General features: G+C 51.0%; 42 protein-coding genes and 1 tRNA gene. 6 read left to right on the top strand and 37 right to left on the bottom strand.

Annotated elements, in window-relative coordinates; translation table 11 throughout:
• Nucleotides 1–133: 133 nt before the first annotated feature.
• Nucleotides 134–217 (top strand) — tRNA-Leu (locus tag AAF564_05095).
• 127 nt (nt 218–344) lie between these two features.
• On the opposite strand, the gene AAF564_05090 is transcribed toward AAF564_05095, so the two are convergent.
• From AAF564_05090 to AAF564_05070, 5 genes are all read right to left on the bottom strand, one after another.
• Nucleotides 345–1,022 (bottom strand): DUF4956 domain-containing protein, encoded by a 678-nt coding sequence (locus AAF564_05090; GenBank protein MEM8484900.1) that lies wholly within the window; start codon nt 1,020–1,022, stop codon nt 345–347.
• A gap of 36 nt (nt 1,023–1,058) precedes the next feature.
• On the bottom strand, nt 1,059–1,856 hold the full coding sequence (locus tag AAF564_05085; protein ID MEM8484899.1) for a polyphosphate polymerase domain-containing protein: 798 nt from the start codon (nt 1,854–1,856) through the stop codon (nt 1,059–1,061).
• Between the two features lie 6 nt (nt 1,857–1,862).
• Entirely contained in the window at nt 1,863–2,909 is a 1,047-nt protein-coding gene (locus AAF564_05080; protein MEM8484898.1) for a hypothetical protein, read from the bottom strand.
• 356 nt (nt 2,910–3,265) lie between these two features.
• A complete protein-coding gene (locus AAF564_05075) occupies nt 3,266–5,020 on the bottom strand; it encodes a serine hydrolase (protein ID MEM8484897.1) in 1,755 nt (584 codons plus the stop codon).
• A gap of 80 nt (nt 5,021–5,100) precedes the next feature.
• On the bottom strand, nt 5,101–5,559 hold the full coding sequence (locus AAF564_05070) for a hypothetical protein (GenBank protein MEM8484896.1): 459 nt from the start codon (nt 5,557–5,559) through the stop codon (nt 5,101–5,103).
• 165 nt (nt 5,560–5,724) lie between these two features.
• Here AAF564_05070 and AAF564_05065 point away from each other — a divergent pair, with 165 nt between their 5' ends.
• Nucleotides 5,725–6,819 (top strand): sialidase family protein, encoded by a 1,095-nt coding sequence (locus AAF564_05065; GenBank protein ID MEM8484895.1) that lies wholly within the window; start codon nt 5,725–5,727, stop codon nt 6,817–6,819.
• Nucleotides 6,820–6,870: 51 nt separating this feature from the next.
• On the opposite strand, the gene AAF564_05060 is transcribed toward AAF564_05065, so the two are convergent.
• The 6 genes from AAF564_05060 to AAF564_05035 all read right to left on the bottom strand — a co-directional run bounded on the left by AAF564_05060 (nt 6,871) and on the right by AAF564_05035 (nt 18,405).
• On the bottom strand, nt 6,871–7,563 hold the full coding sequence (locus AAF564_05060; protein MEM8484894.1) for a hypothetical protein: 693 nt from the start codon (nt 7,561–7,563) through the stop codon (nt 6,871–6,873).
• A 106-nt stretch (nt 7,564–7,669) separates the two neighbouring features.
• Nucleotides 7,670–8,698 (bottom strand): tetratricopeptide repeat protein, encoded by a 1,029-nt coding sequence (locus AAF564_05055; protein ID MEM8484893.1) that lies wholly within the window; start codon nt 8,696–8,698, stop codon nt 7,670–7,672.
• A gap of 296 nt (nt 8,699–8,994) precedes the next feature.
• Entirely contained in the window at nt 8,995–11,880 is a 2,886-nt protein-coding gene (gene uvrA, locus AAF564_05050) for an excinuclease ABC subunit UvrA (protein ID MEM8484892.1), read from the bottom strand.
• Nucleotides 11,870–12,820 (bottom strand): hypothetical protein, encoded by a 951-nt coding sequence (locus AAF564_05045; GenBank protein MEM8484891.1) that lies wholly within the window; start codon nt 12,818–12,820, stop codon nt 11,870–11,872. The genes uvrA and AAF564_05045 overlap by 11 nt, the downstream gene beginning before the upstream one ends.
• 112 nt (nt 12,821–12,932) lie before the next feature.
• The gene (locus AAF564_05040; protein ID MEM8484890.1) at nt 12,933–16,490 is read right to left on the bottom strand and encodes a PKD domain-containing protein; all 3,558 of its coding nucleotides are present in this window, start codon (nt 16,488–16,490) and stop codon (nt 12,933–12,935) included.
• Between the two features lie 1,303 nt (nt 16,491–17,793).
• Entirely contained in the window at nt 17,794–18,405 is a 612-nt protein-coding gene (locus AAF564_05035) for a hypothetical protein (protein MEM8484889.1), read from the bottom strand.
• 629 nt (nt 18,406–19,034) lie between these two features.
• Between AAF564_05035 and AAF564_05030 the strand changes: the two genes are divergently transcribed.
• Complete coding sequence (locus AAF564_05030) at nt 19,035–19,799, top strand: response regulator transcription factor (GenBank protein MEM8484888.1); 765 nt, start codon at nt 19,035–19,037, stop codon at nt 19,797–19,799.
• On the opposite strand, the gene AAF564_05025 is transcribed toward AAF564_05030, so the two are convergent.
• On the bottom strand, nt 19,786–22,467 hold the full coding sequence (locus AAF564_05025; protein ID MEM8484887.1) for a serine/threonine-protein kinase: 2,682 nt from the start codon (nt 22,465–22,467) through the stop codon (nt 19,786–19,788). The two genes, AAF564_05030 and AAF564_05025, sit on opposite strands and share 14 nt — an antisense overlap.
• Before the next feature lie 75 nt (nt 22,468–22,542).
• On the bottom strand, nt 22,543–23,115 hold the full coding sequence (locus tag AAF564_05020) for a sigma-70 family RNA polymerase sigma factor (protein MEM8484886.1): 573 nt from the start codon (nt 23,113–23,115) through the stop codon (nt 22,543–22,545).
• Nucleotides 23,116–23,283: 168 nt separating this feature from the next.
• On the opposite strand from AAF564_05020, the gene AAF564_05015 reads away from it, so the two are divergent.
• On the top strand, nt 23,284–24,447 hold the full coding sequence (locus AAF564_05015) for a T9SS type A sorting domain-containing protein (protein ID MEM8484885.1): 1,164 nt from the start codon (nt 23,284–23,286) through the stop codon (nt 24,445–24,447).
• A gap of 78 nt (nt 24,448–24,525) precedes the next feature.
• Complete coding sequence (locus AAF564_05010; GenBank protein ID MEM8484884.1) at nt 24,526–25,065, top strand: hypothetical protein; 540 nt, start codon at nt 24,526–24,528, stop codon at nt 25,063–25,065.
• Between the two features lie 51 nt (nt 25,066–25,116).
• Here AAF564_05010 and AAF564_05005 read toward each other — a convergent pair whose 3' ends face one another.
• The 5 genes from AAF564_05005 to AAF564_04985 form a co-directional block, all read right to left on the bottom strand.
• Complete coding sequence (locus AAF564_05005; GenBank protein MEM8484883.1) at nt 25,117–25,863, bottom strand: hypothetical protein; 747 nt, start codon at nt 25,861–25,863, stop codon at nt 25,117–25,119.
• A 92-nt stretch (nt 25,864–25,955) separates the two neighbouring features.
• Entirely contained in the window at nt 25,956–26,711 is a 756-nt protein-coding gene (locus tag AAF564_05000) for an SDR family oxidoreductase (GenBank protein MEM8484882.1), read from the bottom strand.
• A 230-nt stretch (nt 26,712–26,941) separates the two neighbouring features.
• A complete protein-coding gene (locus tag AAF564_04995; protein ID MEM8484881.1) occupies nt 26,942–27,463 on the bottom strand; it encodes a hypothetical protein in 522 nt (173 codons plus the stop codon).
• A gap of 331 nt (nt 27,464–27,794) precedes the next feature.
• Nucleotides 27,795–28,316 (bottom strand): hypothetical protein, encoded by a 522-nt coding sequence (locus tag AAF564_04990; GenBank protein ID MEM8484880.1) that lies wholly within the window; start codon nt 28,314–28,316, stop codon nt 27,795–27,797.
• 175 nt (nt 28,317–28,491) lie between these two features.
• The gene (locus tag AAF564_04985) at nt 28,492–29,433 is read right to left on the bottom strand and encodes a fumarylacetoacetate hydrolase family protein (GenBank protein MEM8484879.1); all 942 of its coding nucleotides are present in this window, start codon (nt 29,431–29,433) and stop codon (nt 28,492–28,494) included.
• 282 nt (nt 29,434–29,715) lie between these two features.
• On the opposite strand from AAF564_04985, the gene AAF564_04980 reads away from it, so the two are divergent.
• The gene (locus AAF564_04980; GenBank protein MEM8484878.1) at nt 29,716–30,864 is read left to right on the top strand and encodes a nucleotidyltransferase family protein; all 1,149 of its coding nucleotides are present in this window, start codon (nt 29,716–29,718) and stop codon (nt 30,862–30,864) included.
• Here AAF564_04980 and AAF564_04975 read toward each other — a convergent pair whose 3' ends face one another.
• The 19 genes from AAF564_04975 to AAF564_04885 all read right to left on the bottom strand — a co-directional run.
• The gene (locus AAF564_04975; GenBank protein MEM8484877.1) at nt 30,865–32,766 is read right to left on the bottom strand and encodes an ABC transporter ATP-binding protein; all 1,902 of its coding nucleotides are present in this window, start codon (nt 32,764–32,766) and stop codon (nt 30,865–30,867) included. It lies immediately after the preceding gene.
• Nucleotides 32,767–32,846: 80 nt separating this feature from the next.
• Nucleotides 32,847–33,812, bottom strand: coding sequence for a hypothetical protein (locus AAF564_04970; protein MEM8484876.1), 966 nt, complete (start codon nt 33,810–33,812; stop codon nt 32,847–32,849).
• Between the two features lie 227 nt (nt 33,813–34,039).
• The gene (locus tag AAF564_04965; GenBank protein MEM8484875.1) at nt 34,040–34,189 is read right to left on the bottom strand and encodes a lasso RiPP family leader peptide-containing protein; all 150 of its coding nucleotides are present in this window, start codon (nt 34,187–34,189) and stop codon (nt 34,040–34,042) included.
• Between the two features lie 79 nt (nt 34,190–34,268).
• Nucleotides 34,269–36,182 carry a lasso peptide isopeptide bond-forming cyclase gene (locus tag AAF564_04960; protein ID MEM8484874.1) on the bottom strand — a complete coding sequence of 638 codons (1,914 nt, stop codon included), beginning with the start codon at nt 36,180–36,182 and terminating at the stop codon, nt 34,269–34,271.
• Nucleotides 36,183–36,187: 5 nt separating this feature from the next.
• Nucleotides 36,188–36,616, bottom strand: a complete 429-nt coding sequence (locus AAF564_04955) for a lasso peptide biosynthesis B2 protein (GenBank protein MEM8484873.1) — start codon at nt 36,614–36,616, stop codon at nt 36,188–36,190.
• Nucleotides 36,609–36,950, bottom strand: a complete 342-nt coding sequence (locus tag AAF564_04950) for a PqqD family protein (GenBank protein MEM8484872.1) — start codon at nt 36,948–36,950, stop codon at nt 36,609–36,611. The genes AAF564_04955 and AAF564_04950 overlap by 8 nt, the downstream gene beginning before the upstream one ends.
• A 14-nt stretch (nt 36,951–36,964) precedes the next feature.
• Nucleotides 36,965–38,206 carry an MraY family glycosyltransferase gene (locus AAF564_04945; GenBank protein ID MEM8484871.1) on the bottom strand — a complete coding sequence of 414 codons (1,242 nt, stop codon included), beginning with the start codon at nt 38,204–38,206 and terminating at the stop codon, nt 36,965–36,967.
• Nucleotides 38,207–38,429: 223 nt separating this feature from the next.
• On the bottom strand, nt 38,430–39,431 hold the full coding sequence (locus AAF564_04940) for a hypothetical protein (GenBank protein MEM8484870.1): 1,002 nt from the start codon (nt 39,429–39,431) through the stop codon (nt 38,430–38,432).
• Nucleotides 39,432–39,461: 30 nt separating this feature from the next.
• On the bottom strand, nt 39,462–41,885 hold the full coding sequence (locus AAF564_04935) for a dockerin type I repeat-containing protein (GenBank protein MEM8484869.1): 2,424 nt from the start codon (nt 41,883–41,885) through the stop codon (nt 39,462–39,464).
• Nucleotides 41,886–42,019: 134 nt separating this feature from the next.
• Nucleotides 42,020–43,039 (bottom strand): O-fucosyltransferase family protein, encoded by a 1,020-nt coding sequence (locus AAF564_04930; GenBank protein ID MEM8484868.1) that lies wholly within the window; start codon nt 43,037–43,039, stop codon nt 42,020–42,022.
• 5 nt (nt 43,040–43,044) lie between these two features.
• Entirely contained in the window at nt 43,045–44,304 is a 1,260-nt protein-coding gene (locus tag AAF564_04925) for a glycosyltransferase family 4 protein (protein ID MEM8484867.1), read from the bottom strand.
• 43 nt (nt 44,305–44,347) lie between these two features.
• Nucleotides 44,348–44,965, bottom strand: coding sequence for an acyltransferase (locus tag AAF564_04920; protein MEM8484866.1), 618 nt, complete (start codon nt 44,963–44,965; stop codon nt 44,348–44,350).
• 64 nt (nt 44,966–45,029) lie between these two features.
• Nucleotides 45,030–46,175, bottom strand: coding sequence for a glycosyltransferase (locus AAF564_04915; protein MEM8484865.1), 1,146 nt, complete (start codon nt 46,173–46,175; stop codon nt 45,030–45,032).
• 7 nt (nt 46,176–46,182) lie between these two features.
• On the bottom strand, nt 46,183–48,060 hold the full coding sequence (gene asnB / locus AAF564_04910; protein MEM8484864.1) for an asparagine synthase (glutamine-hydrolyzing): 1,878 nt from the start codon (nt 48,058–48,060) through the stop codon (nt 46,183–46,185).
• Complete coding sequence (locus AAF564_04905; GenBank protein ID MEM8484863.1) at nt 48,048–49,418, bottom strand: O-antigen ligase family protein; 1,371 nt, start codon at nt 49,416–49,418, stop codon at nt 48,048–48,050. The genes asnB and AAF564_04905 overlap by 13 nt, the downstream gene beginning before the upstream one ends.
• 11 nt (nt 49,419–49,429) lie before the next feature.
• A complete protein-coding gene (locus AAF564_04900) occupies nt 49,430–50,569 on the bottom strand; it encodes a glycosyltransferase family 4 protein (protein ID MEM8484862.1) in 1,140 nt (379 codons plus the stop codon).
• 78 nt (nt 50,570–50,647) lie between these two features.
• On the bottom strand, nt 50,648–51,790 hold the full coding sequence (locus AAF564_04895; protein ID MEM8484861.1) for a glycosyltransferase family 4 protein: 1,143 nt from the start codon (nt 51,788–51,790) through the stop codon (nt 50,648–50,650).
• Nucleotides 51,791–51,799: 9 nt separating this feature from the next.
• On the bottom strand, nt 51,800–53,002 hold the full coding sequence (locus AAF564_04890; GenBank protein ID MEM8484860.1) for a glycosyltransferase family 4 protein: 1,203 nt from the start codon (nt 53,000–53,002) through the stop codon (nt 51,800–51,802).
• A 29-nt stretch (nt 53,003–53,031) separates the two neighbouring features.
• Nucleotides 53,032–53,794: ATP-binding cassette domain-containing protein (locus tag AAF564_04885; protein MEM8484859.1), on the bottom strand; the 763-nt coding region annotated here is incomplete at its 5' end.

The following is a 53,794-nucleotide window of genomic DNA, read 5'->3' as shown; positions in this document are numbered from 1 at the left end:
CTGACTTTTAATCAGAGGGTCCCAGGTTCGAACCCTGGCGGAATCACAAGAAATGTCGAATTACGAATGCCGAGTGCCGAATTCTTTGATTCGAAACTCGGCATTCGACATTCGGCACTTCAGATATCCCCTTGCCCGGGTGGCGGAATTGGTAGACGCGCCGTCTTGAGGGGGCGGTGGCCGCAAGGCCGTGCTGGTTCGATTCCAGTCCCGGGCACATAGATAAAACCCCTAACTCCTTGATATTTGCAAGTGGTTAGGGGTTGTTTGGTTTTAGGACCTCTGCTTGAAAACGCAGCCTATCACTGCAACACCTCACATGCGATCATGGCGGAGAAGAAAGGTTAGTTCATCGCCTCGTCATAGAAAACATTTACACGAGAAACTTGCGCAATATCACCCAGCGCGCGAGTTAAAGCTTCTGCCTCTTTGGGGTCTTTCAGGAAGACGTAATAGGTCAGATCAAGGGTGTCGCTGCCCTCAGCAGTGCGCAGGTTAACCAGGCGATGTTTACGGGCATATCGATTAAAAACGTCCAGGTAAGGTGCCTCATTGCCCGATGCCGCAGCGTTTTCATTGGCTGCCGGCGTATCGTCGAAAGTGAATTGGACGAGGTAACTTTTACGATTTAGGGCAGCAAAGTTCGTTCTAGACGTAATCAGAATGACGAGTCCGACAGCCAGAGTCCCCCCAAGTGCAAGGCCGTACATGCCCACGCCGGCTGCCAACCCGACAGCCAGTGAAAAGAATACAAATACAATATCCTGTGTATCTTTCAGCGCCGTTCGAAACCGTATAATTGACATGGCTCCTACTAACCCAAACGCCCGCGCGAGGTTATTGCCAATGACCATGATGATCATCGCAGCAATCAACGTCAGGTAGAGTAGCGAACGCACATACGAAGGTGTATAATTTGAACCGCGGTACGCCCACTTATAAAAATAGGTGATGATGAATCCACACAAAAAAGCCACCCCAAGCCCCAATATTATCTGGCCGGCGGTTACTTGTGGATTCATGACCTGAGTAAAGTTATCCAGCATCTACGTTTATGGTCAGGACAGTGGGGTAAGGGTGTGTAATGGCACCGCAATATCGGTGGGTTGACTGACAATCGTTTGATCACGCCGCCCAATCGTCAAATCGAATCGGTCAATGGCCATGACATACTTTGACAAAGCTTGTTTTTTTAGCTGATGCCGGCTCAAGAACGGGCGCAGCCAAACGGGATAGAAGTGGTCGAATTTGACCTCTAAAATAAAATGGCCTGGTACTACGTCGTACAGGCCCTTCTCTTCATACAAACCATCCATTGCAGGATACAGGCCGGCGCGCAGGTTCTTGTCCAATGTCAGCCGCAAAGATTCTTCCGCATGGCCTTCAAAAGCTTCTCGCTCATAAACCACCAGATTAATCGGCCGCATGGGTCTTTTTCGCGCATGAAACAGGAAGGCCCGCATATCAGCATCCGCCTGTGGAGAAGGCATTAACGGCACAATTGAACCAAGGGGATCAGCGCAATCGAGCAAGCTGGCAGCAGCAAGGTATGGCACCTGAACGCGCTGTTTTTCAATCTTCGCGCCCTCTTTCCGCTTGATTTCGAGGAAGACCGGACTTTCATTTAGCGTGCCTTCGTTGTACCCGCGAATGCGTAATTTTCGGCGTTTTTCATAGCCTTCAATCTTTTCGATGTAGAAATCGAGCGAAGGCGTATCAAGATAGATGCTGCGAATGGTGTACCCGCGCGTTCCTCTCAGCTTGCTATACTTATCCGGTTTTGCAAAGTGGGTGATAACGTTGCGCAATTCATCCAACAGTATGCTGGGTACCAGGTATTTGAGCTCATTACGCATGACGGTTTAGTTAAGCATGCGTTTGATATAATCCATCAACCCAAGGCTGCCGGCTTCTACAGCAGCATCTACCATCATACCGGGGTGTAACCCTGCCACAGGCTCAGAAATAACGGCGGTAGCAATAAGCACCTGCTGGTTATTAAGCTGGTGAACCGTGTTGCCACTTCGGTATACCGTCCCCACAACAGCATCTTCGATGCCAGGCACCCGAAAATGGACGTCCTGATCTGGCTGTATGAGGTGATGATCTGCTGACTCCACAGGCATAATTACAACAAACGCCGTAGGATCGCGGAGCACAAAGAGGGTGTCGCTATATGGGTATCGTGCTACTTCGCCAGCAAAGGGTGCTGTAATGGTGAATTGATCGATACGGGTTTGTAAGACATCTAATTGACCTTGCAGCTCGCGAACCTTTGCTTCAGATACAGCAAGTCGCTCCTGGCTTTCCCCTGTTTCCCGCGCATCAAGCAGTGCCTGCGCAATGGCGACATCAGCTTTGTACACCAGGTCCTGGCTCCTGACTGCTTCAAGCTCCTGCGCAGAAATCAATTGCTGGGTATACAGGGTTTCGGTGCGGGCCATGACGTTGCGATGGCCTTCAAGTCGTGCCTCTGCGCGTTCCAGTTCTTTACGGGCGCGTTCTACGAGCGCCGGCTTGTCTCCAGCCTGGGCAAAACGCAAAGCGGCCAGCCGGCTACCCAAATCTCCCGTTAATTCGGCAATCTGGCGCATGGCATCGTTCGAATAAAGCTGACCGATGGTATCGCCGGCTGCAATATGGGTTGCCGTTTGTGCTGCAGGGTGTAGTCGAAACTGCATATTATCCCCGCGTTCAAACCGTTTCACGCTGTAAGACTCTGTAGCACCCTCGCGATGGTCGAGAATACTTCCGTTTAGTGTGCCGTTACCATCCCGCACCAGCATCCACTCCTTTACGGGTAGTATTTCGCCGCGTAGATCAACGGTATACCTGACCGTCTCCGGAAGCAAAAAAAAGCCAGTAGCAAGTGCTACCAGGATGAGCAAACTGTATATCGATTTTCCCATAAATCAATCGCGCTGGGCCGGCAATATGACTTGGCGGCTCATATACCCGGGCGCAGCGCCTCGTACACTAAAGGTCGTTGGTGGTGTTTTATCTTCAAGCCAGACCTGAATGGGGACTAACGAGGTGTTAATATACTGTAAACAAACCCTCAAATGTACTGCTCTATTGGTAAGAGCTCCTTAATATTTTGTAGTTGAGGAATTGAAATTGCCTGAATGCACTTGGACCCACAACGGGCGTATCGCGCGTTGTAACCAGACACTAAAAATGCGATCACATCTTATCGATGATGATCGCATTTTCACCTATCGCGAGACAGATATCGAAAGCGAGTAAGATATATCGCGAAACAGGGTTATTTAACGCGCTTGGCCGGCGCTTCTCGCCCCCCTTGATACAAGGTCACCTGGTCGGCAATCCCGTCTTCTGCAACGCGAAACTCCAGTTCAGCCTGCACAACTTTCAGGAAAAAGCGAACTTCAGACTGCGCAAATATTTCGAGCCTCGGTTGCCCCGTAGCCTGGGCATACAGTTGTGCCCCTTCCAGGGTAATCGTAAGCTCGAACCCCGGATTAATTTCGTACGTCCCCACATAGCTGGCCAGTATTTCTGGTGCTACTTCAATCTCCTGGCCCAGCGATTCATCAACTTCAACACCCATCTCCGCCAACTTCTCTTTTGCATTCTCATTGCGTGGGTTCAACGTCAGCGATTTCTCGTAATGGGCAATAGCTTTTTCGTGGTCACCACGTTCCATATAGGCCTCACCCAGGCTGTCCCAGGTGTTGAACGCGTCGGGATAGGTTTCAGTGTTGAGCGTAAACATCGCCACAGCTGCGTCGACCTTGTCTTGCTGCAACAATGCGTAGCCCAGGCCATTCATCCCCTGCTCCGAAAAATCGTATGCGTCTTGCTGCTCAGCGTACAATCGGTTATATCGATTAACGGCGGCCTCGATACCTTTGGATTCAATCAACTTCGACATTTCCATGACGATTGGTTTTTTCGGCAACTCAGCATCAAAACCATACAGAATGTCAAAAATACCCTTGCTAATAGATCCCAGGACCGTCCCGCCGGTATTATTCAGCAATACAACAAGGTGGCCCTCTTCTGGTGCACGCTCCAGTATTGTGTTGAAGCCATTTATCCCGCCTCCGTGACCAATAATAACCGATTCTTTGGACCCGTCACCAAATGCCCGGTCGTCATCAATGAACCAGCCGTAACCGTAATCATTCATATACGGTGTAAACATTTTCTCCTTCAGGTCCACTGACAGTAGCTTATCTTTGGACAGCGCACGATCCCAAAGAAACAGGTCTTCTACGGTTGAATACAGTGAGCCGGCAGCATAGGGCAGCGACATATCCAGATAAGGAGCGGTAATATATCCCGCTGCGCCGCGTTCATACCCAGTAGCCCGTTTTTTCAGGATCGCTGCGTGGGTATCATACCCGGAATGTGCCATTCCCAGCGGCTCAAAAATATAAGCTTGTAGCGCATCTGCATACGACATCCCGGTCACCTTCTCGGCAATCACGCCAAGCAAGAAATATCCGGAGTTATTATAGCGCCACGTTGAACCCGGCTCAAACTCGAGGGGCAGCGTGGAGAAAACTTCTATGAACTCGTCAGGTGTGTATGGATCTCTGCTTTTTTCATTGAAGAATTCGGGCAGGCCTGTGTAGCTTGGGATACCCGAAGTATGAACAAGCAAATGATGGATGGTCACCTTATCAGCAACAGCACCCGGGTAATCGGGTAGATGCTTGCTGATATAATCAGCAGTTGAGAGCTTGCCTTCTGCCTCCAGTTGGAGAATTAACGCAGCCGTGAATTGCTTTGTGATCGATCCCAATCTAAAACGGGTATCTGCCTCATTGGGCATGTCCCATTCCATATTGGCCATGCCATAGCCCTTCTTGAAGAGTACCTTGCCCTTTTCAGCAACCAGGACCGTCCCGTTAAAGATGCCGTAATCGTGATAGGCTGCAACCAACCTGTCGATTTGCGTTGCTTTCTTTTGCGCAGCAGCCGGCCCCACCAGCAACAATGCAAAAAACAGTAAAAGGGATTGCCGGACCAGGGGAGCGGGAAAGATGGACATAAGCCTCAACGGGTTGTGTGGAAACAGCATACCCAGCTGCCTACGCATCAATGCCTACGCCAGTTACACGTCCGTTTTGCCTAAAAGAAGAACAAGCCGCGTCCGTAAGGCAGGAATGGCCAGGGAATGCCGGCAATCACAATCAGCAGACAAAGCCCAATCCAAATCAGCAGAAGTTTGTGTTTTCTCGCTGGATCTTGCTCTCGTTTTGCGCGCGCAATCCCTACATGTCCAACAGCGATCGCCAGAAACATGGCTACAAAGTGTTCAACTACAAAAAAGCGAAGCGAAGAGTCAGCCATTGCTTCTGACATGTTACCAAACGCAGCCTGCGTGATCGGACTAAAAACAAAATATAGGGCAAGTCCGAGGATGAATTGAATATTCAATGCCCAGAAGAGCACAAGCGCAGCGTTCTTATCAACCCCCGTATACGTTCCTTTCTTCATTCCTCCAAAACTCCTGAATAGAATCAGGACCATGCTAATCAACAAAATCCAACGAACCCAGGAGTGCGTTCCCAGTAGCGCAGCGTACATAATCTGATCACGATTTAATTAAGGTTGCGCACAATATACTATTGCTTACCAATTAAATACGCGCTTCAACAACAATTAAAGACAAGCACCCCTGGCGGGGCAATTTTCTTTTAATAGCCAGCCTTTTTATAATTGTGCAAGCTCTGTTCACCTGCCTACTGCCCTATGAATATCCGATACGCCTCCATTTTACTCGCAAGTATGGTGTTCGTATTCGCCGGATGCAACAAAGACACGTCCGATGCCACCTGGTCACAACCAAAACTCGCCAGGCTTGTCACAAGTGCCTCTTTCATTTATGATGAGGCTCCTTTCCCCTCAGCCCATGCCTCAACCATTGTTGAAACCCCGGCGGGAATGGCGGCTGCCTGGTTTGGCGGAACAGCAGAACGAGACCCGGACGTTGGCATCTGGTTTTCGAGTGAAACAGCATCTGGGTGGACACCTCCTGTTGAAGTAGCCAATGGTATGCAACCCGATGGCACGCGTTATCCAACATGGAATCCTGTACTGTTTCAAGCTCCGGATAATGGGCCTCTGCTGCTTTTTTACAAAGCCGGCCCAAGTCCAAGCGAATGGTGGGGGTTGGTGCGTACATCAGTTGACAATGGCGAAACGTGGTCTGAAGAAACGCGACTCCCCGATGGGATCCTGGGGCCAATCCGGGCAAAACCCGTATTGATGGCAGACAGTTCGCTACTCGCCGGCTCCAGTACGGAGCACGATGGTTGGGTGGTTCACATGGAACGCCTACGCAATCCGCGTGCAGACAATATGTGGACGCTTGAATACCTCGCTGATTCTACCTCGTGGGAAGTTGTAAACGACCTGAATGACCCCGAACAATTTGGCGCCATTCAACCAACCATTCTCGCCCATAGTCCAACAAGGTTGCAGATTTTATGTCGATCGGTGCAGGGTGTGGTAACAGAAGCCTGGTCTAAAGATGGCGGCATCACTTGGGATGCGATGCAGGAAACGACCCTGCCAAACCCAAGTGCCGGCATTGATGCACTCAGGCTCCAGGATGGTCGATTCCTCCTCATTTACAATCCGACCCGCGAAGGAAGGGAGAAGCTAGGCCTTGCGGTCTCGAAAGACGGCAAGCAGTGGAAATCTGTGGCGTTGCTCGAGCACGCTGCCGGCGAATATTCCTACCCGGCCATGGTACAGGCAGCAGATGGCAGCATTCATATCACCTATACCTGGCAACGCGAGAAAATTAAATACGTTGTTGTAGACGCACAAATAATTCCCTAACGATATCCACCACAGGTACACGCATCAGTTGACGCTGTACCCAGTAACTTATCACCACAGGAGAGGATGGCATATCAGGGCAAGCCCTTCTGTTTCCCATAGCTCTTCGTTGGCTGCGCGGTGTTCAGAATACCATGTTGTTCTTGTCCTAATCCGGTCAAATGTATTTTTGAGTAGCTCTTGCGCCCTGTTCTCTTCGTTAAGCACAAACCAGCATTTTACGTCGATGTCCTGAAAAGCAACGCGAAGCTGATTATTCTGCACCGCCCTTATACTCTCAAACGGAAGCTGATAAATACCCTGAGGAAACACGTGTTGATAGCTACTATCCTGTGCACAACCGTATGAGTTCTCGATACGAATGTCTTCCACATTATCCATTGCTATCTTTTGCAATGAATCCGAAGGCAGTATGACAAATCTGAACCCCTTCGGGACCTCGACCATGTGCACAACAGGATATATCCGAAGGGTATCCAACTCCGGGCCGGAGGCTGTCTTATTTGTCAGGACAGTCTGTCTATCGAGCGTACCGGGTGTATGCCCACCATACGCGTCTGTTGTAGTTTGCAGTTTACCACTTGTAAGATTGCCATACATATCAACAACCTCTACATCATAGACCTCACATAGCGGAGGATCTACAATCGCCGGCATTACACGGCCACTAGCAAAGGCTAAAATAAAGTAAGACAAAGGAAGAAAAAGGGCGCACGTCAGGTGCCAGCTGTTTCTGTTGTTCATCAAATCTGATATCTAGACAGCAAGGATTCAATCATGCGAACATGAAAGAACCCTTGCCTTGCGTATGATTAAAATTCTAAACAGCAAGATCAGTATACATCGGAGACTATTGACCGCCCTGTGCAGAAATGGACTCCCAGGATTTGATGGCCGATGCAGCCCGTTGGGCCAGTGCAGCAAAATCTGGGTCGCCGGCTGAATTGGCTTCGGTAATACCTGCAACACGTGCCTTGTTAGTCACAGCACGCGTGTACCCTTCATCTAGCGCCACAGCTGATTCATAAGCTTTTTCTGACGCCCTGAAATAGCCTTTATTTTCGAGTACCATGCCCAGGTTGTTGTGAAACACAGCTACTTGATCATTGATTTCGATGGCGCGAGCCAGTAACGGCAGGGCATCGTCAAACTTGCGCTGGCCGATCATTACAAAAGCCAGGTTGTTCATTGACCACGCATCTCGGTCATTGAGCGCAAGTGCTTGCTTGTAGGCCAGTTCTGCCTCTGGCAGCTCACCCAACTGATGGTGTGCGCGGCCTTTGATGCGATACGCATCGCGGGCAGATGGATCAATAACCAGGGCCTTTTCAACTGCTGCCAGGCTCTCATTTGGCTGATTTAAGGCCATATGTGTCCGCCCAAGGTTTACCCAGCTTTTGAGGTGCTGCGGATCTATTGACGCTGCTTTTTGCAACGCCTGTACTGATTTCTCAAGATCGCCGGCCCGTTTTGCCGACAGGCCAAGCATATAATATCCCCAGGCATTTTCGGGTTTGCGTTGCGTATACCGGGTAAAAAGCTCGGTAGCTTCGGCATAATTTCTCTCTCTAAACGCAGCTTCCGCTTCCTTGTAGGTTACTTTGCGTGTGGTGTCGACGGTCGCGATAAGTGCCCCACCTTCTTTGCCATCAAGCGCAGCCGAAATATTTTCTACAGGGACTGGCGTTACGCCTGTTTGGGTCGGCTCAATATCTGCCGGCGTAGCATCCAGTGCTACCGTTTGCGCCGGCGCGAACGTAACGCGTTCCTCTTCGATAACCCCGTACTCCCCCTTGCATCCAACAGCAAGAAAAATGAGGGCAATGAAACCGCCTACGGTTAGACTTGCGACAATGCGGGCTTTGTTTTTAATAGACATGATGTCCTCCTTTGGTTTGTTTTGCTTGCGGCCCTGCGGCCAGGTTACCACCCTCAATTACAAGCAAGAGGCCAAACTGGAGAACACTACGCAAACGAAGCCCCTAACCTGTTGGCTAACAACGAATTAGGAGATAAACACATTTCTTAAAAAGACCGCAAAAACCGTGACATGTGTCCTGGTGGACACAGGTATCAGGATGCGCATGTGTCCATCAGGACATACCTATTGAAGAAGATAGTTTTGTGCAGGATGGTTGAACCCTTAATTTGACGCATTCACAGCCGGCATTGCGCTTAGAGGGGATCGACTAAGAGTGGCATTAGAAATCGACCCGTATGGCTTTCGGGCACGGCTGCAACGTCTTCTGGCCGGCCGGCGGCGACAACATGTCCGCCTTTGTGCCCTCCTTCGGGCCCAAGATCAACGACCCAGTCAGCCGTCTTTATCACATCCAGGTTGTGTTCAATGACAACAACTGAGTGGCCGGCGTCTACCAGGCTGTTGAGTGCTTGCAACAAGCGATCGATGTCTGCAAAATGTAATCCAGTCGTAGGCTCATCCAGGATATAGAGCAAATGTTTGCCCCGCTTTACCTTACCCAGTTCAGCAGCCAACTTCACGCGTTGCGCCTCACCGCCAGATAAAATCGGGGCAGGATGACCAATCTTCAGATATCCCAGTCCGAGGTCATGCATGACACCCAGTTTACGCCGAATCAATCGCTGGCCTTCAAAAAAGGCAACACCATCCTCAATAGACATCTCCAGCACATCAGCGATATTCTTCCCATTCCATACAATCTCGAGCGTGTCCGCGTTGTAGCGCGCGCCTTTGCAGGTGGGGCATTGTACTTCAACATCGGGCATGAAGGAAAGCTTCGTCGTTATGGTCCCTTCACCGCTGCACTGCTCACAGCGCCCTCCTTTTACATTAAAGCTGAACCGAGAAGCAGTGTAGCCGCGCGCTGTTGCTTCTGCTGTGCCAGCAAATAGCTTTCTGATGTTATCGTATATCCCGATGTATGTCGCAGGATTGCTCCGGGAAGACCGGCCAATCGGACGCTGGTTAATATGTATGACGTCATCAATGGCTTCGTGACCGGTGATTGTCCGGTACGCGCCAGGTAAAACCCTGCTGTCATGTAGTCTTGCAATCAGGATTTTATACAGGGTTTCATGCAGAAATGAGCTTTTGCCTGAACCAGAAGCGCCAGTCACGCAGGTGAATGCGTGCATGGGGATGTCAATATCGACGTCCTGTAAATTGTTATGCCGGCAACCGGACACCGCGATCCGTCCATTGTCTAACGTACGCCGTTCATTCGGCACGGCAATTTCTTTGGTCCCTGAAAGATAACGCCCCGTCAACGATGCCGGATCTGTCATCAAAGCTTTGGGCGGACCTGCAGAAACAACTGTACCACCGTGTATCCCGGGGCCCGGGCCAATTTCAATGCAATAATCTGCGCCGCGGATGGTGTCTTCGTCGTGCTCGACAACAATTACCGTATTGCCAACATCTACAAGCTTCCGCAGGGTAGAGATCATGCGCGCGTTGTCTTTAGGATGTAAGCCGATACTCGGCTCATCAAGGACATAGAGCATGCCCATTAATCCACTGCCAATTTGTGTTGATAAGCGAATGCGCTGCGATTCACCGCCTGATAGCGTGCCGGCGCGTCGTTCCAGGCTGAGATAATCCAAGCCGATACCCACCAGCAACCGCAGTCTCCCTACAATTTCCCTGATCAACACTTCAGTAACTGCTGCTTTATCTGAATTTGCATCAACACCTTCCAGAAACGAAATGAGTGAATGAAAATGGGTACGACAGAGCTCGGGCAAGCTTTTGCCACCAACAGTAACCATTTCTCGTACCCGCTTCAAGCGCCCCCCTCTGCAGTCCGGACAATCGTAGGTGACCATGATTTTGTCCAGATAATCTTCTGTCCATGTATTGGCATCTCCTTGTTTGCGGTAGCGATGGTAGTGCTGTTCGATTTCATTTATAATGCCTTGAAATCGAAAATCACGGCCGGCATAGTGGGCGCCTACTTTTGCCTCTGGTGGCACCTTTATAGTAAGCGGTTCTTCAGGGCATCCCTCAAAAAGCAACGTAACCGTTTCTTCAGCCAGATCAGCAAACGGGGTGTCGAGTGAGAAGCCGAAGTGTTCAGACAACGTATAGAGGACGCGCCCCGTCCAATTCCCCGGATTGTATTCGCGCGTGACAATTGCACCCTCGCGAAGGGAAAGACCTGGATCTGGGACCAGCAGTTTTTTATGGACACGTTTTCCCGTCCCCAGCCCCGAGCATGTAACGCAGGCGCCCGCAGGATCGTTAAACGTAAAATCGCCGTGCTGCAGGGTTAAGCTCACCACGTGGTGTTTGGCACATCCAAAGCCCTTGAAAAAAGTTTTTTCTTGCGCGGCTGAAACGCCATCCTTGAGTACAAAAGAAAGCAATCCATCGCCAAGTTCGCGGGCGTTGCTAAGCGCAGCAATTACCCGACGGTCAATCCCCTTTTCAATAATAAACTGATCGACAATCGCCTCGACATGGTGGTCCTGTGACTCGTCCAGTTCAATTTCGTCACCCAGGTCCACAAGGGTGCCATCTATAGCGGCTTTGCGGTAGCCGTGGTGCCTGATTTGCTCCAGCAGTAGGCTCCATTCTTCGCCCCATACTTTGCCAACGGGTGCACGCACTTCAACGACAGCGCCGTCCGGAAGAGAGAACATGTGCTCCAACATTTGCTGCGGACTACGCGCCGTCACAGGCGCTGCACACCAGGGGCAATGGACTTGGCCGATGCTGGCATACAGCATGCGCAGATAGTCCTGAATGTCGGTCATGGTACCAACAGTACTTCGGGGATTTTTACCAACTGTTTTTTGATCAATAGAGATCACGGGAGACAACCCGTTGACAAAATCTACATCCGGTTTTTTGAGTTGAGATACAAAACGGCGGGCGTAAGCCGACATAGAACTCATGAGCCGGCGCTGCCCCTCAGCATATATGGTCTCAAACGCCAGCGATGACTTGCCCGAACCACTGACGCCCGTAATCACCACCAATTGATCACGGGGAATATCCACATCGATATTCTTGAGATTGTTTTCCCTCGCCCCGCGTACCGAAAGAGTGGTGCGGGTGTTTACAGGCTCAGGCTTCATGGACGAGATAGGCAGGTTCTTCGAGATGGTGGCGGCTTTTCTTTGTCAACAGCATTTCTGCAGCCAGCTTTTCAAGCGCCCCTTGTTGTACCAGCCATTCACAGGCAGATTCCAGATGCCAGGGATGCAGTTGGCTATAAGCAAAGTAATTGGCCAGTTCTGAAAGAGACACCACCCGGCGTTGTTTCTTCAGGTATTTCATCACGGGTGTCATGTGTAGTGCAGCGTATTCCTGCAGCCACCCTTCTCCCTGGAGCAAAGCCTCTTGTAGAGCCGGCCTCTCTGGACCTGCGACCAGTAGCGCGGTGTACATTTTGGCAAACAAGCTCGGCTCAAGTTCGACCGCGCGATGCATCGCATGCGTCTCACAAATTTCGCCCGCCATCACAACATGGGTAGCGGCCAATGCATGTGCAGCATCCAGCAAGGCCTGCCAGGCCCTGTGGTCGTCTTGTTTTATTTCAAGCAGCCGGCGTGCATACCGCAGCTGATAGATGAACCAGCAGGTCATCATCATAACTTCTTTCTGCTGGTCTTTGGTAGCTATGCTATTGGCTTCCTCGAACCAGTCTGCAATGCTTTCATCTACACAATAAATCAACGACCGGTGTGCAAAGAAGTTGTACGAGAAGGCCGTTCGAGAAGTACCCTCAACCATCCGCTTGAACCGGGCACGGGGAATGATTTCAGCCCACAGATTCACATCATGTTCAACCAGAATACGCCAGATGCGGTGCGCTTCGCCATCGCTTTTTTGCCGGCGACTGACACCGTCCGCCTCTACAACCCACAATCCAAGGCCATCTTTGCGCCATACCGTCTCCTCATTCAAGGAGCCGATCTGCACAACGGCCAACACCCAGCGGTCTTCCTTCACACGCGAGACAAAAGCATCGCGTGCATCAAGGTATTGCTGTAGTTTTCCCTGAATCTCTTCCATGGTCTTGTACCTTTTGTTTACATCAACCTGTCGCTTGTAGGATACTGTACAGGCTATGACATCAATACGGCATATCTAAAACAAACCATTAGAATGCCACGCATTATGACGCCTATGGTGCGCCAAAAGGGACAACCACCAATCGCCTGCTGAATGTCTGGCTTCCTTCAGCCAATAAAACGCGTATTTGGCAAATATATACCCCTGCTGCCAACCGAGACGTATCTACCCGTAGTTTCTGATTAGCGCCGGCGTTTAGTACGTACTGTTCACTATGCCACACACGTCCAATCATATCATACAGCAATACGGATACCTGCGCCTCATCGGGTAAATCGAGAGACATATGGCTGTCGGAAGTAGCCGGGTTAGGATAAAAATGTCCTACCCGGATTGAAGTGGGTCTATGTTGCAACGGCATATCCAGCCGATCTGAAACCCTATGGGATCCGTTTGGATACGGATCGATAAGCACCCTTGGGCTTTCTGCAGGCCCCACACCTTCCGGTACATAGTCAGGATCAGTGGTTAGCAACAGGCGGTCTAGCACCACGCCATCTTCGCGCATCCAGACCTGAATTAACTGCTCTCCGGTTGCAGGAACGTTTATCCGGGCGCGCCGGCTCGCGTTTTTTGTATTGTACCATACCCATGTATCTACCGGTTTATCGAACCTGGTCTCGCCGATCATACTAGCGGATTCAGCAGTGCCGGCATATATCGTGCTTGCATCCGCTTCAGGTCGCATTCTGACCCAGATATAGTATGTCCCTGTTGTGATAAACAATACCGGAAAGTGCAGCGTAGCATTGTCCACCATAAAGTTAGCGGTTACGCTGTGGCCATTGTCCGGCAATACTTGCATGCCAACCGCCGTTTCGCTGCCTGTCATTATTTGCGCCTCTATCCAGGTATCACCGGTGATACCGTTGGCAGATTGGGCTACGTGGTGTTCAGCCTCCATAACAACAAGGCCGGCAACTTCTACAAAAGTACCTGTAACATCGTCTTCTCCTTCAATCAGGAGGAGCTGTATACCCACATCCCCTTTCAAGCCCGTATCGTCTTTTACTTCTAGCGTCACATAATAGCTGCCGGCCGTGGTGTAGACGTGGACGGGATGCTGAAGTGTAGCCGTTTCTCCATCACCAAAATCCCACAACCAGCCGGCTACTTCGCCATCTTCATCTGTACTAAGGTCTGTAAATTGAACGCTGAGACCATCAACAACAAACGTAAATGCGGCCACGGGTGGGAGGTCAACAGGCGGCGAGGAGACCATCACTTCTTCAGCAACACTGGCGGTCAGGCCTTCGTCATCGGTGACCGTAAGTACTACCGTATACGTACCCGCCTGCATATACGTATGCGACGTTGTGGCTGATGTCGCCACCTCACCATCTCCAAATTCCCAGAGCCATGCAACTACGGACCCATCGTCGGTACTTGCATCCTGAAAAGTTACCTGAAGGTTGTCTACTGTAAAGGTGAAGGCAGCGCTGGGAGGCGTAGGTAGATCAACCTCCTCAACAACCACATCGCGCGTTTGTGTTGCAGATAACCCTTCGTCATCCTCGACCAACAGCGATACGCTGTACGTGCCGGCATCGCTATAACTATGGGTTGGGTCCTGTGTTGATGCCTGATTGCCATCCCCAAAGGTCCAAAGCCACGACACAAGGGTGCCATCGTCCGTACTCAGGTCTTCGAACTGAACGGTTAGTGCGGTTGCTGTATAGGTAAAGTCTGCCACGGGAGGTTCTGCAGGAGGCGCCGGCGAATCAATGGCAATTTGCTCCGAAAAGGTATCTGATAGCCCATCTGAGTCAGTTACAGTTAACAAAACGGCGTACGTACCCGCTGCGGCATACGCGTATTCAGGCGACTGTTCGCTGGATGAACTGCCGTCCCCAAAATCCCAACTCCAGGCAACCAGGGCCTCGTCATCAGCGCTTGTATCTGTAAACATGACCAGCATGCCTTCCACGGCATACGTAAAGCCTGCTACAGGCGGCGCAGGGGGTGGCGCCCCATCACAAATTGCTGCGTGCTGTGGATGCACAAAACCCTGCGCCCCCACACCATCAAGCAATGCATTGTTTTCAGAAAACCCACATTCATCTGCTTCATCCGCAAGATAGGTACCGGGTGGCAACGCTTCGATGTCAAATGCAGCTTGAGAGCAGTTCCCCAGCGCATCCCAGCATACAGCCACAGTGCCATCTCCAGCAAAAGATTCTTCGATGTGCATGTTGCTGTAGGTGAATGGATCAGCGCTGCCAGCATCCAGGTCGCGTACAAAGCCGGCGTCTCCCTTGTTGATTAACAGGTTGTTTTCCCATACGATATCCTCGCTTGTATATGGGAAAGAGCGACACGTAGGGCATCCTGTTTTGAGCATGATGCCTTTTACATCGTCTGCAGTTGAATAGACCGTGTTATTTTTGATGGTCACATTGCGCGAATCAGCTGCAGCCAGCCCCACGCTGATGCCACATCCAATATTATCTGCGTCCTGCGTATTAAATACCACATTGTTTTCAACGCGCCCGTCATCGCTGATGTATTCTACAAAAATGCCCCGGCCGGCATCGCGGGCGCTCAAAGAAGAAGTCACATCATACGTATGGTTTTCAATATCCAACCAAATCCCAAACCCGTTGTTGTCTGCAGAATAGAAACGGTCAATTTGCAAATCGCGCGTAAAGGAAAACTTGGTCCCGCCACCGCCCCAGCAATTGTCGTAGCCTTTCCAACCGTTGTTGCGAGAGATGGCGTGATCCAGCACCAGTGCGTCAACCCAGTCGTTAATCTGCCAGCCTGATGAGGTTGAAAACGAGGCATCTGCGCGGATCCGCCAGCCGTTTTGCCCGTGGGCTGCAGCTTCTACGTCTTGCATCGTGACCCGATCTGCACCGTACACAAGAATCCCGGCGCCTGCGGTATACCGGACATCCACATTTTCAATCAGATGGTCACTGCCTTCCACCTGCAGGATCCCGTCATCGGGCATCGAAGTCCCGTACCATATGCTCAGGTCTTTTAAGGCCACACCACTGCTTGAAGCAGACAGTTTTAACACGTAGGGATATGTGGCACCTTCTATGGCAGCCAGGCCGTCGCTGCCGGTGTATGGCTGCAGCCACACCGCCTCTGCACCTGCGTCATAATAAAAGGTGCCGGCAACCACAGCAGACTTAGACAAGACCTGCGCAAGCCGCTGTTCATTTTCCCAAAACCCCAACGTGTTGCATAACCGGTCATCCATACCAACATCATTTGTGAGGTTATTACAAAAAGGCGTCCCGTCAAATGAGTCACCCCACACCCACGGTGCCGTGTATTTGCCTTCAGCGGGTACCAATTCGGGCACAGCAGCTCCATAGAGAAAAACACCGGGTGCGGTCCCTTGTAACGTTATGTTGTCCAGGGTGATCTCGAGTTGCTCGCGGTAGATACCGGGGAGTATGTTAATAACGTCACCATCACTAACAACCGCCTGCAGTACATGGTTAATTGTCTTGCATGGCGTAGTTACTGTACAAGTCTGTGCGTCGTTGCCGTTGGGCGCAACCCAGTGGGTCTGCTGCAAGGCATAGACAACGGAAGACTTGGGGGCGATAATAATCGCGGCGAAAAGGAGCGTAACGAAAAAGGAAGAGCGTATCATGGCAACATTCGTTTGTGATTGAATACTGCCTGATAGACACAGGGCACAACACATTCATATTGTTTATACCTGCACATTCAGGATAGGGAAAGCTGTGCAGGGCAAATATGTAATTGTTGCGGAAAGAATTACATGCCTGCATTCAAGCTAGAATGAAGCATGTATGAAGACTTTTGAGAATTGGTTTAAATGCCTGCCGGCATTTTTACAGGATTATGGGATGCCACAGGCGCACAAATAGCCTGCTTCATGCGCCATTAGAGGCGGCGGGATTGCCGGTGGTCCGGCTGAAAAAATGCCAAAAATCCGATCAGGAATACAAAGGCGAGGAGCGCGAATAGTGCCATAGCGGCCAGGGGTTTTTGCCCGAATAACGGGCGGATTCGAGGGTGTTTCCGGTGAATATCGGACGAAGAAATGATGGATTCAGTTTCCGCCTAACCCTTTAAATGCCTCGATATGCGCAATTTAACACATTCACAGAATAGTTCGGCCACAACCTCCACAGTTTGAACACACTTTTGGCATGCGCCTTTTACCTGCGCCGGCAGCTATCCTGCAAAAAGTCCTTCTCTCACTTGCCGAGGGATAGGGCTTACCGGACCACGGTGATATCGCCGGCAAGCAGTATACGGAGCAGGTACAAATCACCCTTCTAAAAAATCCACGTGGCACAGAGCTTGCAAAGACGTGCTTCGCCCTGCAACATTGCAGTGCATCTGTTCTTTTATTCAAGATCTGATAGTGAAGTCAGGGAAGCAGTCTGTGCAGAGGAGATCTTTCTACATCCTTCGCCTTTCTTACGGAAACGGATCACGGCTGGGCTTGAAGCACAGTTGCCAAACTTTTATGACACTTTCGGCACATTACGATTTGGTAACAGCTTATATTATAGCATGCCCTTCCGAGGCCCCTTTCCTCACTCGCTTTTCGTAAAGCTTTAATCCCTTTTCCTTGTATGAGACCGAGTAGTACAAACTCATGGGGCACTGCGTTTAGCCTGGCCTTGGCTATTCTCGCTTTTCTTTTCATTTTCCTCTCTGTTGCCATTCTAGGCTTCGGAGGTTGAGCGGGGGATACGTGTGATGCCGGTTTTGATTCAGGTTACGGATAACTAGACGTGTTTGCTATCAGTATTTAAAAGCTATTGTCTCTGTTATATTATTCGATTAAACAGGTAATACAGGCCCAGGTGTCTGTAACCTGAATCAAAACGACTTGCGCTACCCGGAAAACCGTGCATTTTTTCCTCTCCAGCACGGCAAACCAAACCCGGGGCGGATTTATAAAAAGGGATTTGGCATCAGGCCGACAATCCGTCGCCGCCTGTTGCTTCTTCGTTTTCCCAACGTTCTGGAATCTGACCGCCCAGGTCGCGAATTCTCTTTTTCACCTGTTCAATGCGTTGTTGATGGGCAGGGTCACCGTTGTTGTCTGCCCGCAGCATATCGAGGGCTTCTATATACTGGTCTATCGCCCGATCTCGCTTTCCTGTACCCTCATCTTGTTGCGCACGTTCTACCAGCAACAGACTCCGATCCCGTTCCAAACGCTTGCGCCAGCGTATCTCATTTGATTTACCAAGTTGCGATTTGTATTTGTCTACCGCTTCGGTAAGCTCGGTGATGTATTGTCCCTTGGCTTCAGTTGGCGCTTTCTTCGCTTGCTTTAGCGCAACGTTGAAGAGGCTTTCGATGTGTTGATGCGTGATGGTCCGCTCTGCATTATAAATACGGGCCACAAGCTCCTGCGGCGAAGGCTGGAGGTTAACCAGCCCTTTTTCGTAATACGGAATAAGGTCACGTAACTGCTCAATGGCCTGCCGCCCTTTTGCAAGGCGCATATCTATCTCCTTTGCACGTCGCATTACGTGCAAGTTCTCATTCAAAACCCGCGTTGCATTGAGCACGCGCATTTTGACATCGGGTTCACATTTTTGGCACAGGCCGTCTTTGGATATTTTGAGGAGCCACCCAGAGTTTCCGCACCATTTGCAGTTTCGCATTGGGTCAGAGTTGCCGTTCAAGCGCAGTTAATGTCGATCTACACCCCGGTATGCTTTTCCCGGTATAAAGAAGTGGGTAAGCATGAAGCCGGACATACGACTGGAATATGTACTCACGTCTTATCTGACAGTTGCACAATTAATTCACAGAAGCAAATTATCTACTCTTTTGTCCGTTTCTGAGCCTTTCACGGGGTATTCTACCTCTTATTAACAGCCTGGCTGAGAAAAAGTCAAACACCATTCAGAAAAAACAACTCATCCTTAAGCGCATCGCCAATAGCCACCAGCAAACCGGCGGTAATGCGCGGATAGCCGGTCAATCTCGAAACGATACGAATTCGTCAGAATGACAATGCCTCGAATCATGAAGCAAATGTAACGGCGAAACTGGGCCAAATAAACAGGTTTGTGTGTCGGCATGCTTGTTGCAAGTACCCAAACTGCCTTAACGAGGCACCCTCCATCACAACTTATCAAGCCCCCTTTGTTCTTCACCTGGTGAACTCGCATCACCTTATAGATTAGGAGTGGGCTACGTGATTATACCCCAACAAAAAGACGCAAACGGATCTTTGGTACGACGCATTCGCGTACTTGTCATTGATCGCCATCCCGCTATTGGTGATGCTTTCTCTAGCCTGTTGAAACATACGGAAGACATGATCTTCTGTGGCCAGGCCACCACTGCTTCGGAAGCATACGACCACATCACCATAGCAAAACCGGATGTCGTGATCATCTCCCTGTCTCTGGACGATGCTTATGGGCTCGACTTGTGCATGCAACTTGTTGCCCAACTTCCCAACCTGCACATCCTCATTTTCTCTCAGTATGACGAGAAAATCTTTGCAGAGCGCGCCATCGAAGCCGGCGCAATGGGCTACATCATGAAGCGCATGAATATGCAGGATGTCCTCGAAGGCATCCGTAGCGTAATGCGTAATGAGACGTTCCTGAGCACCTCAATGACCGCACGGCTGCTCAATAAAATTACCAAGGGCGCAGCTGCAGTTAAAACAGAAGCGATGGACCTGCTGACGCACCGCGAATTGGCTGTGCTCCTGATGATGGGAGAAGGCGCGAGTCCTCAAGACATGGCTGACCGGCTCAAGCTCGACCGAAAAACGGTCGAAACGCATCGCCGGCGGGTAAAAGAGAAGCTAAATTTCGAAAGCGTCTCCGCCCTGCTGCACTTTGCAACCCAGTGGCGCCATGCCCAAGGCACGCTTACGCCGCATGAAAGTGGCACCGATACACAGACGACAATCAAGGTTCATAAACCGGTAATCAGTCCTTCTTAGCGCGATCGAGTTCATCGCGTACCAAACGATGCAGTGCCCGCAAACTATCAAGTTTAGCCGGCCACTCAAATGCCCGCCCTTCCCCGGCCAGTAAATCGATTAAGGCGATTCCTTTGGCATACTCCTCGCTTGCCTGTTGCAGATGTAGTGCAAAGGCGCCCGAGCGCTGCTCTGCTGCTGCTTTATGCACATCAGCCGTTACCAGGTAAGACTCAATCAAATTGGATTGCCAGATGCCGTTCAGGGAATCCACGGCAATAACTTTTTCAAACACCTCCACTGCTCCCGCACAACGCGCCAGGGCAAGGTCAAATTTTGCGTTTGTTGCATAAAACAGACACGAAGATCGCAGGGAATTACCGAGTGCATTGCCGGCTTCCCCGTGCGTTTCATCTAACTGGTAGATTTCTCTACGCAGGTTGATGGCCCGTTCAAAATACCCCGTTGTCTTTTCCACATCCCCAGATTCTTGATGGGCGTTCCCCAAAGCTGAAAGCAAGGCCCCAACCGTCTGTTTGCCCAAAACATTGGTGGTATCTGATGCCTCCATGCCTTTGGCAATTGTCAGGGCTTGCTCGAGGTATTGAATGTTTTTCGCTTCGTCACCCATTGCGTTATAAAGTCCGCCCATTTTACTGAGACAAGTTGCATAACACGACTGCAGCCGCGGGTTCAGGGCTAGTTTTTGGCCTAATGCAGCCAGGCGCGGACAGGCTTTGGCTTCCAGGACCTCAAGGGCATATGCCGGCGCGCCGCTCCAGCGATAGGCATCCACTGCATAGTTGTAAGCCCGCCACAAATCAATTTCAAAATCGACATGCCCCGCTTTGGTTTGCGAGAGGGATTCGAGTTCGTCGATCGCCTTTTCAAGAATCTCCTTTGCTTCGGGTATGTCGCCTGAGAAAACCAGCCACCAGCCCAACTCACTTCTAATGCGCCCTATATCGTGGAGTATGACATCATTGGGTTCATTTTGATATTGTTGGCCAAGGGAAGCCAACGCTGCGCTACTCAGCACGATGGCTTCTTCATTTTCACCACCCCACGACTTTACAACAGCGAGCCGCGCTTTTGCCAACGCAAGCGCGTGTGTATCCGCATGCTCGTCATCTCCCTGTTCTTGCAGCGACTCCCGAAGCTCCAGCGCTCGGCCATAATAAGTCCCGGCTTCTGCCAAATTGCCAAGATTGGGAAAGTGAGGATCACCATAAATCTCACCCACCCGGTTGTATGCCTCTGCGAGTTCAGCTTGCAAGCCTGGGTCTTCGGGAAAAGCCTGTCCCAACATATTCAGATATTGCTCAGCGTTTTTCACCAGCAGCCTGCGGGCCGGCGTTGCACCCGGCAAATCGCGAATAGCATCATGGATATCGAATAGCAACGTATTCGCCATGGCGCGCACCGCATCGGTGCGTTCTTCTGCTTTCTGTTGCGCAACAGCAGCCCGTTGCGCCTGATAAGATGTCGAGACCACTCCTCCAAGCAATGCAAACGCAAAAACAATGGCAGCGCCAACACCCCACCGATGACGATTTACAAATTTGGAGAGCCGGTAACGCGCTGTTGCAGGCCGTGCTGATACGGGCAATTGCTGCAAAAACCGGTCAATGTCTTCTCGTAAAAGCTCAACAGATCCATACCGGCGTTCAGGCTCTTTGCGCAGCGCCTTCATAACGATGTTGTCGAGGTCTGCTGCAATCTTTTCCTTCCCGGTTGCAACGTCCCGCGCCATCTCACTCGGACGCATAGGTTCTTGCGTACAAATTATCCGCTCAATTTGCGTTGGTGAGAGATGCCGGACATCATACGGGCGCTTGCCGGCAAGTAGCTTGTAGAGCACCACGCCGAGTGAATACACATCGGTTGCTGTAGAAACAGGTACACCCCGCACCTGTTCAGGGCTGGCATACTCGAGTGTCATCAGTTGCATCCCGGTGCGGGTTTGCGGCCCGATGCTCCCAGCTTTATCGTCGAGTAATTTTGCCAGCCCAAAATCAAGCAGCTTTACCTGGCCTTCAGGAGACACCAGGATATTGGAAGGCTTCAGATCGCGGTGTACAACCAGTTGGCGATGGGCATAAGCAATAGCCGCGCATATAGACCGAAAAAGCTGAAGTTTCTGCACTACATCATATCCCTCTTGCGCACAAAATGTATCGATAGGCAATCCATCTTCAACGTACTCCATTGCGAAATATGGCCGGCCATCTGCCGTAACGCCACCATCCAATAATTTGGCTATGTGTGGATGTGCAAGAGAAGCAAGGATCTGACGCTCATGTTTCAGCCGCTCCACATACTCGGGATTGTATGCATCCTGCTTACCCACTTTGATTGCAACATGGTGCTCAAAGGCGCCATCAACGCGCTCTGCGAGGTACACCATGCCCATACCGCCACGCCCCAATTCACGCACAACACGATAAGCACCCAACACAAGTCCTGTTGCTGCCTGCGGGTCCACCAACTCCACAGCTTTCAACGCAGAGGTATGCACCGCATTTTCTAGAAAGGCGGGATTTTCATTGTACGAAGCCAGTAACGATTCAACCTCTGCTTTCATTTGTTGGTCAGGCAGCCCTTCCAGCAAAGCGTGCCGCTTGTCAGGCGAAAGTGCCAGGGCTTCGTTAAATATCTCCTTTAGCTTCTGCCAGTTTAGTTCACTCATGGGTCAGACAACTTGGTTCAGCGCATGCTCTTTACAGGTAGGAGCGTCAGAAAGGGTAGATTCAGCTCAAATAAGTCAGCTTTTTTGTTCGTTAACAGCGCGATGTAACCAGGCTTTAGCAACTTTCCAATCGCGTTTCACGGTGGCCGGCGACACGCCCAGGGCCTCGGCGGTTTCGTCGATGGTCAGGCCGGCAAAATACCGACATTCAACAATGCGACACAACCGGCTGTCGATTTCTGCCAGCATATGCATTGCCTGATCCAGGGTTAAGAGATCCTCCAGTTTGTCTTCAGTGCACACCTGTACATCATCAAGGTGCAAATCTGGCGTTCCTCCGCCCCGCTTTTTTCGGTTGCGCCGGCGGGCGTAATCAATGAGGATGCCGCGCATGGCGTGTGCTGCTACGGCAAAGAAGTGCGTTCTATTCTGCCACGCAGCCCCCTCTTTTCCCGCCAAATTCAGGTATGCCTCATGAACCAGGTCTGTTGTATGCATCGTGTGACCGGTGCGCTCTTTCTGTAAATGGTGATGTGCGAGCCGGCGCAGCTCTTCGTACACGAGTGGAATCAACGATTCAAATGCTTCCGTTTCTCCTGCCCGCCACTTATCCAGTAGCTGCGTCACTTCATCAGAATCTGGGGTCATGTGATACTCAAGAACTATTTCAAACGTGGGCTAAGCAACATTAATCTATAAAAATATTCATGCCTGTGATCCACTTTCTCTGAAAACAGCGCATGTGGGGTGAGCAAAGCGCAAACATTCTGCTTTTTGCATCAATGCAGTTATCCACATATCAGAGAGACCTACGACATGTTTCGTTCTTTATGGCTTTTCACGCTCCTCTTCCCGGCTGTGATCAGTGTGCCGGCACAGGCACAACTTGTACTCACAGCAGCAGATTTTCAGGCACAAACCAGTGCATCTTTCCAGGAATTCCTCGCTGACAACAACAACGGTAATCTCCCAAACAATCTGGCATTCTTACCCGACCTCCTTTTGCTCGATGGTAACAACAACACGTTTGATTTTGCCGCAATCACAGCCCAACTTCCTCTTTTTTCGACCAACTACTACCTCTCTTTCCCATCCGACAGTGTAGCAATTCCTGGTGCAGCAAGCACATTTAACGGAGAAGTGACGGATGTCTGGCAGGTAGATTTTGAAGAAAGTAGCACACCCGACATCTTTATTTTCAGGAGCATCACGGCAGACAGCCTCGCATGGTTGGGCAATGGTGTATGGCAAGACACCAACGCGGATGGTACACCTGACCCAGTCGTCAGCGTTTTTTCTCCCGGAAAGCTCCAGGCGCCGCTTCCACTGCAGATGGGCAATGCCTGGCAGTCTGATTTCACCCATATCAATACTGTAGAAACACCAATCGGCGTCGTTGAAATCCCCGGTGTGGTAGAAGAGCACGACATTCAAGTGGATGGGTACGGCACCTTGATTACCCATAACGGCTCATTTCCCTGTCTGCGTATCCGTATCAACCAGACAATTTTAAGCCCAGATGGGTCATCGCAGGAGCTCGGTGGATGGAGCTTTGTCACAGCTGACCTTGAGCAGCTTGGTGTTTTCTATGACCAGCATATTCCTGCAGATCCGGCAGAAATATCGTTTGACTTGTCAAGCCCCCAATCTATTTCGCTATTCAGCCCCAGCAACACGATGACTACGGCCATAGCCCCGACCACAACGGCCGGCTCTGACCGTCTTATGGCCCATCCTAACTACCCAAACCCATTTCTACGGGAAACCACCTTGCCTTTTGAATTGACAGAAGCCGGCCACGTACGACTCAGCATTTTTAACAGCATCGGGCAACGTGTAGCACTACTGGTTGATGAAACCCGTGCAGCCGGCAAACACGCGGTCCGCTGGACTCCTGAAAACATGCCTTCTGGCCTCTACTTCTTCGAACTCGAAACTGACGGTGCAATTTCACGCCGCACGATGCTGCATGTCAAGTGACTGCTTTGCTGCCCTCGCGGACCGGTCATCTTTGCAAGCATGCGCTCAACCTATTCTCAACAAAAAACCTATAGAACAATGAAAAAGACCCTTTTTTACACCCGATTCTTGTTACTCTCTGGCCTTTTAATGCTGGCCGGCTGCGACTCCAACGACCCTGATGAGGTTGAAGATCTCATTGGTTCTTTTGAAATCCAGGTAACCGGCGACGTTATGCAAACCTTAAGTGGTAACCAGGCAGCCTTCGGTGCAGTTACCGATGCACAAACAGGGATTTCAGGGTTTGGGATGAATTTTGGCGTCACGGGCACGACTGCACAGACCCTCTCCATTACCCGTAAAGGTACCCGACCAGGAAATGGCGGGCACTCGATTGCCAACATTAACCTCGACACAGAGGTAGAAACGCTCAGCAACGATGCGTTTATTGGCATCTTTTCCACAGGGACGGATGTCTTCTACTCGTCTGGCGGGACGCTCACCATAACGGAGTCGTCGAACAACCGGGTAGCCGGCAGTATTTCAATGACAGCCGCCAGTGTGTTGCCCAATTCCACAGCCCAGGTGACCATTTCTGGTAGCTTTACGGCTGTAGGCCTGGATGTCGGCGCACAGTAGCACAGGCACTTACATGGGAGCAGGTGGTATACGGCTGCTCCCATGTATTTCCTATTCTTTGTCAAGGATGGCCTCTATTTTGGCGTATTGCTCCAACATGGAAGCCTCAAACCAGCGCAAATCTTGCAACGCTGATGTAGCTGAGCCATTTCCTGTATAGAGGATCTCGATAATCCTGCTGACGGTACTGTCATGGATCTCATGTAACCCGACAAGCTCCGTCATCGCTGCTACCAATTCAAAATCCATATGGATGGTGGTCTGGGTTGCAATCGCGGTTTCCCACGCTGAGTTGAGTAAGCGGGCTGGCCGCAACTGGATATTTCCTTCACCAAATATCAAAAGCGAATCTGCAGTGAGCTCAAGCCGGATGGGACGCGCCCCAACGCGGGCGTAGTACGCCGTATCGGACGACTTTAGGACTTTTATCTCCTCAAACATCGCCCGGGAATTCCCCATAAACATGCGCTTTAAAACAGCCGCCATGTCAGCTTCATTTTGCACAGATATACCCCTTTCCTCCAGCCCTGCCCCGCCCAATCGATGTGTGCCGGCACTCAGGTTTTGTACCAGCGGCTCATGATATGCAAGGGCCTGTTGTACCTGCGCTTTGTTCTCTGCTATTTCATGCCGTATCGTCGCAATCACGTTCTCCACTTTCTCATTGGTATCCCTGTCTACACGCCAGTCATCCAGCGCTAACGCAAAGAGCACGCTAAAAATAATGGCCCCAATATCAATAAAGATTGATTTCCATGAGCGGGACGCGCCTAGACCAAAAGGTTGTTTTTTAAGCATCGTTCAGTGAGGAGTGAGGAGTGAAAAAAATCACTTCGACATTCAAAATTCCTTGTTCGGTGTTCGATATTTCATACCGCAACAATCCCCAATCACAAATGCATCCATCCACGATTGACGGCAATATTTTGTCCGGTGATGGCGCGGCTGGCGTTTGAGGCGAGAAAAAGGGCTGTTTCTGCTATTTCTACTGGTTCAATTAGCGTGGGGATGCACTGGCTTTCCAAAAGGCGTTTTTTAACTTCTTCGTTTACGTGCATGCGCAACTGTTTTTCCGTCATTACCCATCCAGGAGACAAGGTATTCACCCGAATATGGTCGGGCCCCAGTTCTCTTGCAAGCGAGCGCGACATGGCTACGATGGCACCTTTGGCTGTTACGTACGCCGAGAGGCCGGCTTCGCCTAACTGAAAAGTAACCGAACCGAAGTTAATGACTGCAGCATCCCGTCCTTTCATGAAAGGCACAGCCTGTTGTGTACAAAGGTAAGCCGCCCGCAGATTTACCGCAGTGAGCTGATCCCAGCGTTCCATTGTCGTTTCCAACAGGGGCAAACGGGTATCCTGGGCCGCGTTGTTTAGTAGTGCCTTGATGTATGGATTTGTGCGCCCAATACGCTGAATCCAACTTACCACCTGATCTTCCCTGGTCAGATCTACCACATCAAAAGTGACAGATTCACCCAGCACACCAGCCAGTGCCTCGCCGGCAGTTCGATCAATATCACAAAAATAAACGCGGGCACTTTGTGCAGCAAAAGCGCGCACGAGGGATTCACCAATGCCGGTTGCACCACCGGTCACCACCACACATTGGCCTTCTAAATCTTTGTACCTGGGGGTATCCATACCTGCTTGAGATGGGGAATAAGTTGCGGTTAAGATTAGATATTAAGGCTGGGTAGACAAAAAGCAAAACCGTTAAACGAGGCGCTTTGGTAAACATAGAAACGATGGGCAGTGGCGCCGGCTGCACCTCTTATCAACCGCCACTTACCATAAATAAAAAATACCCGACGGTATGCCGGGTATTTTTAGTAATGTTTAAGCTGTGTGTATACATCTACTGCAATGCTGGCCTAGTTGTTATAAAATGACTGCAATGCAAGGATAGAGTAATCCAATACGCGCGCTGAACGCTGGCGATACAACGTCTCGTGGACTTGCTGTATGGCTTTCTCATCGCCAATTTCGACGAGGGCAGCCACAGCCATCATGCGTACGGGCACAGACTTATGAAATGCGTGTACATCAAGCAGCGTTGAAACAGAGCTGCTCAAGTCGACTTCTTCATTGTAGTTCACTTCGAAGTGCAGGATGTGCCGAAGCTCCTGGGCCGTAACCTTTTTGTAGTTTTTGTCCGCAATTGAGATTTCGTTTTCGACTTCACGCCACCATTCAGCGTCTCGTTCTGCTGCTGGTGTAATGACATAATTATTTACGGCCGGGAAGATCTCATCGTCTTCATTCAGAAATACGGAGGCATCAAAAGTTGCCGGCAGATCAGACATCATCGACGTGCTCTGCTGTGCTGAAGCCGTAAAGACAAAAGCGAAGGTGAGTACAAAAAAAGAAAACAGGCTTCTATTATATGATTTCATTGTTTTAACCGGAGTTGAGGTTATCTATCTGGTATCCAACATGCCCGTTTTCAGATCGTATCAGGTTACCATACGAACCCTACACGCGCAGATGGTTTTGCTTGTGTTTGCGGTTCTGATACCCCCCTCCGTGTTAAAACACACAATGGCTTTTCTGCCTTTTACACACCCTTTACATACTTATCATTTCCTAAATAACTGTAGCATCCTCTTAATGATTCTGGCCAAGCGTTCAGCGCCAAAAGAAGAAGCTAAGCGGTTGTGTCCGCTGCGTCTTTTTTAGCGATTCCGTTAGTAAAAAGGCCACTATACCCCGCCACAATGATCAAAATCAAGTTTTATTGTCCAGTACTTTGAGTTGCTGGATGGCGTAGGTGTGATTCTGATCTGCTGCTTTATTTAGCCAATAGCGCGCTTTTTCGAAATTCATCTCAACCCCGCGGCCTTCCTGGTACATCATGGCAAACAGGTATTGCGCTTCTTTATCCCCCTGGCTTGCTGCATCTGATATCCAGAATACAGCCTCTTCATCCTCACTGTTGGTGTAAGCAAAAAATCCAAGGATATATTTTGCAGCCGGCTCCCCTTTCTCTGCTGCTGCGTGCCAGTGGCGAAAGGCAGCTTCGGGGTCTTCATCATATAAGACATTGCCCAACAGCACCTGGGCGCGGATGTCCCCTTTTTGCAGTGCTACACGTGAGATATCTGCCGCTTTGTCCAGCTTTCCATCGTTGGCTGCCTTTTGGGCCAGCCGGTAAAGCTCATTGGGTTCAAGCGATTCGTAGTTATTGGTACAGCCCCCAAGGAGCAAAAGGCAAATCGCTGCGAAAGCGAATCGTTTTGCGAATTTCATTGTTTTCCCGTTGCGTGGGGGGCAACAGGTTTCTTAAATGCGAACACCCATCCGTTACGCAAGAATGTTGCCTAACTTGCACAGGCCATAAAAAACGATGAAATAAGCCCTCTATGCCCACTTGTTTAGCCCGGATACTATCCAGACTTCAGCGTGGTCTCCAGAAGTCTCTCTATCAATCTCCCATTGAAACGCCAATCCGACCAAATGAACTGAACGTTACTTCCGCGCTGTTACCTGTTGCCAATACCGGATTGTCATAGAGGCCTCCTGTAATCACAACATCGCCGGCCCGGAGCATCAGCCCCTGCCCAGGCAGCGCGTTTGCAATCCAGACCAACGCATCCATTGGGGTTGTCCCCATGATCTGATTGCCGCTCCCGGAAGCTGCCTCCTCACCATCAACATACACAACTGCAGTTTCTGCGGCTAGATCAACGGTTTCCAACGGCAGACGCGCCTCTGTAAGGATGATGCCGGCATGGGACAGGTTTGCTGCAATCATGTGATTCATTCCCGGCGCTTCGCCATCTTCACCGGCCACAACCCGAATATCAATCAATTCAATTGCGCCGGCAACCGCTGCCACAGCGTCTCGTACAGCTTCCGCACTATGGGATGAACCAGCGAGGTCTTTGCCCATGATAAACGCAATTTCTGCTTCCACCAAAACATCGCCATCAACATACGTGGCTGCTGACAATTGTGCGCCATCATCCAGGCTATCAGATCGTAAGATGTATGCAAACGAAGGGTCTGGTGAAGCGCCGGCTTCGGTTACGCGTGTGCCGCCCATCTTCCATCCAATGCGTTGCTCGCCAGCTGCCTCCTGTATCCGGAGGGCTTCCAACTGCACCTCGTATGCGGCATCTCTTCCCATATCCGGTAACATCGAAAGTATGGTTGTTGTGCGAACCTGACTTCGAGCCTGGATGAGTTCGCCGGCAATGGCAGGCCCCAACACCTCAAAAGGTGCATCAGCATCTTGCATCAGCTCAGACGTGTTAGCAGATGCGTCTGCAGCATCCGTTGCCGCCTCCTGGCATCCTGTAAGCGTACCCAGCAGCAAAAACAGGCAGAAAAATGAGCCTCTTTTCATAACGCGTCTCTCAATCATGGTTGTATTTAGGGAAATTAACCTACAGCTACTTGCGTCCCATTTGCTGTCAGGATACGCCCTCAAATGTATACCTTACAAATGTCTTCTGGCATTTTACTGTTAACACCGCAAAGTCCGGGAACGGCACAAGCCCTGGTAGCAATCGTGTAAGGCGCACTGATGGAACGAATCGATTCTCTGTGGTTACCATCCGCACCTGCATATCTAAGAAAGTAGTACCAGGCCGGCCGAATATACAACACTTCTTCCCGGCGCGCGCCCAAAAAGGTCATCATTACCATGGGTACACCCTATTCTGATTTAGCAGACGTCTTGTCTGAAAAATCTTATGATTTTGTTGCATCGCTCCCTCCAGAGTCGCAATTATTTCTGCTGCTCATGCAAGCAGGAGAAAGCCAGTCCCGCTTTGCAAAAATTGACGAACTCCTGAGCACCTACACCCTGCGATGGGACGCACTCATCCAGTTGGCGCGTAAACATGGAGGTATTCCTCTTTTTTACAAAACGCTGAAGGACAAACACCACTCGCTCGTGCCGCAAAACGTCAAAACCAGGCTCCAAAATGACTTTCATAGCATTGGCCTGCTCATTGCCATGCAGACCCGTGTGATGAAGCACTTGATTGACGACTTTGCATCGGTAAACATGCCTATCCTTTTCTTCAAAGGCATCCAGCTTGGCGCCGAAGTCTATGGAAACCCGATCTGGCGCAAACCTGGCGACCTCGATGTACTGATTCACGAAGTACATTTTGCGCCGGCAAAAGAGCGCTTATTGCAACTTGGATTTGATACCCGTCTGACACCTGCTGAAGAAAAAGCACAGCTAGCCCGCCAACGCCAGCTGACTTTCTATGGTAATACGGTAGATGTGGATGTCCATTTTTCTCTGGAGCAGCGGTCCTTCATCAAAATGTCGTATGCTGCCACCTTCGACAGCCAGGATGTATGGAAGCGAGCAACACATGTGATGCTCGATGACACGCGTATTCCGAGCCTGGCTCCTGAGGATCAGTTCTGCCTGCTATGTGTGCACAGCGCTAAGCATGGCTGGTTTCGGATGTACATGCTGACGGACCTGGCGGCATATATGACCAACGTTCCGCTCAACTGGCAAAAAATTGCGATACGCGCCAAACGCATAAAGGCCGAGCGTATGCTCAGCCTAAACGTGTTGCTGGTTCATCGTTTGTTTCAGATTCCGATCCCCGACACAATTCGCCGGCTCATTGCCAAAGACAGCACGTTGTTCGCGCTATCCGATCAGATTATGGAGCGGCTATTTGACGACGATGCAGAAGAGAAATCTTTCCAGTTCCACCGCATCCAGGCCGGCCTTTTCCCGCGGTGGTCTGAAAAGGCTATGTACCTCGGTTATGTAACAGCTGAACACTGGAAGCGCCGTTGGTCTCGAAAAGCTGTTCGGTAATCAGGATGTTGTTCGGGGCAAGGTGCCTTTGCCTGCCCGAGTCCGCCGCCGGCTGCTGCGTTTCTTATCAGACAACTTGCTATCTCCCTCCTCTGCACTGGTCCGCATCTTATCAAACCACGACTGCGCATACATACCGCCAAAGCGCAACAACTCATTGTGTGTACCTGATTCGATAACGTTGCCGCGATCCATGACATAAATTTTGTCTGCCCGCATGGCTGTACTTAGCCGATGTGTAACAACCAGCGTGGTTCGCTCGCGGGCCAACTCAAAGAACTGATCTAGCCAGCGCGTCTCCGCCCACGGATCCATGGCGCTTGTGGGCTCATCGAGTAGTAAAATTGGAGCTTCGCGATAAAACGCACGGGCCAGCGCTACGCGTTGCCACTGCCCACCACTAAGGTCAACACCACCGCTAAACCGTTTATCGAGCAGGGTATCGTATCCTGCCGGCAGATCAGGGAGCATGCTGTCAACGCCACTCGCTGCAGCTGCAACCCTGACGCGTGCCTCATCCATACCGCCGTCTATGGCACCAAGTGCAATGGTTTCAGCAAGCGTCCCGGCGTAGTTGACCCAGTATTGAAAGAGCACGGTCACCTCTTGCAGCAAAGCCTGGTGTGATACGTCGCGGATGTCCACATCATTTATTTTGATGCTACCTTTTTCCGGGTCATAAAACCGGCATAACATTTTGATCAATGTACTTTTGCCGGCGCCGTTAGGGCCTAGTATCGCTACCGTCTGTCCGGCAGGAATATGCAGGTTAAAATTCTCCAGTGCCAGTTGATCGCTGCCCGGATAGCGAAAATCAACCGCTTCAATATCGATGGTATACGGTGCAGCAGGTAGAGCCGCTTTGGCCTCAGTCACCTGCATGACGGGTTTGATATCCAGAAAATTGAATAGATGTTCGAGAAACAGCATACTGGTGTATACGCGCCCGATACCCTGGAGTAATGTCCGCATCAGCGACTGTCCTTTCTGGAAAGCCTGATAAAAGAGTGCAAGATCACCCAGCGTTGCCCGGCCCTGTATTGCACGCACCATCATCCATCCCATGACAGCTCCCGTCACAATAAAAGCAGAACTGCCGGCGCCTGCCTGGGCGATGCTCTGTTTTTTCATCAGGGCAAGCTGAGCCTTGCGTAACGTGGTACGCAAGGCATTAAATCGCTCCCGAAAATGGGCACTCAACTTGAAGATGCGGACCTCGTAAGCGTAGAAACGATTTGTAAGGATCCAGTCGTAATACTGGGTTCTGCGGCGCTTTTCTGTTGTATCTTTCCACCAGGCGTGGTGCAACAGGTTATGTCGGATTACAACCCATAGCGCCGGCAACGTACTCACCAACAGCGCCAGAGGCAACCAGGCGCCATAAGGGATGATGAGCGCGGCAATCGCAAACAGGGTAATGCTGTGTTGAATGATTTGCCCGAGGCTTTCCAAAAGCGCAAGCGAGTCTTTGTCTGCCTGGCTGTTAGCGCGTTCCATTTCATCGTAGTACGCCGGCGACTCATAAAACTCCAGATCAACCCGCGCAGCCTGTTCATGTACCTTCGCCTTAATGTGGTCTTGCAATAGCTCCGCTTGCGCCGCACGGACCCATGAGATTGCACCTTGAAGCAGTTGCGCAAGCAGTAACACCCCGCCGAGCCAGGCCAATGGCGTAGCCATGCTCCAGAGTGCAGCAGAGGTATCTGATGCACCCATGACGAGCGCAAGCTGGTCTACCAGGATTTTGGACAGATAAACGGTTAGCGCTGGCAGCAATCCTTGTAACACAAGCAGGCCGGCCCACACAAGGGTCCATCGGCCAGTGGCTTCCCAGATAAGATGTATTGCGCGTGTAAACAGCTTCCACCGCTTCATGAGCGTGGTTTTGTTCAGCGTAGGCATAGGCTTAATATGCAATTAGGCAATTGGACGCCTGTATTGCTGCCTTTCAATGCATCCGGATGTATTGACCAGCCGGTCAACTAAGCCGGCACTGAATGGGCAGCCACATCTGCTTCAATTGCGGCAACGAGTTGAGGCAATGCATCCAGGGCACGAGGACGCAGCAGTTTTCGGACGGCAACCTGCTGACTGAGCAGGCTACTTTGTTTGAGATGTGGTGCACTTGCGCCTTCATTACCGAGGTAATGCAAGGCATAAGAATGCCTGATCATCTCGATGCACGCGTCGCGGGGCACAAGTGGTGATATGGTAATTCCTTCCGCTCCTTCCGGCTGAAAATCGAGCACATAGATGCACTGAAGCGGATGGGATGCTGTAGCAAATTGCTGCGACGTATTCCGTAAGCGCTTTACAGAAGCTGCAGAGTTTCTGGGTAGCAATTCTGGGTCTTCATCCAGCGATGCTGCCACAGCTTCGGGCCATAACCGGAGTTGCGGTATGCCGGGATATGCATCAATAGTACCGCACGCGTTTTGCTGGAGCACAAGCAAATCGTCGGTAACCAACGCGTGCCCTTGTCCATACAGTGCAGCAGCTGTGGTAGACTTGCCAGCCCCTTTGTATCCCACAAAGGCTACGGCAACGCCGTTCACTTCAACAGCACTGGCGTGTAATGTTAGCAACCCGCGCTGGTGCAACAGCAGGCCGAGGCCGGCGCTTTGCACGGCCTGATGCATCAGGGACCGCTGCGATTCAGGGACTGGATGCAAGACAATCCGTTTGCCGGCGTGGATCTGCATGACGCCAAGGTCAGCCCAGACAAACCAGATCGTCTCCCCTTCCACTTCCAAAAATCCGGCAGCGGCTCTTGGATCCGCCAGCCAATGCTGCGGCAACCTATCCAATACTATTTCTACATCAACCTCTTTCACAGACTCGCCGGGGTCCATAAACGGAACCTGCGACCTGATACTGAGGCCAAATGCACTATATGTCTGAAATGGGGGGCGCTGATCTAGATCAGCAAGATGAACATGTTCTAACAAGCTTTATCCTTGGCCTTGAGATGCTTTATACCAGTTAAGCATTGCGCACCAATGCATTACGGCAACTTACCAACAGGTATCCTGCGAGCAGCTCGCCGGGGGCATTGTACACAATGTAGCGTCCTGCCCTGACATGCAAGCATGGCAAGGCAGTTTAAAAAAGTCAGCATCCAGATGACGTTTCCATCGAATCTACGCCTTTGGAAACGTCATACTGTATGCTTTAATCAACCATTGCTGCAGAAAGGAGACTGGCAGCCTGTGCTGTTTCCCTGTCCGTCGCTATTGTTGTTGTTTGAGTTCTGAGTCAGTTCAGCGACATCGCCGTAATCAATTACGACAGGCGCCTGATACTGCTTCTTATCTTGTTTATTCATAATAAACCTCCAAGATTTAGGCATTGTGAAAGAAATGAAACGGTGACCGGGGGTGCCGGCCAGGGTACAAATAGAAGGATTACAAACCGGTATACTGCAACCACAAGGCCAAGGATAAAGCTCGCCAGTGGTATACCGTGTAATTATCCATGCTCTCCTGTTTAAACTCTGGATGCGTTTTGTGCAACATGTCCAGATCTACAAATCGGCTGATAGCGCCGGTATCCCCGTCCATCATTTGTTGCAACTCTTCTTTGGCTTTTACAAGAAGACCGTGATCAAAGCTGGGGCCCAGGTTGCCTTTGTCGGCGCGCCACTGGATTCCCCGTGGCAAAACCCCATCCATCGCATGGCGCATCACCACGCGTGACCATCCATCACGTCTTTTTTGATTTGCAGGTAGTGCAAGACAAAACTCAAGCAACCTGCGATCACAAAAGGGTAACCGCAACTCCAGGCCGGCGGCCGCTGCTGAGGCTTCCCAAACTTCTATAATTCGATGCATAACGGGCCGGCCAAGCAAGTAACAATGCTCTTCCCGTTCCGTGCGGGCCATGGGGCGCTGTGGGCGAATGTTATCGCGTATGCCTGCTGCAAAAGTTGTATCAAGCATGTGCGTCCAGTTGAGTGCAGCTGTTGCCGGCGCTTTGCGTCGCGGTAACTGTCGCACGGCCTCCTTTGCAATACTGCGGGCATTCAAAACAGCTGGCCACTTGCGCACAATAGGCGCCACTTCGTATTCCCTGAACCACTGCCAGGCAACCCCTTTCCAGGGTTGGCCCCAGTTTTTAGCGTGGCTGCGTACTTCATGCACCAGGGTTTTCCATTTCCGCGCCCGCGCCAATTCATGGAGATATCCGATGCCATGCGACAGCGTAGTATCCCCATCAAATCCGTCTAGAATTACACGTACACCGTCCGTGCGTGCCTGCTGGTAAAGATTCCAGAAGAAGTAAAGATTGCCGGCCTGAATGGCGCTGTCCTGATGCCAAAGCATATCCGCATAGTGCTGCAACGGACTCAGTTGGTCTGCGGCAACCATGCGTGGGGTAAGGCGCTCCCCATACTTATCCAACACCATGTTGATATAGGGCCGCTCGTCGCTCTGCTGCATTTTGTTGAACACAGCGGAATACGTATACAGTGGCGCCTCCTTACTGGCTGTTTCGGCGGCAACAGAAACAATCGAAGAGGAGTCAAGCCCTCCGCTTAACATCGACCCTACGGGGAATGCGCTGCGGGTTCGGCAAGCCACAGCTTGCGCAAAGAGCCGGCGCAATTCTTCTGCATATTCTTCGTCGCTGCCGTAGCGGATTTCCCGTTCCGGATCGAGGTGCCAGTACCGTTGCTGCTTTACTTCCTCGCGGGTTACAACCAGGCTATGCGCCGGCGCCAGTCTGGCAATGTCTTTATAGAATGTGATGGTTGTATCAACGTCTACGGGCGCCAGCAGATGCTCAGCTACGGCCATCTCATTCAGGATACGCGGCACTTCAGGATGCTCGAGCAATGCCTTCAATTCGGATGCAAACGCAAAAAACTGTCCGGGCACATGGCAATAGTAAAAGGGCTTTAATCCATAATGATCGCGTGCACAAAAAAGGCGTTGCCGGGCGGCATCCCAAATGGCAAAAGCGTAGGCCCCAATGAGATGTACTGGACACGTTGCCCCCCATCGCCGGTACGCGTGCAAGATGATTTCTTCGTCAGTTACCGTTGGCGGAAGTTGAAGATCAGCCAATAACTCGCCGCGGTTGTCGATCCGGGCATCTGCTGTCAGCACGACGGACGTATCACCGTTTGCCAAAGGCAAAACTGCGCGTAGTGACTCTTCTGTTGTATGCAGCATTTGGTGGCCCAGAGCAACCGCCGGTCCATACCACACACCCTCCCCATCAGGGCCGCGGTGGGTAAGTACATCGTGCATTTTCTCAAAGCGGCTTGCTTCCACAGGCTGTCCATCCTGCTGCAAGATCCCTACAATTGCGCTCATATGCGTTAAGAGTTGACTGTTTCCAATCGTTCAAAATCTGCCGGAGAATCCGAGCCACCGATAAGCACCCGTCCGTTCTTCTCCAGCCATGCGTGGGCTGCAATGCCTTTTGTATCGTCTTTTTTAACCCCGATATGCAGGCTCGTGACGATGCCTTTACGCCGTAAAAACCACTGAAGGGCCAGGGCCTGCGGCAGGCAGGGTTTTTTGCCAACCACATACCGACCTACCCGCTCGATGGCCCATACCATCTCTGTTTCATACGCGATCAGATGCATCCGTCGCTCGGGAAATCGTTCTCCAGATGCTGCTATGGCTCTTCGTACGTTGCGATAGGGGAGCACAGCAAGAGCAATACGAAGTAAAGCAAGCATCACAAAAGCCCCTGTCAGCGATTTCCTGAAATACCAGAGGCGTTGTATCCGGCTACGCATTTGCCGGGACCACAATGCGGATCAGATTCCGCTTTTCCATATCAGCAAGAAATTGAAGTATATCTTCCCGCAATGCGTCTGCAGAGACTTCATAGCGTCCTTGCATATGCAGCAAAATGTCTTCAATGGTGCAAGGTGTTTTTAATAGCGACCAGACCGTGGTGCCTACATCGTTCAACCCGAAATAGCGTCCTGTCTGGATGTTCAGCAACACAGCTTCCCCTTCAAGATCTGCCATCATGAGGTTGTTGTTTGCTTCTACAATGTCGTTTAGGTCCATCATAAGTTTATCGTTTTCAAACATCGTCCAGTAACGTACTGGATTCCACTTCATTCCAGCCTACGGGGCTAGTCAAAAGAAGGCATAACCAGTTCGCGTTCATCCTCTTTTTCGGGTCGTAATTTTTTTGGCGCATTGGCAACAGGCTCAAGCACAGAGCGTACGGCGCCATCTCCACTCCAACTGCCACGTGGCACGCGTTCACCAATTTCATCGGACAGGCGCCGCTTGATAAGTTTGATACCACGCTGCACGTTCAGGTACCCCAACCAGCGCAAAATGAGCGCGACAAAACCCGCAGCGGCGATGATCAAGAGCAATCCCCACGCAGGTGCAACCAACGAAAGTCCAATGGCTGCGACCGCCATGCCACCGTGAATCAGATACAAGGCCACAACGCTCCCTTTTGTTGAGAATCGCTTGCGGTGTACAAGCCTGTGGTGGATGTGGTCTTTGTCCGGGGCAAATGGCGACTCGCCTTTAACAAACCGGCGTACAAAAGCCAGGGTTGTATCGACAAGCGGGTACCCAATACACAATGCCATAACCACTACAGCGAGTACCGGATGGGTATGGGTGGTCCCTTGTAATGCATACGTGGCGACCATAAAGCCCAAAAAGAGGCTACCGGTATCCCCGAGAAAAATGGACGCCGGATTAAAATTGAACACAAGAAAACCCAGCAGCGCCCCGGCCATCGCAATCGCTACCGGCACAAGGCTGACATCCCCGTGCAATACAAAGATCGCGGCCAGGCTGCAAAAGCTGATCAATGATACACCAGACGCCAGGCCATCAAGACCATCGACAAGGTTTACGGCATTCATCACCCCGAGATACCAGAGCAACGTAAGCGGCAAACCCAAGGCAGCCTGCAGATAAGGATCTGAATCCAGAAAAGAAATTTCAGGGACAACCACCCGGAAGCCGGCCAAATACATTCCGTACGCAACAACCAGTTGAAACAGGAATTTTTTCTTAAAGCCAAGCCCGTAAGCATCATCGTACAACCCCGTGAGCGCGATGGTGATTGCGCCCAACAACAAAGCCCAGGAGAAAGGATGCGCGGTTGCACCAAGCGGCATTGCCAGGCCGGCACCGCTGTACATTAAAAAGAAGATGCCTATTAAAAACGTAAAGATCACTGCTATACCGCCGGCACGGGGCGTCGCCTTGATATGGACCGTACGTTGCCCACCCGGTAAATCCACCCACTTGTTGTGTTTTGCAAACCGGGCAACCAGGGGCGTCAGGATCAAAGATGAAACAAAGGCCAGGGCAAAGCCCATCGCCAGGACAAAGAAGTTCATGGAGATCTTTTGTCTCTATAGATTAAACGCAGAACGCGTGGAGAGTAGCGAAATCAGGTTGGCAGGACCCCCATAGATAGAAAGGTCGGGGAGCGGTGGCACGTGTGCCACATGATGAGATACCCTGCCAGCCAGGACACGAAAAAGCTCCTTGTCAGAAGCTGGAAATCAGGCATGAACCAAAAGGTGTGCCGGTCAGATAAAAAACAGAAGTGACCCGGTGTTAGCCGGCAACCGCATTCCAGTCAAATGCCTTTTGTTCATTCCCATGCATAACAGCAGCTATGCGCGAAAACGAAGAATTACCCTGAAATAACAAAAATTCGCATCGAGAAAGTAAGTACATATCGATGATGCTGGACTCAAGGATTTCAACGGATTTTTTGTGATCGTTATTTCGTACAGACCACTGATGAATTCCCCCACACGTCACTTGCGGCAAGTCTTTCGGGTACACGTGCACATTTTGAAGTGTCTGCTGCAATTCCTGCTGCAGTACGATGTTATCCGTTGAAAGAAAGATGCTGGTGTTGTCCTTTGCAAGTTGCCGTACCTGTGCAAGCAAGTCTCTGATTTCAGCATCAGGCTTTTTATCTGTCGACCGCACGTGTACGCCCACAGCTTTCCCACCGTCGAGTCGCTGATCAACAAAAGCAGCAATACGCGCCTCCAGCGGATCGCTCAGGCGCAGGTTTTCCCTTACGGTCTGCTGCGAAAAGGACGGTATATAATCCACATAAAAAACGACATCCTTTTTTATCCTGCGTGACATGTCTCCGCCATAAGGCAATACCCTGTCATCGAAGAGTATCCATGGACGACGCGGCAATTCTGTCCGCTTCTTGTGCTTAACCCGCCAGTGCCGGTACAGGGTACGAAGTTTGTTTTTTGGCAGCCGATGAAACGGAATAGGTGCGTGTTGGGGTTCATCAAGTTGATCAAACAAGTGATAGGTCCCCGAAGTGATATCCTGCCCATCCATATTCGGATAAAAGCTCAGCTTATCACGATTTGGGATTTCTTCGTATGAGGTAACGTGCGCTACATTTTTCAGGACGAAGTAATCATCAAAGAAATTGTAGCCTTCGGGCATAATGACGCCGTCAGCCCAATCAACAAGGATAGTCCGATTTGTATCGCGTGCGTATTCAATGGCTGCGCAAAGTGTAGAGATTCTATTACCAAGCCCCGCGCACCCTTTTACAATAAGGTATTTCTGTTGCATTAGAAGAATTGCAAGCGCGGCATGCGTGTATTACTGGCAGCCATCTGCTGCCGGCATACAGGCTACCAGGCCAACGATATATTGAAGGATAAGGGAGGCGTCAAAAGCTGTAATGGTACCATCTCCTGAGACGTCTGCTGCGACTGTACCCGCAGGTTCGAGGGTCTGGTAATTGATAAGATGTTGAAGAATGGCTGCTGCATCGTATGCAGAGATGAGCCCATCACCACTGGTGTCTCCTACAGCATATACATCTGCGGGGCGAATGGCGTAGGTAACGGAGGCTGTTGCCGGCAGGGCAGCAGGGCCCTCTTGTTCAAGTAGATCCACCATGACATTCTGGATCCGGGAAGAAACTGAACTGGCCTCCCAGATGGTGGACGAGAGCTTAACGCGGCGCGGCCGCTCAAACGTGATTTTAACCGATTCATCAAAACGGGTCGTCCTGATGGCTGTTACCCCTTCTTGTACTGCGTCCGTAGCCGGCACCCAGGCACCATCTACATACAATGAAATTGACGCATCTGCTTCATCCTGTACTGTGTCCACGAGGAAGAGCGGAATCATTTCCCACAGCGCGGTTACCTGGTCGCTTTCATCGGATGTAAGGGTAGAGGTAACGGTAAGGCCTGATGGCTTGAGCGAGAAAACCCGTTCGTATGCCACGTCGCCCACAATGGCTTGATCTGGCGCGCTCAATCCGTTATCGTGCTGGCCTATTGCACCGGAGACCGTTATGGTTGCAGCCTCGTTGCCCGTTATGGTTGTCTCCACTTCAGGGATTCTATTGCGCGCTGAGCTGAATGGTTGTCCGCTGGCATTAACGCCGGAAATGGCATGTACGGCCCAGGTATCCCATCCCCGATCGCCACTCCATTCATCAGCATCGGCATTTTGTGTGCCTCGCGAGCGGCCCATAATTACGGAGCCTGTCGATTCTGTCCAGAATGCGGACAGACTGCCACCGGACAAACCTGGCACTCCATTTCCCCACTGAGACACGGTAGAACCCGTATGGATAATCGCGCCGTAGGTATCAAAGCGTGCAATTACAAATGTATCACCAAACTCCTCGATAAAGTTTTCTTCGCGCAGGAAGGGCGGTTTTGTAGCCGGCGCATTGCTGGCCTCCAGCGCCTCAAGTTCTGCATAAAACCCCGGCTTGTATAAAATTGCTGCCGCCGCAAGGCCCCGCAACCAGTGCTCCGCGCGCCAAACGCCTGGTGTATTGGCAGAAGGCTCCATCCATGCCCAGATGCTTGTTGCCTCCGTGTCATCGTTACGCTTGATGATTGATTGGGCAATCTGGGTGCGCATAACTGTTTCAGAAGGCACCCCCTGCTCATACCAGGCCGGCAATGTACGGCCTGTCCAAATCAGGTAACGCGCCTCTTCAGACAACATGGCCATCGCGTGATCTCGCTGGTACGAATGCCATTGATCATTGGCCTCTCCTTTCGCGGTACCCGTGTTAAAGTGTGATGGACTGAAAAAATGGCCGCTTGGCTCTGGCAGCGTCTGATACGCTTTTAACCGCGCGCTCTTATCAACAAACTGATCAATTTCAGGATCATCGTATAACAAAGCTGCCCATGCAAGAAAATGATGTAAAATGCCTTCATAGCTCAGGTCGAGGCCATCATTGCCGTGTTCGTGGTAATGGCCGTCACCGCGCATAATTTCTTGCAGTACATCCAGGGTCCGTTCGCGCGCACGAAACCGAAGATCGTCTGAGTCTATTGCCTCTGCAGTGTACCAGAGTGCCGGCAGTTGAAATGCTTCCATGTCTGCCCCACCCGACCCATAAGGCTGGTAAGATTCGAGGCGTTCAAAAAACTTGAGCAAGCCGGTTTCATAGGCCTCCTGCACCTCTACATCCAGCAGGTCTTTCGCGACATAGTAAGCGTACCCATATTTTGCCAGATATCCGCCGACATAATCGCTACGCTGGTTAACAATGCTGCCCTCGAGTTCGTGGTCTGTCATCATCATGTCAACAGCCGACGCAACAAAGGCGCGGAGCTTCACAGCCCGGCTATCAAAATAGGGGTTACCGGCATAATCCCACGTGGCCCACCACGCAGTATTAACGGGATCAAGAAAGCCGCTATTCCTGCCGGCACGCATATACACCTCCCCGTTCTGCTCAATGGACGACAGCACAAAATAAGACGCATCAACCCGTACACCGGTCATATCGAGCGTCGACTGGCGACCAAAATCTTCCAATAGAATCCAGGTAGCATGTAGCTGGTCCATCGAAGTAAAGAAGCTGTCCTCATACACGACAGGCTCCAGTGTTACTTCAAAATCAGCTTCGGTCAAAGTCTCCAGGTACGTCCGTAGGGTAACCTGATAATCATGATCCTGGGGAATTTGGGCGTGCACTGCGCCAGCACCTAACAGGACAAACAACATCCATACAACAGGTGCCAAAACGTGACGAAAAGCCATATATATTCGGGAGGATTTGTAGAAAATCAGGCTTCCTGGCAACAAGACGGGGCCGGGGTAATTATTGCGAGACAGGCCAGGGAAGTATATGCACAGCTAGTATCGGCTGGCAGGATGTAGACTTAAATTGCGGCTTAGCCTACATGCCAGGCTTCGTCCAAACTAAAACATCGGGAAGCATCTGCATGCCGCAAGGCGATGAACCGGGACATGTTTGAGGAATAGGTGCCGGCAAAGTGTTGCGCTCGTGCACAGATTTCTACATCCAGCAACAACTGCAACACCGAGTCATAAGGATTGTCGAATTTCTCTTTCAACAGTTCTGTAGAATGTCCAATTGCTGTAGGCGCACAGGTTGTAAATACCGCGATGTCAAGTCCTCTTGCTTCGATATACTGCTGTATTTCCTCGATTGAGGCGTATGAATCAGAGCAAACAAAGAGCGCTGGCATTTCGGGATTCTCTTGCAAAAGGCAATCTACATAGTCAGCGGCTTCTATCCGTTCCGATTCCGGTTGCCCTTTCCGCTCCCCTACTTTGTCTCCTCTGCGAATGTGGCACGCCGCGTACCCGGCCGGCAGTTTCATCTCCTCGATTTGCGCTTCGATATGGTTGCGAACTGCCGGCTGGAATTGATACAGGCGCGCAGTTATCCGGCGCTTGTTTTCAAATACTTGTGCGTTATACAACCCACGGTCGGGTATATGAACGGTTTCGTATGGATACGCCCGAATCCGATTCCACAATTTGAGATCACTGCGATAGTGGAGTTCAAAAGTTCGTTGCGAACCAGATCGGTCAGGCGTTTCCCAGAAACGCACAAAGTAGTCTTCCCATCCTTTTTCAGCTTTATAGAGAAAAGCTTCGGTATCCAACACAAAGCCGGTATCTGTATCCATACAATAGATCGCGGCATTGATCATGTTGTTTATTTCGGAGAAAAAGCCCCGTTGCGTAAGCCCATAGACAAGAAGCTTCGCATTCTGATTGGGAAAGAGTTTTCCGGCCAATGATACAGGACGCTGCGCCGGGCTTACAGCACGGTACAGGTCGTATAATCCTTTACGATCAGGATACCGCCCAAGCAGTTGGTTTTTTACTTCCTTCGCTTGCCGGCGCGTAAATCGCCAGGTTCGCTTCAATTGAAATGACATAGGGTCTATTGCGCGTAGGTTAGAGCTTCCTGGTTAATTTCTTCCAGTAACCGATGCCATGCATTGCACCCTGCGTTTTGGGTGTAATGCTCGGTAAATGCGCGGCGGCCGTTCAAGCCGAGTTGCCAGCAACGATCCTGTCGTTCTTCCAGGAAATGCAGGGTCTGGGCAATTACCTCAGCGGTTTTGTCGACATGCCGCACAGGATCGATGACCATGCCGGCGTCTTCCTGCAAAATAATTTCACCTGAATCAGAAGCTTCCGGCCCGATCATAAGCACCGGTTTTCCCGACGCCATGATGCTGTACAATTTGCTTGGTACAGCAACACCAACCATCTCGCTTTTCAGTGTTAGCAAGTGAATATCTGCCAGGGCAAGCGAGAACCGTAGTTGCTCCCTCGGGAAATAGTCCAGGTACATGTAATTCCGGATGTTCTTGTTCAGCGCAAACGACTCAATGTGGGCACGTTGTGCGCCACTGCCAACAAACAGAAAAAAGAACCTGGGGTGATCTTTCAATTGCTCCATCGTGAGGAGCAACTCATCAAACTGATGCGCAAGGCCGGCATTGCCCGAATACATGATGACAAATTTATCTTCCAGTCGGAGCTCTTTGACCAGCGGATTCTCCTCTTTTGACACCGGAATAAATTCTTCAACTTTGTCCCATAAAGGAATGGTGTGTAGCCGCTCGTCCAGCACACCTTTTCTAAGGATGCGCTGTTTCATGTAGGCGCCCAAATCGACTACAAATTCAGCATTGCGATACCCAAAATCGTTGAGGCCGTGCAGCATTCTGGAAGCAAACCCGGCCGGCCGTAACATACCCAGTACTTCTTCTGCATCCGGATGCAAATCCATCGACCAGATGCCATATTGTTGCCCCCGCAGCTTGTACATAACCCCACCTAAAACGGACAGCAATGGCGGCGTTGTTAAATAGACGATATAGTCGTACCTGCGGGCAAACAAGATGTAGAAAAATACCCGGAGATAAAAAGAAGCGTAGTCAATCAACCTCGTCAGTGTAGATCCACGCCCCCGGCTGATTGTTTTTGTCCGATGAATCCGCACACCATTGCGCACTTCTTCACGTGGCACATCGAGGGCGCCAGCCATGTAGCGTCCCTGACTGCAGATCACATTTACATGATGTCCGGAAGCTGCGAGATATTCAGCAAGGTCGGTTAGCTTTTGCCCGGTAGCGGCAATGTCTGGATAGTAATGCTGATTAACAAAAAGAATGGATTTGTGGGCGTACATGGGCATCATGGGTTCTGGCTTAGTTACGGATCTCCACAGGGGGCTACAATTCGCGGATGATTCGGGCAGGATTGCCTCCTACCATCGTCCTCGGGGGGACATCCTTGCTCACGACACTGCCGGCGCCTATCACGCTGCCTTCGCCAATCTCCACGCCTTTTAAAATCAGGCAGTTCATCCCGATAAACACATCGTCATGGATAATCACAGGCCGGCTTTTTCCGTTGGCCATGTCTTTTTTGCGGCCTTCGGGCGTCAGCGGATGAAAGTCGGTATCGACAATCGTGGTGTTGGCTCCGATTTGCACGCGGTCACCAATTTCAATCCGATCTGCAGCAACAATGGTTGTACCTGTAAATCCGCACTCTTTCCCAACGCGGATTACTGCGAGCTTGGACCGGGTGGAAAACACAACGGGGTGAATCGGAACGAGGGGATTTGATTCGAGCCATGAACGTAACACAACGCCATCCCCCAATTCAATCAAACTCTTCCGGTGGCGCTGAATAATGGGCTTGCCCAATACACGCCAGTTCTTGCCCCAGTCGATGCCCTTCATGGCAAAGAATACTTTCAGGTAAGGGAGCGCAATGGTCCGGCGCACTTCGTTTTGCACACGCCAGGGCATGTCTATGATTTTCTGGGCCAATAGATAATTCATGTCGGGGATGTAGAAATGATTTAAACAATTGCAGCGTACGCAGTACCAGACAGGTAACAGCTGGCTAGTTGCGTACCGACTCGTACATGGATACCAGTTGTTTGCCTACTTGCTGCAGGGAAAAATCCTGCCTTATTGCTGCAGGTCCTTGTGTACTGCAATGATCCTGGTAGGCCTTACTGCCCAGAATTTCAAGAATGGAGAAAGCCAGGGCTTCCGGTTCTGGCTTAATGACGTGTCCGAGGTCGTTTTTGGATACAAAATCAGCCAGTTGGACCTGTTCAGAAATCACAACCGGCAATCCAGCGCCTATCGCCTCCATGACAGCAACACCAAAGTTTTCCTGAAAAGAAGGCAAGACAAACAGGGAAGATTTTGCCAGTAGGCCGGCCTTTTTTTCCCCGGCTACAAAACCAGGAAAACTGATCTCTCCAACTCCGAGGGTTTGGGCCCGCGTTCGAAGGGCCTCTACGTAATCCGGATCGCCACTGCCGGCAATAACCAGTTCTGCACGCGGCATGCCGGCAACAACGCGCGGCCATGCATCAATGAGACACTCGATATTCTTCTTGGGATGAATCCGGGAAAGGAACAGTACAATCGGAGCATCACGATCAGCTATAGTGGCGGAAGGTGCAGGGAGTTCAGCGAGGGGCGGCGGCACAACGTGACTACGCCCCGAAAAGTCGATTCCATGCCAGGCAGCTTCATCACACTCAGCCCGCGTTGTAAAGTGTATTGCAGGAGCTTTTTGCAAACTTGGGCCATCGAGCCGGCGAAAGTACTGCCGCTTTATCCACGTCCGTCGGTGTGTAAATGTATACCGTGAAAGGGTACCAAACGGACGCAGGACTACGGGCCAATTTCGGCGTACGCACTGGCGCAAAGCAATCGAGCTGATCGGATTAAAAAGGCCGTGAACGTGTACTGCATCGTAGGCCTTGCCATGCCGCACCAACCAGCGGTGTAAAGCTGGAGAAAAGACCATGGCGCCTTTGCCGGCACTTGGAAAAAAAGAATACGATACGGCGTCTGTCTGCGCCTGTAGCCATTCCCGATCAGCCTCGTTCACAGCTGGCGCAGCTACAGAAACGGCCATGCCACTGGTTTTAGCAGCGCGGGCATAGCCCACCCACGATTGTGTTGGCCCGCCAAATGCCCGAGAAAGTGACGGCATTACGTGTAAGACTTTGAGTTGATTTCTGCTCATCACATCCTCAATCGTTTATGTGCTGCCCACACCAGGCACCAAGCGCTATGAGTAGCCATAGCCGGCTCCAGGAAACGGTCTTTTCACCCTGCATAAATGCCTGCCAATAGCCGTCAATGGTATTGCCATCAAATACAGAAAGGTCTGCCAACACACCCAGATGCTCCTCACAAAGCTGTTTCAAGGGCCCACGCATCCACTGATCAAAAGGCAGTGTAAAACCCTGCTTCGGGCGATGAATGACTTCCTGGGGCAACAAATCACCAACCGACTCCACAAGCAGCCGCTTTGGCGTATTACCCGGCGCTTTGATGGTGTCGGTGACGCCCATCACATACGACACCAGTTCGTGATCCAAAAACGGCACCCGCACTTCCAGGGCATTTGCCATACTCATCTGATCTGTATCACGCAGCAAAACGTCGTGCATATACGTGCGTGCCTCAGCAAATGAAATACGCGATAACAACGGCTGATCGCTGTGTTGGGCAAGCGACTCAGACAGCAAAGCCGTGTAAGGGTCATCATAGCCGCGCTGCCTGTGCAATAGCGAAGCTACCTGGTCTTCAGAGAAACACTGCCGGCCAAGCGGATACACTTCTGCAAGCGATCCATTCGAAACCATCAGACGCTTAAGCTTCTGGGTTGCAATCGAGGGGTTCATCGCATACAACATCCGGGCAAACTGTGCACGGAAAAGTTGCGGGAACCACTGCCACAGAAACAGGGCGCGTTGCTGAAAAGCAATGCGTCCAAAGAGGCTATATCCAGCAAAAAACTCGTCGCCGCCAAGGCCAGACAACGCTACCGTTAGTCCTGCTTCCTTGACTGCTTTGGACACCACGTAGGTGTTGATGCCATCGCCCGAAGGCTGGTCTTGTGTCGAGAGGGCATCAGGAATTTGTTCGAGCAGTTGATCGAAGGTTAGTGTCACTTCATTGTGGCGCGTATTAAACCGCTTTGCAACCAACCGGGCGTAGTGCCCATCCTGGAATTCAGGATTGTCGAATGCCACAGAGAACGTGTGGACGCGCTCTTCCTTCATCCGGCTCATTAATCCAACAACAATCGAGGAGTCAATTCCTCCAGAGAGGAAAGCACCAAGCGGTACATCGCTCACAAGCCGACGCTCAATGGCTTTTGAAAGCCGGCGGTGAATTTCTTTCTTCGCTGCCCTTTCGCCATGGTAACGCGCCGCCGTGCAGGCATCATCAAGCAAGTGCCAATACCGTGTAATCCGAATGGCCTCCGGCGTCACAATCATGCTGTGCCCGGGCAACAACATTTTAACGTCTTCAATGAGCGTATCAGGCGCCGGCACGGACTGATAGGCGAGATAGAAAGGCAGTATCTCCTGGTTCAGTTTCCGATCTACGAGCCGGCTTGCAAGCAAAGTCCGTACTTCCGACGCAAACAGCAGCGACCCTTCGCGCGTCCGGGCATAATATAATGGCTTGATGCCCAGCCGATCCCGGGCAAGGAAAACTTTCTTTGTCTTTGCATCATAGATGGCAAACGCAAACATGCCATTCAAATGCTGGACGCACTCACTTCCCCAGGCAAGATAGGCCTGCAAAATGACTTCCGTATCCGTTTTTGATCGAAAAGAATAACCGGCATTGCGCAGTTGATTGCGCAGCGCGGCGTAATTATAAACTTCTCCGTTGAACACGATGGCATACCGCCCATCAGCTGTCCACATCGGCTGCCGGCCTTCAGCCGTCAGATCCAGGATGCTGAGGCGTCGGTGACCCAACGCAACCCAGCCATCAGAAAACTCCCCTTTGTCGTTGGGGCCGCGATGCTGCATGGCCTCAACCATACGATGAATGCCGACCTGCATTTTAGAAGGCCTTGCTCCAATAATTCCTGCTATTCCACACATGGTATCACGCTGTTATAACTCAAACCAATGAGTAGCCAGTAATAAAGCCCTGCTCCACCAAATGAGAAGAAGACCATCTCTCCGGTGTTCGCCAGCATACATGCCAGCAAGATGGCCAGGTATGGCGCGGTAGCTTTTTTCAATACCGGACCAACCAGGGTGAACAGAAGCACTATGAGAAGTGAGGCCCCAATCAGGCCTGTTTCTTCGAGAACTGCGGAGGGCAAAAATCCTTTTTCTACCGGAAAACCGGTAGGTATACCAAGAAATCCTGTCGACAGAGATACCCAGTCGTCTACACTCGATGGTACACCAAATCCAATCCCAGTTAGCGGCTGTGTCTCAAAATTGGCCATCTGCCGCGCTACCATTGAGCTTCGAACCTGAAAAGACAAAGACTCTTCAGTTTCAGATTTTTTGAGCAAAAACTGCTGTACCTTGTCATCAATGACGCGCCCTTGTGAAACAAGCAAAAGGGCCATTGTCAATACGCCAAGCAGTTTTACGGCAACAGGAAATAACGGCTTTTTCCGGCGTACAGGCGCGCGCCTGCGCATCCATACCACAACTCCGGCCACCAGTAAGCTCGCGGTATACATCAATAACGCTGTACGCGACTGCGAAGCATAAATCACAAACAAGCCAGCGCACAACACGGCCAAATGGATGATTGACTGGCGTTCAGACCTGAAAACCCACATCGTTAACGCAGCTGTCAGCGGCGCAGTAACAGGCCCCAGGGTCTGTGGATGATTCAAAATACCCTGAAAACCCCTCCCATTTGTAAAGAAGCCGGCAGCAGAGAAATAGAGCGGCAAACTCAAACACAACATCAATACAAACACGGAGAAGAACCAGGAAAACCAATACGCTTGTTCATCACGGGTACGATAAAAACCGGTCAGGATTGTAACGGCGCCCATAAAGAAGGCAACAGCCTTGAAGATCGAAATGGCCGGCAGCCGACTGGAAATGGCCGAAAGTATCACAATCACCGCAGCGTATAGCAACAGCTGCATATTCACCTTAAATGGCCATTTTCTGTTGCTCAGTATGGCATCTGCGACCAGGCGGCCAAAGGCACTCCCCAATATCAGCCAACGCAGAGAAGCTCCCTGTCCCCAGAAATAGAAGACTGCAGGGTTCAGATTGAGCAGTAAAAACATAACGGATAGCGCCTGTATACTCTCTTTGGCACCACGCCACGCATAGATTGCCAGGCCAAGCATTACTACTGATACAAGCACTGGCACCACCTTGAGTACCGCCAGGATGCCACATAACATCATGCACGGCTTCACCAGCAATACAGGTGCTTCAATGCGCTCAGGATGTAGTGTAGCTGTAACACCTTGCATACAGAACTCTGTTAAGGACCAACGTTATTCCAGGCACCAACAGATACCGCACGGGCAGGTGCTGGCGTAGTCTGCCGGCGCTTGAGTTGCGCAATACCATCGACCAGCGTCTTTGCCCATCGTTCGGGCGTGAATTGTGTCGCCAACATCCGACTACGCCGGCCCATTTGCGCGCGCACATCGGGAGGTGCCATGGACAGCCGACGCATGCTTTCAGCAAGGTGGCCGGTATTTTCACTTTCGAAGAGATAGCCATTGAATCCATCCTGCAAGAGGTGTACAGTAGCGCCACAAGCCGTTGAACATAGCAAGGGTAACCCAACGGCAGCAGCTTCCTGCACAACCACGCCCCAGGGCTCCTTGCGGCTCGGCAAAATGAAAGCCTGTGCGGTATTCATCAGCGCAGGCAAAGCTTCAGGCTGTACAAAGCCGCGATCTTCAATCCCTTCAATGTGCTGTAGGGCAGCCTTTTTATCACCTGTACCTGCACAGATCAATTTCCATGGATTTGTTGCTGTCTTGCGATACTGCTGGTAAGCATCAACCAGGACGTCCAACCCTTTTTCGTGGCTGTACCGTCCGACATAAAGGAACGCAGGCACTGTATTGGCAGCTTCTCGCTCAGGTGCAAATTTCTCCCAATCGCACGCATAGTACCCACTCCAGCACCTTGCACCACTGTAACCCAGATAACTTGCAAATTGCCGCTGCCGTTCGCCGGCGACCCACAGTGCATCAATTGCTGTATGGAGGTACCACGGCGCAAGATATTTACTCACCCGTTGCCGTAGCGTCCCCTGCCACTGGGTGTCAGATCCGGCAACAACAGGAATCCGCCGGCGCTTCATCACGCGGGCTACCTTGAGATAATCCTGATCCATCCAGCCCGGAATAAAAATGCCGTCCGGCGCAAACGCCTCAACAGTTCGCAAGATATCTTCTGCGCGTTGTCCCTCTTTGCTGTGGAGTTCATCAATCCAGCCAAACGTATCCCTTTCGTCAAATGGCGCATCTTTGGCAATGGGCCATCTATAGACAAGTAGTTCAACGTCAAAACGAGACTTGAGCGCCTTAAGGCAGGCAGCCATGTATCCTGACAGTTCAGAATACAATACAGCAATCCGCGATACTGCGGGTTGGATTTGCATCATGTAAGATTTGATTACAATTTTAGAAGTGTAATACTGGATATTGCGGTGCTATCAGCACGCGAAGGCAATTGCTATCGGTTAAACAACCGACTCAATCCCTTCAATGGTTTTTGCAGCGACACGCTGCCACAAATAGGCATTTCGCACCCGCTTGCAACTGGCGGCGCGCTTCTTTGAAAGCGCTGCATTGGAGTCGGTTAATGCTGCAATCATTGCCGACTGCAGGGCCGCTGTTTCACCTGGAGGAATAATCCACCCATTGTCCTCCGATACCAGGTCGCCCACTGCGCCGACGTTCGTCGCGATAATCGCCAACCCAGACGCCATCGCCTCCAATATTACCGTTGGCATCCCTTCTGCGTAACTCGGACAAACGAGCACATCACCTTTTGCCAGAATCGACCGCACCGTACGCTCCTCACGAACCAAACCCCAATATTTCACCCGGTCCGAACGGATCTGCAAGTGCGTGGGTATCGGTCCGACTATATCGAACTGGAAATTAAAATCGGGCAGCAGCTGTTTGATCGTGGCATGCAATTCTTCAATGCCTTTCCTTCGCTCATAACGCCCCATGAACACAAATCGCATCTGCTGGGACCGGTTACGAATCGACGCTGTTAGCCAATCGGTAGTTACTCCATTAGCCGACTCGAGGGCCGTCTTTTTTCCATCAAGTAAATGGCTTACCAACGGCGTTAGCTTATGGCCGAGCACCAGTACTACATCAGCCAGCTTGAGGTTTTTGCGGACAAAAGGACGCAGCAGCCAGTGCTCAAGGCGGGTTTTAAACGTGGCCGGCTTCTGCCACATTTCAAACCCATGAAAATTGACGCCAATTTTAGGCATGTCTGGGCGCTCCTTTTTCATCTCCATCGCTTTCCAGCCAGAGAATCCCTGGGCATAAATAAAATCTACATCTAACCGATGCCGGAGCACATCCCAAATCCGTTCGCTGTGCTTGTACGACTCCCACACATAGTGGCCCGGGAAGCGCTGTGGTGCAGCGCGTTTAATTGGCTGTATTCGGATGTGTTCAACTTCCTCAGCAGTGAAGAGGCTATGGAGATCCGGCATGACATCCTGGCCCGGAGGATAGGTGAAATACAGGTCTACGTCTACGCCGGCCTGGGCCAGATACTTCGTCAGGTAATACGTATGCTTTTGCATCCCGCCCATAACAAAGGGGAAAATGCCATCTGAAAGAAGTGCTATTTGCATCAACTTGCCTTAATTGATTTCGGCTGGTGCGAACATGCCGATTTGTTCAAGAACGCGTGTTGCGTTGTCGCGCCAGGTATGCTCCTGCATCACTTTGCGATGAAATGAATTGGCGAGCCTGTCTCGTAAGCCCGGGTCATTGATCAATCGCCTTAGGTGACGCACCAGATCAAACTCATTTTCAATCAATAACCCGTCTACTTCTGCCGTAATAACCTCTCGTACAGGGCCATTTCCCGGTGCTATCACCGGTTTTGCAAGGGCACCATACTCAAACAACTTCACGGGTGAACCATACCAGTGAGAATTTGCAAGTACCGTAATGTCCATTGCCGCAAGGTAGTTAAACACCTCGGTATGGGGCACACTGTCGGTGAACACAACATCATTTTCAATTGACAGGCCCTTTGCCAGCCCTTGCAACTCGGGTAAAATGGCGCCTCCACCAACCACGAGCAGCGCTACGTTGTATCCCGTTTCTTTGAGTAGTTTTGTAGCCTGCACCAGTTGATCTACGCCGTGCCATTTAAACAGCGAGCCGACAAAACCCACAATGGTTTTGCCACGAAGTTGTGGCATGTGTCTGATCTCGGCAACGCGGGCCTCATCCACATTTACTTTTCCAGGATCTACTGCATTGGGCACAACAACAAATTTGTCAATCGGCAACGCATGCTTGTTGACGAAATAGTTTTTCAGCACATGAGAAACCACCACCGCTTTGCTTGTGCCAGCCAGTTGCTGCTTTTCAATTTTTGCTGCACGGCGTTCGAACGCTGATGTGATTGCAAAATGGTCTTTGCGTTCTTCCACATAGGGTGCGTTCATTTCCAGGATATGCGGTACGCCAAACTTAGCCGCGGCATTTACACCAGATAACTGTAAACAACTTGCCCGCTCGTACACAAGATCGGGTTGGATCTCCTCCAGCTTTTCGTAAAGATATTGCTCAAACGCAAGGTCTTTGTTGAGGAGTAAGTAGTCTTTCATAGACTCCCACCCAAATGAAGGTATAATCCCTTTCAGGAAACGCTTGGGCCAGGATGTCGATGCGCCAACACCTGGCGCCGGCTCAATACCTCCCATGATGACAGGAAAAAGTTCGTGTCCGCCGGCTTCAAAAGCTGCTATCATTTCCCGCATGTGTGTACCATACCCCGAAGGACTGTTGAGGGCAAGGTTCGGGTGCGGTGAATAGTAGACTATCTTCATTCTTCTGCGCTTGTGCGTCTCCAGTTTGATTAGGCCTTGCTGAATTCAAAACGCGGTTCAATGCGAGACATCCGACGGAATACTGCGTTTTTCTGTATCAATTCTGCGTACGTTCCGTGGGAGGCAATGCGCCCATTTTCAAGCATATAAATGGTATCACAGGCTTTAACAGTGTCGAGTCGGTGCGCAATCATAATCGTAGTGACGCCGGCAATTGCTGCTGTTATGCCGGCCATTACGGCTTCTTCGGTGATCCCATCCAATGCGCTTGTTGCTTCATCGAGCACAAGCACTTCGGGTTGTTTGTAGAGCGCACGCGCCAAACCAAGGCGTTGCCGCTGCCCACCGCTGAGCCGCACACCACGCTCCCCTACACGGGTATGATATCCCTCCGGCAACTCTCCCGCGATAAAGGAATCGATATTTGCAATACGGCAAACTGTTGCAACACGCTCCATATCGATATCCTCATCAGCTGATCCAAACGCGATGTTTCGGGCAACGGTATCATCGTACAGGGCCACTTCTTGTGGCACATAGCCAATCAAGTTTTGCCACGCGCGGCGGTTGCCGGCATCCAGCGGTACCCCATCAACTTTGATGCTCCCTGCACCCGGTTGCAGCAAACCCGTAATGATATCCACGAGGGTAGTTTTGCCCGAGCCGGTGGTACCAACAAAGGCAATACACTGGTTTTTCTGGATCTGTAGCTGTAACTGGTCGAGCGCTTTCTCTTCAGCCTCAGGATACTTGAAGCTAATGCCCGACAAGGTAATGTCGCGGGTAAAGCGG

It is taken from the genome of Bacteroidota bacterium (genome assembly GCA_039111535.1).
In the GTDB taxonomy this organism is placed as follows: Bacteria; Bacteroidota; Rhodothermia; order Rhodothermales; family JAHQVL01; genus JBCCIM01.
This window is presented reverse-complemented; position numbering and strand designations above follow the sequence as displayed.

Coding starts and splice junctions, on each gene's coding strand:
- AAF564_04915 (MEM8484865.1), bottom strand. CDS start 46,175: ATGAGCAGAAATCAACTCAAAGTCTTACACGTAATGCCGTCACTTTCT.
- AAF564_04900 (MEM8484862.1), bottom strand. CDS start 50,569: ATGATGCAAATCCAACCCGCAGTATCGCGGATTGCTGTATTGTATTCT.
- AAF564_04995 (MEM8484881.1), bottom strand. CDS start 27,463: ATGAAATCATATAATAGAAGCCTGTTTTCTTTTTTTGTACTCACCTTC.
- asnB (MEM8484864.1), bottom strand. CDS start 48,060: ATGTGTGGAATAGCAGGAATTATTGGAGCAAGGCCTTCTAAAATGCAG.
- AAF564_04930 (MEM8484868.1), bottom strand. CDS start 43,039: ATGTCATTTCAATTGAAGCGAACCTGGCGATTTACGCGCCGGCAAGCG.
- AAF564_04980 (MEM8484878.1), top strand. CDS start 29,716: ATGGGTACACCCTATTCTGATTTAGCAGACGTCTTGTCTGAAAAATCT.
- AAF564_04935 (MEM8484869.1), bottom strand. CDS start 41,885: ATGGCTTTTCGTCACGTTTTGGCACCTGTTGTATGGATGTTGTTTGTC.
- AAF564_04925 (MEM8484867.1), bottom strand. CDS start 44,304: ATGTACGCCCACAAATCCATTCTTTTTGTTAATCAGCATTACTATCCA.
- AAF564_04950 (MEM8484872.1), bottom strand. CDS start 36,950: ATGAAGTGGAATCCAGTACGTTACTGGACGATGTTTGAAAACGATAAA.
- AAF564_05000 (MEM8484882.1), bottom strand. CDS start 26,711: ATGGATACCCCCAGGTACAAAGATTTAGAAGGCCAATGTGTGGTGGTG.
- uvrA (MEM8484892.1), bottom strand. CDS start 11,880: ATGAAGCCTGAGCCTGTAAACACCCGCACCACTCTTTCGGTACGCGGG.
- AAF564_05020 (MEM8484886.1), bottom strand. CDS start 23,115: ATGACCCCAGATTCTGATGAAGTGACGCAGCTACTGGATAAGTGGCGG.
- AAF564_05025 (MEM8484887.1), bottom strand. CDS start 22,467: ATGAGTGAACTAAACTGGCAGAAGCTAAAGGAGATATTTAACGAAGCC.
- AAF564_04965 (MEM8484875.1), bottom strand. CDS start 34,189: ATGAATAAACAAGATAAGAAGCAGTATCAGGCGCCTGTCGTAATTGAT.
- AAF564_04920 (MEM8484866.1), bottom strand. CDS start 44,965: ATGAATTATCTATTGGCCCAGAAAATCATAGACATGCCCTGGCGTGTG.
- AAF564_04975 (MEM8484877.1), bottom strand. CDS start 32,766: ATGCCTACGCTGAACAAAACCACGCTCATGAAGCGGTGGAAGCTGTTT.
- AAF564_04890 (MEM8484860.1), bottom strand. CDS start 53,002: ATGAAGATAGTCTACTATTCACCGCACCCGAACCTTGCCCTCAACAGT.
- AAF564_05060 (MEM8484894.1), bottom strand. CDS start 7,563: ATGAACAACAGAAACAGCTGGCACCTGACGTGCGCCCTTTTTCTTCCT.
- AAF564_05045 (MEM8484891.1), bottom strand. CDS start 12,820: ATGGAAGAGATTCAGGGAAAACTACAGCAATACCTTGATGCACGCGAT.
- AAF564_04945 (MEM8484871.1), bottom strand. CDS start 38,206: ATGAACTTCTTTGTCCTGGCGATGGGCTTTGCCCTGGCCTTTGTTTCA.
- AAF564_05055 (MEM8484893.1), bottom strand. CDS start 8,698: ATGTCTATTAAAAACAAAGCCCGCATTGTCGCAAGTCTAACCGTAGGC.
- AAF564_05035 (MEM8484889.1), bottom strand. CDS start 18,405: ATGCGCGTGCTCAATGCAACGCGGGTTTTGAATGAGAACTTGCACGTA.
- AAF564_05065 (MEM8484895.1), top strand. CDS start 5,725: ATGAATATCCGATACGCCTCCATTTTACTCGCAAGTATGGTGTTCGTA.
- AAF564_04955 (MEM8484873.1), bottom strand. CDS start 36,616: ATGCGTAGCCGGATACAACGCCTCTGGTATTTCAGGAAATCGCTGACA.
- AAF564_05090 (MEM8484900.1), bottom strand. CDS start 1,022: ATGAATCCACAAGTAACCGCCGGCCAGATAATATTGGGGCTTGGGGTG.
- AAF564_04940 (MEM8484870.1), bottom strand. CDS start 39,431: ATGCAACAGAAATACCTTATTGTAAAAGGGTGCGCGGGGCTTGGTAAT.
- AAF564_04985 (MEM8484879.1), bottom strand. CDS start 29,433: ATGATTGAGAGACGCGTTATGAAAAGAGGCTCATTTTTCTGCCTGTTT.
- AAF564_05080 (MEM8484898.1), bottom strand. CDS start 2,909: ATGGGAAAATCGATATACAGTTTGCTCATCCTGGTAGCACTTGCTACT.
- AAF564_05085 (MEM8484899.1), bottom strand. CDS start 1,856: ATGCGTAATGAGCTCAAATACCTGGTACCCAGCATACTGTTGGATGAA.
- AAF564_05070 (MEM8484896.1), bottom strand. CDS start 5,559: ATGTACGCTGCGCTACTGGGAACGCACTCCTGGGTTCGTTGGATTTTG.
- AAF564_05075 (MEM8484897.1), bottom strand. CDS start 5,020: ATGTCCATCTTTCCCGCTCCCCTGGTCCGGCAATCCCTTTTACTGTTT.
- AAF564_05010 (MEM8484884.1), top strand. CDS start 24,526: ATGAAAAAGACCCTTTTTTACACCCGATTCTTGTTACTCTCTGGCCTT.
- AAF564_05015 (MEM8484885.1), top strand. CDS start 23,284: ATGTTTCGTTCTTTATGGCTTTTCACGCTCCTCTTCCCGGCTGTGATC.
- AAF564_04990 (MEM8484880.1), bottom strand. CDS start 28,316: ATGAAATTCGCAAAACGATTCGCTTTCGCAGCGATTTGCCTTTTGCTC.
- AAF564_04905 (MEM8484863.1), bottom strand. CDS start 49,418: ATGCAAGGTGTTACAGCTACACTACATCCTGAGCGCATTGAAGCACCT.
- AAF564_04960 (MEM8484874.1), bottom strand. CDS start 36,182: ATGAGCGCAATTGTAGGGATCTTGCAGCAGGATGGACAGCCTGTGGAA.
- AAF564_05040 (MEM8484890.1), bottom strand. CDS start 16,490: ATGATACGCTCTTCCTTTTTCGTTACGCTCCTTTTCGCCGCGATTATT.
- AAF564_04895 (MEM8484861.1), bottom strand. CDS start 51,790: ATGCAAATAGCACTTCTTTCAGATGGCATTTTCCCCTTTGTTATGGGC.
- AAF564_05005 (MEM8484883.1), bottom strand. CDS start 25,863: ATGCTTAAAAAACAACCTTTTGGTCTAGGCGCGTCCCGCTCATGGAAA.